Genomic DNA, 57,208 nt, shown 5'->3' with positions numbered 1-57,208 from the left:
ACAGTCGGTAACGGCGAGCTTTGGCTGGACAAAGCCGCGCTGGCAAGCCGGGTGAAGAAATCTCCCGTGCAAGGTCAGGAGGCCGAAGGCATCACGTTGCGTCACCTGATCGAAGCCATTCGCGCCTTGCTGCGCCGTATCGTGAGTTTCTTTACTGGCAGGCCGGAAGCCGCGAGCGGTGCCAGCGCCGAGGGGCAGGCCGATCCTACCAAGGGCGGTGGCTACGATGACGGCCCTCCCTTGATGGCAACGGAATCCCCCGAAGGCTTCCAAGTCAAGGGGCCACAGGAAATCCTCGACCGGGTCCAGACCATGGTTTCCGGCCTGGTGGAGTCGGCTACTGGACAAAATTTGTCCGCTTCCCTGCGGGCCGCGCTTAGCACGCCGGAACTCGCGGACCCGAAGATTGCTCTTCGGGTACTGCTTCAGTCAAATTGCGATCTGGATCGGCAAATGAATGGTGTGGTCTCGGATCTGGAATCGCGAATCCTGGTCCACATTTCGCCGGCTGCTGCGCGACTGGACATCAGTGCGGAGGATGCCCTAGCGGTGTTTGCCAGCGACATTCGCCGCGGCGGCGGAACGCTAGCTCGCGAATTCGACCCGCAACGCGAGATGACGCCATACGTTGTTGAGTTGGATCGGCTCGATTCTGCGCTAGCAGCGCAACGTCGGGCGCGTGAGCAGATCTGTGCGACCGCACTGGAAGCCGGCTACAGCGAAGCTGAGTTGGCAGGCCTGCTCGACAAGTACGGGGTGGGGCAGGATGCACTCAGGAACGCACTCGCCCTGAAACATCAGGCCACGCAGGAACTGCCGGACAACGTAGTGGAATTGAAGCCGTTTCGACAGCTGCGGCCCGTCTCGGAGCCGCCAGCGGCGGTGCAGGATGTATTGAGCAAACTCGAGGCCGCTGGGCATTTGCCCCCGGCTGAAAAGGCAGGAATCGAGCGCGTTGCCGCCCAACACGTAGCCCTGGTGGGCAACGACGACCTGTTTGAGATGGAAATGCAGGCGGATGACCTTTCCGGATTTGGGAAGGGGAGCCGACCAACAACCTAAATTATGAAAAAGACAGACCGAACCTTGGCCGAACCAATCAAGAATCTTGAGGTCGAGAAGTGGCGCTTGAAGAATGGCCTGACCGTGAGCGCGGCATGTGAGCAGCTGGGCTTGCAACGTGCTAAATTTGCCGAGATGCGATCAAGGCCGCAAGAGCCAATCGAAGACAAGGCGGTCTGTCAGCTGCTGGAAATATACGAGTCTCATCCGGAATCAATGCCGAGTGTCCGGCAACTCGACATTGAGCAATTCATGATCGAACTGGGCTTCGATCCTGGAAATCCGTCAGACAAGAAGGAATTCGCAGTGCTCGTGGGGCGGGAGCCTGCAGCTGTGTACCGTTGGCTTGCTGGAGAGGGGAACTACAGCAAGCCAGTCGAGCGACTGATTGAGGCTTATAGCCGAGTTCACCTCGCTGGAGCAAAGAAGAGGACTTTGCTGCGGACACACGCAATCAAGATTGCCGAACGCCTAGGAATTACAGACCTGTTTGAACGGGCTACCTGGCGAAAAGGCTAACTCGGGGAGAGAGAGCTGAATGACAAAGACAAAAGGGGCACCGGGCATCGACGTGGCCGTTGTGCTGTTTTTCAAGAAGGCCGCGATTCCGGACAAGATTCGAATCCGCGACTTTTCGATGCCATTGGTCAACCGGATACCAGGCTTTATTTCCGGACTGTCGGGGCAGTCCGGTCTTGTCGGCATGATGCATGCGCGCAAGTACGCCGACGAAAAGAAGCTGGAGATGATCGTAGTGGATCTCTCCGTGGAGGTCGAAAAGCCGCTGTATCCGAAGGTGTTGAAGCCAGAAGATCTGCCTAATGTGGACCTTCTGAACCTTATACGGAGCAGCAAGGAGTTAATGCAAGGCATTCGAGAGCATTGGCTAGACTGGCTTTCCGAAGAAGGCCGTCGCGGCGTGGACTACAGCTCTCTGAAAGAGGCGGAGTTGATAGCTCGCCGGCCAGACTTCATCCCACGGCTCCTGCGCTTACCAGGCTTTACCCATGTCCATGTGGTAACGCACCCAGCCATGACTAGTTTCCACACCCTGCCGCTTACGGCAACATCGTTTCCCAGCGATTACAAGCACATAGTTGCCGCCAGTGCACGCTTGCATCCTGATATCGAGGTGATGCTGTAAGGTTTCGAAGACATGGGCAGCGCGTGAACCATCGCGACGCTGCCCGACAACGCCCAGGCCTGCGATTCTTGACTCGTATGCAAATAATTGCCATCATCCAGATTCCGTATCGTATATAAGATACGAAAACGCAAATGAGGGCGAGATGCAAGTCGATGGCACATTGAAGACGCCGGCCACAGGGTCCGCAGTGAAGGCTGGGGGATATGAGATGACCGCAGCAGGAAGGGTGCTGCTCGTGGCCCTCCTGTGTGTGATTGGCATTGCGGGATACCTATACACCGATTCGTATGGAGGGCGGTGGCCTTCGGCTGCAGGGCCCACCTCGCAAAAGGAGCCCGCGCGCGCGCCTCAACCAATAGTGAGCCCGGAAAGGCGAGAGGCTGCAGGGCCCGTGGTACACGCCGATGCGAAGGAGTCTACTCGTGAAAGTCAGCGAGAGGCGACGTCAACCGTGATGCTTGCAGCATTGCGTGCGACGGCGGAAGCGCAGAATATGCGACTGGCCGAGGCGGAACGTACCCTTGTCGATCTGGAAACGCTCTTGGCGTCCCTGCCCAAGGCGACCATCCAGAAGGGGAAGGAAGAGACCTCGGCATCCTCGCAGGCGGCACGAAAGACAGTAGCCACAGCCAAGGCTGCGAAGGTTGATGTGAGTGCCCTGCCCGTTGAGTTCATGACTGCCGAGAAGAGCGGGATCAGCGCATTCGACAAAGAATCTGTCGTGATAGCCGGCAAGCGGCACGCGGTCGGCCACCGCCTTCCCAGTGGCGAACTGCTCGTCGCTGTTGATCCCCAATCGCGCACGGTCGTAACGGACAAGCGCATTGTCAACGTGCCGAACTGAGGCCAGTATGCAAAGCAATCCCCCCATCCTCACGCGCATCCTCCTATCCGCGGGCATCGTACGCAAGAAGCCCGCGGAACTGTCGATGAAATCGATCCAGGATGCAGAGCGCCAGCAAGGGCGTACGCCGCTGGCTGCGTCGCCGCATGCCGCTCAGCCCGAAGCGGGCAAGGCGCTCGTTCCAGCGATCCCGACCAAGGTGAAGATTCCCAGCGTGGATGGAACAGAGGTAGTCCACACGCTGATACCCGCCTCAATGACCGTTGTCGGTGAAATTGAGATTGGCGAGAACGTCGTGTTTCAAGGCCCTGTCCGCGGCAACATCACTGTCACTGGTGATCACCAGGTCATCCTGACTCACACATCGAGCGTGCATGGGAACATCCGGGGGAAGGCCGTCATCGTCAGTTGCCAGGTAGAAGGTGACATCGAAGCCGAGCGCGTGATCCTCACCGAGGCAGCAGCCGTGCGAGGCGACATTCGGTATAGCACGCTGGCAATGGCAGAAGGCGCACGACTCGACGGGCGATTGACCATGGTGATTCCGAATGTCGTCGCCGAGCATTCTGCCAACCCAGACCCCGTCAAGGAATTGGGTATCGATCTCGGCGCGAATGCTCGGGTTGAGGTGAATCGCGACGAAGCTGGCGAGACCACCAACGTGAGCGAGCTGCGCCCCGCAGCGGCAGTGCGGACAGCATGAGGATTCGTGGAGTCGCAGCCATGGCTTGCCTGTGGCTTGCCGCGTCCCTCGCAATCTGGGCGAGTCATCCAGTCTGGCTATGCGTTGCGGCGGAAGATATCGCGGACCGCTTCGCTCCCGTAGTGGGGATTGACGGTGCTCAATTATCCGTCGCGTGCCTTGTTGCCGCACTACTCATGCTGGTGACTGTCGGTCCGCGCTATCTGGTTCACATCAAATTTCCCGGGAACGCGCTGCGCCGCTAAGAAGCCACGCGACCCAGCACAGCCTTCGGCATCAATATCATGCGAGTTTTCCTCGGCTACGACGACTACAAGCGAAAGCACCAGTCCCAAGACGTGCCCGTCTATTGGGACCCGGCCAGCATCATCAACCCTCACATACTCGTGTGTGGAAAGTCGGGCACTGGCAAGAGCACTCGGTTGAAGCAAATGATTGCTGAGGCGGTCGCAACTGCAGGCGAAGAGTTCGAGCGGTACCACAACCTCGACGTGCACGGCGACCTGGTCATCGAAGGAGAGTCTCGTGTCAGGTTCGACGGGGAGACCAGATACGGATACAACCCGCTAGTCCTTGATACGGACCCCAGAACGGGCGGCGTAAACCGCCAGATCAACTTCCTGATCTCCACCATCAACCAGACATCTCGCAAGCTGATGGATCGACAGGAGGCCACGCTACGAAACCTTCTGACGGATCTCTACGCCTTCTATGGAATCCATGAACGTCAGCCTGACACGTGGGTACGGAAGGAGATGACCGAAGCGCTGCGTGACGAGATCTGGGAGCAGCGCCGTTGGGGCGAACTGAACCTCTACTACCCGACGCTGCGTGATGCTATTGGCTTTGCGGAGCGTCGCCTGAAAGCCATGTACGGCGGCTTGAACGGTAGCGAATCCGGCTTCCGTGCCGTGGGCGCGCTGGAGGCCATGAACAGTGCTGCGGCCCGCAAGTACCGGGCCCAGGTGAAGCAGGAGAAGGCCTTTTCCGCGGAAGAAAAAGAGAAGGCGCAGAAGGACTTCGACGCGGCGGTCGCCATATTCCGCGACAAAGTAGACGAGTACATCGCATCCATCGAGAACGGACTGGAGTTCGACAACCTCATCAAGTACGACAGCAAGGAAACGCTGAAAGGCGTCATCGACCGGCTGAAGAACTTCGAGGCGCGCGGCATCTTCAATGCGAATCCGCCACCCTTCGATCCCGCCGCAAAAGTTTGGTCGTATAACCTGACGAGTTTGTCGGAAGAAGAAAAGACGCTCTTTTGCATGGTCCGAGCGCAGTACATCGCCCGTCGTCGGAAACTGCTTGGCCCGGTTCCCCACGTGCGGGAGATCCTGGGCGCGGACGAAGCGCACAACCTTTTCGATGACGACCCCGACAGCATCTACAATAAGATTTGCCTCGAGCTGCGAAAATTTGGATTAGCGCTGTGGGTTGTTTCGCAAGCGCCGTCCCATTTCCCGGAGGCGGTTATCACAACAGTGGGCACCAAGATCCTGTTGGGCATCGATAGCTACTACTGGAGCGCGTCCTGCAAGAAGCTCAACATCGAAGAGAGCGTGTTGAAGTTCATCAAGCCATGGAAAACGATGGCGGTGTACAGGGACTCCGTGGGCTCCACGGCATCGAAGTTCATGCAGGTTCAACTCAAGGCGTTGGAAGAAGCGTAGAGCTGAAATTCTTATCAACTTTAGAAGGAGCAATACATGACGAAAACCGAATTGATCGACGCCATCGCTGCTGGTGTGGACGGTATGACGAAAGCCAAAGCGGAACAGGCACTGAACGTTACCCTCAACAGCATCATGGACAACGTGGCCAAGGGTGACACCTTGAACTTGATCGGATTCGGCAGCTTCAGCAAGGGCGACCGCGCCGAACGTATGGCGCGCAACCCTCAGACTGGCGAGGAAATTAAGGTTAGCGCGGCCAAGACCGTGAAGTTCAAGGCGGGCCAGAAGTTCAAGGATGCCGTCAACAAATAACCACGCGAGTTGACGCCTGATCCCTGCGGAAGCGAAGCAGCGGCAAGAATCAGGCGTCAGGGGTTGGGTACAGAATGCTCCACCACTCGGCAAGACCTTGAGGGAGATCCATGGCCTAGGGAGCGCCAGTAACCGCAAAAGGAACAAGATGCTGATCAATGAAATTGATCACCAACTCGTTGGCGAATGTGATTCGGAAGAGGAGAAGCGCGCGCTATGGCGCGAGAGATCTCTTTGGTTTAGGGCTCGGCGTACCTGGAACGTCGTTCAAGCCATGTTCAAAGGGCAGATCACTGCGCGGAGCTGCGTTCGCGCGCTGCGCTATCCCGCCTTCGTCGTCTTTGTAGCCATGAAGCCATCGCGAGGTGGCGGCTTGCTCCTCGTGTGCCCCGCAGCGGTGGAAGCCGAGTGCACTCCTTTGGAGAGCCTTAGTTGATGAAGAATGTCAAAGGCATCGCCATATGCGCACTCGTCGCGCTGACACTGACGATGTCGGTCCGCGACAATCTGCCGGCCAGCGAGGAGGAGATCCTATGGGTTGTCGCCAGCGTGGGGGGCTACCCATCCGCTGCCACCGCCTTACGCGAAGGTCTGATGCGTGAGCCGGATCCGACGAAGGGGCGCCTGCGCGCGATGCGCGCTCAGGCACTTGCCCAGGCCAAGCCGGCACCAGCCCCGGGGACGTTCTCCGAGACAGTAAGGGACCGCATGGCTATGGTTTCTGGTCTCGCAGCGTGCCTTCTGGTGGTTGCAAGACGCATCTTGATCCGCCGGCTCCAAGGCCGTCAACGTCACCGACCTGTCGTTCAAAAGATGCAATAAACCGCCTGGAGATGTTCTCAGCAGGCTGATCCCTAGACAGTCAACAGGCAAACGGCTATATTTTGATGACATTCTGTATCGTGTGCATGATACGCAAGGCATAGCCGCGTGCCGCGAGCGATGCCCTTCCAAATCGACTTCGGAGAATCGCTATGTCGTACGACCAAGGCCCGCAGCCCATCCTGCGCTGTGTCCGCAAAATCGGGGAGAAGTGGTTCGAGAAGGCGGCGTTCTACAAGAACACCAACCCGAATAGCCGGGCTGCCTTCTCGGGGTATATCGACCTGCTCGGGCAGGGACGCCAGCATGTATTTGGCTTCATCAATGCCCGTCGCGACGGCGAGGGAGTGGTCATCTCGCTGACCGCCAGCTATACGGACCAGGCGTCGGGCGAGATGGGGCACCGCACGGTTGCGCTGGGGAGCGTGGTCAACCAACGCGGAGACGGTGGCGACGTGTACTTCGACACCATCCTCTTCAACCCGCTCAACGACGACGAGCAGCGAATTGAGGATGCCGAACCGGTGGCCGTGTACGTGACTGACGAGTGCGATCCGGACCTGCACAAGCAGTTGGGCTTTCGGCAAGCGCGTATCGCCCGCCCCAAGCGCGATTCGGCCACGGATCAATCTCAGCGATTTGACGACTACCGCTAACCCCGGCCACTCATGACATACACGGTAGGGCAGCGGCTTTCAGGAGGCCGCGCCCGTCTGCGCGCAGCCGAGACGACGCCTCCGCGGCGATACAACGATGGCACGTTGATCTCGGCGATGACCAACATTCACCGCTTCGTTACTAACGAGGCGGATCGCCGCATTCTGCGGGACACCAGGGGGATCGGTACCGAGCGGACCCGTGACGCGATCATCGAAACATTGAAGGCACGCGGCTACCTCAAGGCCGTGAAGGGCGAATTGCATCCGACTGACGCAGGCATCGAGTTGATCGAGAAGCTGCCACCGGAACTCAGGGACCCCGTCACCACCGCGAAATGGGAGATGGCGCTGGGGCTCATTGCAGAAGGCAAGATGCCCGCCGCGAGCTTTGACGACATGATCCGCAAAATGTGTCGCGCACTGGTCGATGGCATGAAGGGGGTCAAGTTCGATCTCTCAAAGATGGGCGCACAACAAGACGCGGATACAAAGCCCCGCTCTGAGATCGATCAATCCTTGCCAGGGCATGGTGTTGCTTGTCCGAAGTGCGGCAAGGGAACGATGACAGGCCGACGCCTGGCCTCTGGGAAGAAGCTGGTGAGTTGCTCCGCTTACCCGGCATGCAAACACACTACATGGATCGACTGACATGAACGCCATCGCGACGATTGCGAAGACAAAGTACCTTTCCATGATCGCGGATCTGGCGGGAGAGCGAGCGTCGTCGCTGCTGCTTCTCGCCAACCAAGCAATGGGCTCTGTCGACCTGGTCGGCTCTCACGGCGACAGCGAAGTCGCGACGTTGCGCCTTAGCGGTGACGTCATCGAGTTCTCCTGCTATCTCGGCGTCCACGGGACCATCTACCCGAGATTTGGCCTTGATGCGGGATCACGCACGCATTCTCTGACAGGGCAGCCATACACCGAAGACAGCGTCATTCGGCTGCTTCGGACATGCATCCGGAGCGCGAGTGCACTGCGCATCGAAGACGACTCCTCCTTGTTTGACCCGGAGGACGAAACCTTCATCGTAGACCCCGCGTTAGAAGAAGAGTTGCACGAAGTTCACAATACCTAAGAAGCAAACATCATGTCCCTGGACGAAAACGTCGAACTCACCCGCAAGCTGCAGCAAGCGGGACGGAATCTGGTGCGGTTGAGCCGCTACGGCGCGCTCGGTATCACGCCAAGCCGGGATAACCTGCAGAAGGCAGCGGACTATTTCGATTCGATCTCCGCGAAGCTCGAGCCAGTTCTCAAGAGCGTTGAGGCTAGCAAGGCCGTTCAGCGCGTGCGGCCTCTCGGCATGAGGGGGTAGTCATGGCCGTGCGTCGCTGGGTCGATCTTTCGCGCTACGATGGCGCAGAAATGCTCATTGCAACCGGATGCCCACCGGACGGCGGACATCGCCTGGCAGTGCGCAACTACATCCGGAGCGATCTTTCGCAGTTCGGCTTCACAAAGCTGCAGGACAATGTGTGGCTCGGAAGCGTCCCCTCGTTCAAGACGAGCGACCTGCGAAAGTGGTTTCCGGGTTTCGACCCCGCTCGCGACGTTCGCGAGTTTGACACCACAACCTTCCTCGTGGGTTACGAGGATCTGGACCTTGCAAACGCCGACTTCCAGCTGGACGACCTGATAGCGAAGGCCGCGGACGCAGGAAACCATCCCAGTCGTGACGAGCAGGCACGCCGCGCCCGCGACGAGGCAACGCCAGAACAAATTGCCGGCGTGCTTGCGGATTTCCCAAGTAGCGGGGCTCTGCTCGCCCAGACGCGAAGCCACACCGACGAGGTACTCGAGAGAGCGCTGGCCGGACTTACGCTGCCGGAAGATGCGGAGGCAAGAGGGGAAGCCCTGCAGCAGCTCCTCGGCCAGAAGCGCCAGACACTGCAAGCTCTGGCCGACCGCTACGATGAGTTGCAGACCCGGGGTCTCGACGCCATCTCGGACTACGACATCCTTATCGCCTTCCAAGGCAAGGCGCTCTTCGCGCTGAGGGGGTCGCTGAACTACCAGCGAAGTCTGATCAACGATGAGCTTGACCAGGTCTTGGCGTTGACCGTAGCCGCCAGAGAAGCGGAGGCACAGGTCCAGGCCGAAGCAGAAGCCAGACAGCGTTCCGGGCGCGAACTCGTCGCCAGTAAGGGTGACGTCCTGGTTGACGAGAATGGCGAGAACGCGTGGCGGGTCAAGCATGATGTTCCCACCGACAACCCGTTCATCGTGTATGTCACGGTGAACCGAGATCAGATGGGCGAGCGGACCAAATCCGTCACTGCTGACGAGTTCCGCACGCGAGTCGCCGAGAACGAGGCGTTCCGTGCAAAGGCGAGCGATCGGACCCACGAGAACAAGACACCGGGGACCAACCTACAATGGGCAACGCTCGGGGAATGGGTGAAGGGTTGGCGAACGCTCGACCGACGAGCCGCTTCTACAAAGCGGCACGAGCAGTTGCAAAGTCATGTCCAAGCGCTAGCAAGCAAGGTCGATGTCATTACCTCCGAAGCGAAGGAGTCAGTCCTTGTTGCCGCGAAGCGGCTGATTGAGCAACTCCAGCCGCCGCGCGGCACGCGCGAGGATCATCCGACCACAGGAATCCTGCACCGTGTCGGCACGAAGCTGAATCAGGTTCGAAACGCAGCGCGCGACGCGCATTACCAAGAGCGGCTGGCCACCGCGAAGGCCATCGGCCAGGCGAACGGCATGCAGAAGCCGGAGTACAGCGATGGCTCCTCGTGGGAGAAGGGGAGTCGTAGTGATGACACCTACGTCGAACTACGAGTCTATAGCCCGTTGCATAGCGGCAAGACAAAATACTCCGTGGTCCGCTTCTTCGGCGGCGAGTATGCGAGTGGAACCTACGATACTCCGGGGCAGGCTGACGAGGCCATTAAAGCGCAGGCCCGGGCGGAGTTCGAGGCTATCGGCGATCCTACCGAGAGGGCGAAGGCACGCATTGCAGCAGCCGACCAGGTCGCCAAGGCTGCCGGCCTGATGCCATCCGGGGAAGTCGGCTGCGACTGGGAACACCCCAGCCGCAGTGATCGACTCTCTCTGTCCGCGCACGCGGGTCCGGGCACCACCAGTGTGTTCACGGTCTCCCGCCTGAAGGACGGCGACTACGAGTACAGCAAGCACGATGACCTAGCAGACGCGGAGAGCGTCTTGACGCAGTGGTCGCGCGAGGCGGATACAGACGACCAGCTGGATGACGATGCAAAGGCGGCGCGGCTGCGTCAATTTGCGATAGCCATGCGCTCCCTTGGCCTTGAAATGGATGGGCTGAACCCGCGCAGCTGGTCAGTGGATCTCGGCAGTGGACACGAAGTCCACGCCGAGCTGGACGCCAATAGCACTACGATCCAAGTACGCAGGCTGGCGTGGGAAGAATGGGTCGAGGAGTGGGAAGGCCCGTACTCAGCTGAGGCCACGCGCCAAGTGGGCGATTTTGTCCGCCGCGCCATGGAGGCGCCCGCGACAGAGGATGATGCAGAGGCGGAGGAGGCTGGCGAGCAGGATTGGCGCGCCAAGGTATTGCAAGAGCGAGTAAGCCGGCGCGTCACGGCATTGCAAGAGCGCGTGAGCCGGTTTGCGTCCGGCATGTCGCGCGCCAAGGACTTCCACCCTGCAGCCCGCGCTGAGCATGGCGTTGGTGTCGACATTGGCGAGCTGTCCGACGTCGCCATGCGCGAGCTTGCGGATCGTATCGTGAACATGCGAGCGCAAGTCTTCGTTGACTCCGGTGCGTTCGGTCTCTTCAAGCGAGGCCTCAAGAGCGGGGATGTGCGACCGATGGATTTCGATGCGGTGCTCAAGAAGTACGAGCAACTGCAACGGTACATTGCCGAAGCCAACCCTTCGGAGGAAAAGATCACGCCTCCCATGTTGGTGATGCCGGATGTGGTGGGCGATCAAGCTGCATCCCTCGACCTGGTGAACCAGTATCGGGACTGGATCAAGGTCGAGACCGAGTTCCAGGTGTCGCGGCCAGTCGTGCCGCTGCAGCGTGGCGATATGTCGCTCTCCGAAGCCTACGCGAGAGTGGTCGAGATTCTTGGGAGCGACCGCTTCATCGTCGGGATTCCGTCGAACGCTGCCGCGATTACGCCAGACGAGTTCGTCGCATTCCTGCGCGAGAGCAAGCCCAAAGCGGTTCATATTCTGGGCGCGTTGGCCGACAGCCGCCTTGCGCCGCGGCTGCAGCAGATCGTTGAGGCCGGCGTGGATGCCGACATCGAGGTATCGGCTGATGCGAATATCCTGCGCAGCAAGATCCTCACGAAGGATGCGCCTGCAGACGGGCGGGCCGCGCGCATTGAGAAGGTGTTAAGCCAGGCGGCAATCCAAGCAGACCTCGCACAGGCGCAGCGTGCCAAAGAGCGGGAAGCTGACGTGCGTGATGCTGCGGGCACTACGACGGAGGATCTCGATGCTGCTGTGGAGGCAGCTCAGGCGGCCGCTTCGTTCGCCGATGCCGGCTTTTCGGTGGAAGCGGACGGTCGATTCAGGAAGGTGCTGTTCCGCGGAAAGCAGGTTTGCTCTGTAGAGGGGAAGCTGACCCGTGGCGTTCTCCTGGCTGCCTTGCAAGGTAACGCCGAGGCCGAGCGTCAGCGTGTCGACGTGCTTCTCGAAGTCGCCAGTATCCGCCGCAGTGAGCACTCCGGATTCCGGGGCCTCACTGACGCCGTCGCCAATGCCGATTTCTTCTTGTCGCAGTATGCCCGTGAGAAGCCAGAGTTGGCCAAGTCCGCAGCCGCCGCGTGGCTTGGTCAGCCGGAGCACTACAGCGCGGTCAGCGGCTTGTCTCCCGACCGGGTGCGACAGCTGGGCAACTACCTCTTCGCGCAGCACAAGATCGCGATGGCGAATCAAGAGGCAGAACGCTCGCGGGCCCTGGCCCATGAGGCGGCGCCTCAACCGGACTCCCAGCTGGCTGGGGATGCCGGGAGCGAGGCCGAGCGCATCACCCACTGGGCTGAGATGTTCGGCGCGATCAAGTACAAACTCGCGACCGATCCGGAATGGCAGGCGTCTGCTGCGTCGCAGGTGTCGGGCGAAACGCCAGACGCTGCAGTGATGGAGCAGCGCGCCAAACTGGTTCTGGAAGCCGCTGTGTCGCTGTTTCAGACAGACAAGGCGAGCGTGGAGGACTACGCCGAGCTGGTCAGGATCTGGGACGAGCACCCGGCGGCGTTTGCCGGCTTGGTGAGCGTCCTGCTCGCTAGCGAGCCGAAGGCCGCGCTCTGGCGCGAGCGAACCGCAGACCTGGAGGAGAATGAGCGCTATCGGTGCGGCCATTGGACAAGCGTGCCTGACACGCTTGTCTCCAGCGAGGCACTCGCCAACACGCTGGCGGCGGCGTACAGAGGTGTCGACTTAGACAATCACTACCAGGTCGTGCAGTCCGGCGATGACTGGTGCGTCGAGATCCGCTTCCGCGGGACCGACCAGTATGACATCTACCGCAACGACCTCGACCACTTCCGCGAGCAGGGAACTCTGGAAACGGCTGGGCTGTTTGAGTTCATCCGGACCGATACGCGCCTGCAAGCCGGCGAGTTTGAGCGGCTGCTCGCCTACGCTGGTTTCGAGTCAGATGCGGGCGCGGAGGACGGTGGCCACCGGCTGAGCGAAGACGAAGCGCGGGCAGCGGCGGTGGCTTACGTCGCCTTTCTCATGAGGCATGAAAGGCTCGCCGTCCCAGAGTCGGTAATGCCTGGAATTTACAAGGGGCACTCGTTCCAGACATGGGCCGGCGCAGGGGCCGGTGTTCGGGCAAAGCACCTGATGGTCGATGCGCCATTGGGTCATCAGTTTCCGCTTGCAAGCCTTTGGAAGGAAGCGCAAGCCGCCATTGAGAGCGAGAAGAGTGCTGCCGTCGCAGCACAGGACCGGGAAGCCTCAGACGACGCGCTCACCGAGGAGCAACCGGTCCGCCGCCGACGTTCGGCCAAGAATCCTGACGCGGCGCGAGAACGCATCGAAGATGCTGGGGAGAAGATCGGGGGAGCCCGCAAGGACTTCTACAGCTCCGCCTTGCGAGTTGAAGATCTGGCCGACATGAACGACCGGGAGAAGCTGGAGCTGGTCACGAAAGACAACGTGTGGCCGTCACGATCACTAGCCGATTATCGCGAGAGCGGCGTCGATGCCAGAGTCGCGCTCTTCGTCCAGACGATGCGCCGCGAGTTTCCCGCCGCCCCCAAGCAACTTGACCATGTCGAGATCTATGTAGACATGGCGCGAAAGCTCCAGGATCTTTCGGTCAGGATCAAGACGAAGGACGATCTCTCCGCATTCGAGGATGGCCTGGTTAGTGCTGGTCTTCTGGTGCGAGAGGAGCGGCCCCATGGGACCTCGCGCTCTATGCCGACCGAGTATGGCGAGATGATCTATGCCGCTTCGCGCAGTGGCTTTAGGTTCGTCAACCGCTACCTGTTCGATGCTGAGGACGGATACAGGGCAGCCGCCTATCCGTATCACTCGAAGCAGTTCAAGATCGGCGACGAGTGGCAGCGTCCGCGAGATATGGATTCGGAAGGGTTCTACGACTTTCTGGAGGCCCAACGGCAGCAGACCGCGGAAAAGCGCAAGCAGACCATGGAAAACCGAGAGAGCGGGGATGCAGACAAGCAGGCACTGGCGCGTCCGCACCTCGCAAAGGTGATCCGCGACGGACTGCCCGATGAGCGCCGTGGTCGCAATATCGCGCCCGATGACCTACTGAATGATTTCGGCTTCCGTGCTTGCGAATTCGGAAACTGGCTGCCGGATACCGAACGACAAGACGTCCTGAACCGCGCCTACGATGCCTTGTGTACCCTGGCGCGCGTGCTTGATGTGAAAGAGCAGGCCCTAAGCCTTGACGGCACCCTGGCTCTGGCGTTCGGATCGCGCGGCGTCGGGCGGGCCCTTGCGCACTACGAGTGCGCTCGAAAGGTCATCAACCTCACGCGACTTCGCGGGGCCGGCGCGCTGGCGCATGAATGGTGGCACGCGTTTGATGATTATGTGGGCGAGAAGCTGAAGGCGGAGGCGTCTGAGAAGCGTGCGCCCATGGCGCCAACGCTCACGAACACATACTTCGCATCTGAATTGTTCCTCGCCGTGCAGCGTGGCCGGCGACGGGGTGACTTCAAGACAGCGATCTACGCGAACTGGAACAAGCTGCCCGCGGACATGGAAGAGATGCGCCCCCTACTGAAGCTGGTCGATTCGATCAGCACCCGGGCGTGGTCTGACGAGGAAGTCCTTCGCGCCGTGCAAAATGACCTGGCGAAAGAGGAGCGTGCGCTGCTTACCTCGCTGGAGAATATCCTCCTGGCCGCGCAGCCTGGTGCGTCAATGGAGATCGTTAAACAGACTTCCCGGAAGTATCTCGACCAGCTACGGCTTGAAGCCAACGATCCGGACGCGCGAAAGTGCGTTTGGACGAAGCATCCGCTGCAGGAAGCTTTGCGAGAGCTTCCGGTGGTGGGACTTACCGGCAAGGCGAAAGCGGACCATGACATTCGCCTGATGGTGCTAGGCAAGCATATCCGTGGCTACATTCAGGCCTACGCGCTTTGCAGCGATGATGCGCTGCGCCGGGAGTGTGCCTATGCGCAGAATCGCGCCTATACGCAGTACGCCGTCAGTGCCCAGCACTTCGACAAGAAGAAGGCGCAGCCGTACTGGTCACAGATGCGAGAGCTGACGGCTCGCGCCTTCGAAAGCTACGTTCAGGACCAGGTCGAGGCAAATGGCTGGCGGGAGGACTATCTTGTTCACGGCACGGAGGAATCCGCGCATGACATGCGGCCACATTCAGCGTATCCCACCGGTAGGGATCGAGTGACGATCAACACCGCTATGAAGGACTTCCTCGACGTCGCACGTACAAAGTTCGAGATGGCGCCACTGGCCAGTCAAACACTGCGGCCAAAGGCCGCGTAGGAGCGAGATGACAATGCTGATCCGGTTCCTGAGCGCGGCCCAGGAATACCTGTCGCCCGAAGAGTGGGACTATTTCAAAGGCCGATATATGTCGGCCACGGCCCCTGCACCAGTAGCTGACGGAGAGCCGGCAGCCGAGATGCGGGACCGCATCCTGCGCAAACTCCGGGAGGGGAGAAGCAATGTCGCAAGCTGTGCTTGAGGCGGACGAGAAGCGACTTGCCGGTGGATCGATCTTCAAGCATCTGGCCATTGAGATGCTGGAACTGGCAGCTGCAGATCTTGCGCGGCCATTGCCGGCGTACAACGACCAAGCACGCGGCGCACATGAGGTCAGGTTGAACCACGAGTCCGCGAAGCGTTGGATCGCTGATAGAGGCGGTCATGCGGCGACGATACCATTCCCCCTTTGCTGCGATGCCTTGGGTGTAGATCCGCGAGTCGTCTCGGGAGCTTTGCTCTCGGATCCCAAAGGGTTGATGGAGAGGCTGCGACAACTCGCCAGGCGGGAAGAGTTGGGGCCGCGGGAATCGGAACACCGGGACGGGACGGTAAAAGACCACTGCACTGTGGCAGTACGCGTTCGTCCGCGTTAGGCTGTAAAATACGTATCACTACAACGGTACATAATAATATGGACGCTTTCCGGATTCCTGTGGAGCATCCCCGTGCGCTCGCCGTCTATTACGAGCGGGCTTTGGGCTGCTCCTTCGTCCTGAACGGACAAGACTTTGGCCACGATGAGGTTTTCCACCATGGCGGCTTCCTGCCGATGGTTGTTGACGTCGCAAGCGTGCTGAGCGAGCGCATCTTCGGTGCGCCCCTCCGCGCCCGATATTCGGCGTCGGAGCAGAGTCTCTTGGGCCGGCGCGTCGAGTTGGAGGACGAGAATGCACAACCCGTGATTCTCCTGCTATCTCGGGCTTCGGAGCTGATCTTTTCTCCTGAGCGGGGGAAAACCGTGGAGTTGTACCCCATGTTCGAGTACGCCTGGTTGCCTGCGGAACAGCGAGGTCGGGCGAGTTGGCAGCCGTCAGTGATCTAGGACCGGGAGAGGCAATGGCACACAATGAACCGAATTTGGCTCGCGTCCGGAGCCTGGCTGACGCATTTGGCGTCGAGCTTGCTCCCAGTGAGATGGCGCTGGTAGCCGACGCGCATGCGCAGGCAACGCGCTTCGGTGCGGTAGGGATGGAGACACAACTCAGCGTCCACGCACTGATCGAGGCCGTTGAACGTCGCGGCAAGGCGGAAATGAACGTGCACGCCATCGAGGGCGCGGTGTACCGCCACAGGCAGGCCGTTGAGGTTTGGCTTGCCGATCCTTGCTATGACCTGCACGAGACCACCGACAGCGCAGCTGACAGGCAGCTGCTCAAAGCCTTTGCGTGGGTGGCAACGGAGGCCGGTGCGCCGAACCTTCGCAACGCCATGTTTGTGCTGCAGCTTGAGCGGAAGGTGGCTGTGCTTGAGACAAAGGTGGAGGGCATGGCCCACAAGCCAACCGACACACATTCGTCAGGGAGCGCCCTGCGTCTGGGGAAGGCATGAGAAGGATGACACTACGCACCCAGTGCGTGACGGTAGCTTTGCTAGCCGCAGTCCTGAGCCCCCATGCAAACGCAGCGCAGCAGGGCTGCGACATGTCCGCAGCCATGGAGCAGAAGCGCCAGGAAGAGCGAGATCGTCGCATGAACGATATCGACACACGCTTCGAAGTCCTGCAGAAGGCCAACGACCTGATGAAGATGTGCTTGGACAACTTCCCCAGCTACCCGACCCAGTTGCCGTCGACCATGATCCTGCAGGAGGCTTTCAGGCGGGTGAAACAGCAGGCCTGCGAGGGGCTGACCAAGAAGGCGCAACAGAACTACGACGCCGCGGTCCAGGCAGCGCGCAATACCGCGAACGATGCGATCAAGGGTGCGACCAATTCCTTGCCCGGTGGCATCGGGAACAATCTGCCAGGCGTCATCAACGGTGGCGGGATCGCCGGCCAAAGCAGCTCGTCATCCTCCGGTAGCGCAGGCGGTTTGGTCGACTCGCTCAGGAGGTTCTTCCAGTGAAACGAAAGCTCTTCGCCCTCGGCGCCGCTGCCGCGGCGATGACCTCGCCGTCGGCTTACGCTGTGTGCGATTCATGCGTTGTAGGGGCGGTCCAGTACGCCGGTGCGTTGATCACCACAACGATCAATACCTCGACCAGTTCGCTCGCCGGGACCCTGACCAACGCAATCAATATGCTCAGTACCAACGTGGCAAACGTTGGCTCCAAGATCTCAGACGCTGTTGTGCAGTCCGCGAATCAGCAGCGCGAGATCCAGATCGAGACGCAGCGGCGAGCCGAGAAGGAACGCGTCGAGCGCGAAACTGAGCTTCCAATCGACCCGTGCTCGAACTCCAGCGGCAACTACGCTAGCCAGGCCACGGTCGCGACTGGCGGCAAGTCCTCTGGATACCGTCGAGGCGGTGGCGGTGGATCCTCGGTCAGCAGCCCCGTGCTCAACAAGGCCTTGAATGATCCGATCCCATCCCCGGAGGTCGCCCGGAGGCAGTCCCACGCGATTCACACAGCGAAATACTGCAATGCGGTGGAAATGCGACTGGGCTACCCGGGTTGCAGCGGCTCATCCATGCCGGATGCGGACGCTAACGTCGAATCCATCCTGACCGGCGCGGGCATGCCTGGCAAGGACCCCGAACTTACTTTCTCGACGGAGCAGGAAGAGGCTGCGCGGGCCTATGCGCGGCTGTCACTGGACCCGCATCCGCCCCAGAACATCACAAAGGCCGAGGCAGCAACCGAGCAAGGCAAGAGCTACATCGCCTTGCAGAAGATGTACCAGGCCAACATGAGTGCCGCGGAAAAGATTCAGTTTGACCTGATCGCTTCGCGAATGCCGTTCCCAGGCAGCAACAAGCTGATTCAGGAGATAAAAAAGGCGGACCACGCGGCGAAGTATTTCGACATGACCGCCTCCAAGCAGGCGAAGAACGGCTCGATGAGCCTCACCGAGATGCTGGACTTCGAGTCGGGTCGGCGCTTCCGGAATCCCTACTGGGTCGTTGCCATGGCGGCGGAAGCGAGCCCGGAGAAGCTGCAGCGAGAAATGATCTTCATGCAGGCCTACTCCAACGAGTTGCAATTGCAGAATCTGCGAATGATGGAGAAGGTAGGCGTGGCCCTTGGCCAACTCCTCGCGGCCCAGACGCGGACGGAGATGCGACCGACCATCGAGGCCCAGCTTTTGCGGGCGCAGAGCACAAATGCCAGATAGTGAGCAACATGACGATTGCCGAACACATGAACGGGAACCAGATTGCCAGCGCTCCGAACAGCGCTGTGCCCAGTCCAGCGGATGCCCTCGCTGCATTTCGCCGCGGGCGCGTGCAGATGGCAGTCGAGTCGATAGCCGCAACAACGCAGGCATTCGCCGCAGTGGTGGATGACTCGGTGTCCGGGGAGCGTGCGGCTTCCGCGTCCGTGAAGGCACTAGTTCAGGCCTTCGTAGCGAGCTTCCGAGCGCTGCAGGAGACACAGGATGCCGCCAAGGCGGCGGGTGTCATCAGCCACGATACCTCCAGCGCGATCAACGGCGTGATGAAGGGCATTCGTGGCGATTTCGAGCAGGGGGTCGGACTTCTCCGGACGGAAGTGGACCGCCTGGAGGCGCATCCACCTGGCGACTTCGGCGATTTTTGCCGCACAGCACAGGAGAAGCTGAGCAAGCTCAGCGTGTTCTGGAAAGACGCGGCTAAGAACGCGCCAGCCATGAGAATGTAAGGGAGCAGACGCTATGAGCAATCCAGACTTCACGACGATGAGCCAGGCTCAATGCGTGACCTGGTATGTCGAGACCGTTGGGTATGACCCCGTCATGGACGCCCCCACACTATCGCTGGACCAACTGCGCCGCGACTGCGCGGAAATGTATACCTACGCTACCTGCAGCGTCGATGCTGGTGGGCGGGGACCGGACGATCCGGAGTTCGACCCGTGCCGCGGTGTTCGAGTCTATGGTGGTACGCCAGTACACGCCTGCGAGCCCGTGGAACGCGAGCAAGAGGCAGAGCAGAGCTCCCGCGCGCGCCCGCGGATCAGAATGTAGTCAACCAGCCAGACCACTCCACTGTCTCGCCTCGGTAGGTGGTCTGGCTGCGTTGATCTGCACCGTCTATTGACACATGCCGCCTAGCGGACCACTGCCTTCATCTCGATGTATTGGTCAACCGCCTTCATCTCTTCCCACACAGATCTAGCGCGCGCCAGTTCGATAGGCGGCACGTCACGTTCGTCGCCTGCAACAAGCAATGGAGCAAGCGGGCGATTAAGAGCAAAGACGGCGGAGCTGCGCGACAGCCTATCCACTTCGCGCGGATCGAGGTGTCCGGCAGTGGCGTCCAGCGCAGCTTGGGCCTCGGCTGCGATGCTAGCAAACGTCTGGTTCTGCCTGTACGCCGCCGACCAGCCCGGCGCGGAGCGGACAACTGCGGCGCGTGTAAGGCTTACGAGACATACTGCACCCCCGTCATCCGAATCCCATATCAAGTGCATGCCGGTAAGGGCCGCATCCTCGTCGTCCCCGACGACCCTAAGCCGCTGATCTGGCGTTGCATGAACGAACAAGTACGCCAAGTGAAGAAACTGGCTAGTAGCCTCATCACGAGATGGGCTGACAACTGACTTTGGCACTCCACTGAGATCCACTACCGATACGATCCACAACTCCGACTGACGTGTTGTCATAGAAGACTCCGTTGGCCTAGTTTCGTTGAAAGTCCAAACTATCGTGCGCACTCCGTCCGCCATCGCAGTTGTGCGCGTTCGAGCCTTACGAGTATGGCACGCAAGGTTCCCTCACCCAAAAGAGCCACATTTTGGTTGTTAAGAAAGCCAAGTTCGGATTTGGCAGCGTGAGTAGTCCCATCGCCGTTACGCGCGCTACAGGTGGGCCATGCAATGCACCAGCATGACCTGCGCAAGCTATTTGAGCACCACCCACCTGTCCCTGTTTGGCCATTGCGCGTCCTGCTGAACCTATCGCTTAATGAAAGGGAACGCTGAAAAATAAAAACGGGGCAAACCTTGGCGGCTTCCCCGTCGCTGACCTCGCATGGAGGACGATACTTCCAGTTGGCGCGCCCTAAGGATCAATCCCCACCATCACCTGGTCAAGCCCCTGTCCTAACGCCAAAGATACGGTTGTTTCCAAAGTAGGGGTCGCACAGATTTCGCCCCCTTTTGTCAGTCGTTCAGGGGCGAGATGACCGAGAGGAGGGGCCCATATCGCGCCCGACAGGCCGAGGCGCTCGCCGCACTCGACACCGCCGACAGTTACAGGCAGACCCTCTACGCCACCGAAAGAGGGGCGCTCCGCGCACTGGACTTGGATGGGGCACTCACGCTCGCCGGCCAGGCGGGTGACCCAAGGCAACGCGGCGGCGGCTGTCCGGCAACCGGCATTCCCAGAGTGGGTGGCGACGCGGGCAGCCTGGGCGTTTCGTATCGTATCGTATAAGAGTAAAATACGATATCAAACAGAAGGGACGCTACGATATGGCACGTCCAGGCATTACCTACGAACAAGTGGCTGCGGTCGCGGAAACGCTGGTCGCTGAGCAGCTGAAGCCAACGCTGACCGCCGTGCGCGAACGATTGGGCAGCGGCAGCATGAACACGATCCATCGCCATTGGTCGGCTTGGCAGGATCAGCAAAAGCCGACGTCACGCAAACTCAGCGAACCGAATCAGCGGCTACTTTCCGCCTTGGGGGCCGAGTTGTCGAAAGTCGCGGAGGAAGCGGCTGCTGAAGCCGAAGCCGCCCTAGCGCAAGCACTGAGCGAATTGGCCGCGATGGCAGCGAACGGCGAAGCACTGGAAACAGAGCGAGAGGACCTCGCACAGCAACTGCTCGAGGTCACAACTGAGCGCGACACGGTAGCCGGCAAGGCGGCCGAACAGGCCGAAGAAATCAAGCGCTTGAAGCAAGAGGCAGCGCGGCAACAGGAGGAGTTGGCCAGCGTACGGCGTACGCTGGCCCAGGCGGAATTGCGTTTGGAAGCAGTGCCTCGCTTGGAGATCGAATTGGCGGCCCTGCGGGACCAACTCGCAAGCGAACAAGCTTTGCGCGTGGCGGCTGACAAAACTGCAGCAGTCGCCGAGGCTCAGCGCGCTGCAGAGGTAACTGCTCGTCAGCGGGCTGAGGCGCGCCTTGGCAGCGCCGAGGAGCGGGAAGGTGAAGCACGCAAGGAGCTGGCTGAGTCGCACGCCGCGCACCAAGCCACGCGCGACAAACTGACCGAGGCGGTCGGCTTGGCTGCCGGGGCACAGGCCGAGTTGAAAGAGCTGCGTTCTCATATCGAGGCCAAAACTGCGGATCACCTTCCCCCTACCGCCCTGAGCGCGGCCACGGGCGACGCCGACCAGAGCAGGCCGCGCGCGGGTAGCAAGCCCTGAGGTCCCATCTCTGCAGCGGCGGCGGCGATCTCGTCTCCGGGAGGGCAGCAGTTCTACGTGCACCCCTCAACGATCCCCCCCAATTGGGGTCTCCTTACAGGCGGTTCTCGCCTTGCTGGAATTCCCTCACCACGCCCTTCCCGTTGAAGCGCAAGACCAGCGTGGATTCCTTCGTGCTTAATCCCATTGTGTTGACGAACGGCACATATGCCAGGGCGTTCGTGTTGACGGTCTGGTACGACCAGATCTGCTCGCCTTTCTCCAGGTACTGCACGTTGCTGGGGCGACCAAAGATGCGCTCCACATCCTTTGTGGTCGTAACGCCGGGCTTGATCATGGAGACCTTGGATTGGTCCGTGATAGTGCTGCTGGAACCAATCGTGGTGCAGCCAGCGAGAGCCGCCGACATAGCCAGTGCAACTGCCAGAATGGATCTCTTCACGAATACTTCTCCCGCATAAGTTTGCTTGTTCTGAAATCGTGCGACGACACGTTCAGTCCTCCCACCATTGGGGGGCATGCCCTAGATGTGCTCATCTGCGTAGTCTTGGATCGCCGACACGATAGGATAGACGACTAACGCAAGGCATCAAGGCAAGAATAAGCGCCAGCATGACCGCCTCCTTTCAGCATTCCTTTCAGACCCGCTCCGTCTTGACAGTGGGGGCGCGCTTGCTCTCCGCAAAGGCAGAGCGAGCGGCCTGGTCCATTGCCCTGACGACAGGGACATAGGTTTCGTCACGCAGGCCTCCAAGCATCCACGAGAGGGGCGCAAATGCCGCGCCGCCGTGGAAGCCGACAGGCTTGGGTGGATCTCTCTCGGCCCGCTGCCTCGCCCCTTCCTCGCCACCGCGGTGCAGTAGCGCAGGGATCATGGCCTCATCAAGCTGCTCACAGAAGCCCACCCAGCCTAGATCCTGGGCACCTTGGGTAACGATGTGGAAGTACGCTATAGGTACCCGCTGCATAGCCGACATCATGTCTCCGGCATTAGAAGGGCGGCCCCTCGTCCAGCCCAGCATCGCCAGGCGGATTGGCCGCGACTGAATTGCGCACCGGCTTGGTAGATGAGCGCGACGGCATAGCGCGCTCGCTGAGTGTGGGATTGGACGCGAGTTTGTCTAGGTCAAAGGCAATAACCTCGGTGATATAGGCCGCCTTGCCGTCGATTTCATACTTGCGTGTTTGCAGCTTTCCCTCGATGCTGACACGGTCATTTTGCGCAAGGTTGCCAGCTTCCTCCGCGACGTTACCGAAACACACGACACGATGCCAGTTTGTGAACTCCGTTGTCTCGCCATTGCGTTGGACACGGTCGACGGTAGCCAGGCGTAGGGTAACGGTCCGATCACCGGTGGGCTTACTGCGGCTTTCCGGCGCGCCGGCGACGGTGCCCTTGAGTCTGACGCTGTTAGTGTCTCGGCTCATGCTCAGCTCTTCCGCGCAATGATGGTGATCTCTCGCTGAGAAGCGGTCAAATCTGCACCATAGGGAAGATGTACGGTACGTCCTTCCCGCATTGAAATGCTCATCTTTGCAACCGAGCTGCTCATTCGGGGAGCCTGTACCTGGTAGCCGCCGTGCGTGATCGTATCCATGCCGATCAACTGGTTGTCTGCGATCTCCAGCTCCGTCGTCAGATCACCATTGCCTGCCAGCGCTGGCTTCACCTTGATGCTGATGCCATCCCATACCTTCCCCGGGCTGCAGGACCACTCCTCCGGGGCGCTGCTCTCGCAGGCGGCCAGGTAGCCAATCTCGCGCCCCGACTTGGACGACGACGACTTCCCGGGAATCGCAGACAAGGTCGTGGCGTGAATGACGCGACCGTTCTCGAGCAAATTGATCTCGTAAGTGAGATCGGACTGGCCCGCATCAGTATTGCCTTGTTCGGCGAACGCATTTGCACTCAGCAGCATGGCGATAGTGGCGGCCAGACTCGCTACGGATCTCTTGTTCTTCATATGTTTTCCATTTGGTATAGATATAACGATACGTAAAAATCACGACAAACAGCGCTTGAGGGAATGCTACGATTTCCCCGGCCCACCAGCAGGACCTAAGACGCAACAGGTTTCACCGGCCTGATCACAGAACATGGCGGCGAAGTCGTCGCCATCCTCGGCTGCCGGACAGATTTGCATGGTGTTCTGTTGGGGCCGTGGCGTGCCGCAGTATTGGCAGCGCCATGCGGCGCCATCGTAGATGCCAGGCTGGTAGTCGTGCCGGCATACGTTGCCGAGTCGCATGGTTAGCGCTTCCTGAGTAGTTGTGAGCCTATGGCCGGTCCGCGCGGCAGCTGGACTGCCCAGTACGAACCAGTATAGCGTACGTATCGCTACTACGATATGCAATGCGCATAACAACCGTTATGTTCAAAGATCCTGCTGGGCCACCTGCCGGCGGGAGGCAAAATTTCTTGCAGCGTTTGTTGAAACATAATTGTTGCCATCGCACTGACTGACATGTCCATTCGTTCTGCCGCCCCCGCGCTCGCTGCTGCACTACTGTTCGGAGCAAGTACGCCGCTGGCCAAAACCCTGACGGATTCTGTCTCGCCACTGTTGCTAGCGGGCCTGTTGTATCTGGGGAGCGGTCTGGGTCTAGGTGGATACCTGCTTCTAAGAAGGCTTGCTCGGAAGGCTGCCAACCAGCCGCCATCGCAACCGCCAATCCCACGTCACGAGATTCCATGGCTGTTGGGAGCGATCCTGGCTGGCGGCGTTGCTGGTCCGGCGCTTCTGATGGCCGGCCTTGTCGTCACGAATGCCGCCTCTGCCTCGCTCCTGTTGAACGTCGAAGGCGTCTTCACCGCGCTCATCGCCTGGATTGTGTTCAAAGAGAATGCCGACCGGCAAATCGTGCTCGGCATGATCGCCATCGTTGCCGGAGGCATCCTGCTGTCCTGGCAACCAGAGGCCGCTGCCTTGTCCCCGGGTGCGCTGCTTATCGTCGCAGCCTGCGGATGCTGGGCAATCGACAACAACCTTACCCGCAAGGTGTCATCGAATGACGCCGTCCTGATCGCGTGCCTGAAGGGCTTGGTGGCAGGTGCATGCAATACCGGATTCGCACTGGCAGCCGGCGGCAAGCTGTCGGCCGGACTACCGCTGGCATCGGCGCTGCTGATCGGATTCGTTGGCTATGGCGTGAGCTTGGCGCTGTTTGTGATCGCGCTTCGCCACCTTGGTACGGCCAGGACGGGGGCTTACTTTTCGGTGGCACCACTGTTTGGCGTGGCGATTTCTTTCGCGTTATGGCCGGAGATACCCAGTGTTCTGTTCTGGCTTGCCGCAGCGCTGATGGCGTTGGGCGTATGGCTGCATCTGCGGGAACGGCACGAGCATGAGCATATCCACGAGGCGATGGAACACACCCATGCCCACCGCCACGACGGGCATCACCAGCATGAGCATGATTTTCCGTGGGACGGGAAGGAGCCGCACACGCATGCCCACAGGCATGCCCCAATAGTTCACAAGCATCCTCACTATCCGGATATTCATCACAGACATTCGCACTGAAGTGGCCGAGATGAATACCGTTCTTACCTAGGCTTCTTCTGCGATCAGGAACCTTTTCGGGTTCTTACCGAGCCATGCCGGTTGGCGACCACGGCCGGACCAAGTCTTTCCGGTTTTGGGGTCGCGGTACTTAGGGGGAAGTTCCGATTTTGGCTTGCTCGCACCGCTGCCCGCTGGACGGCCGCGACGGCGCTTGGAAATGTCTTCGACCGTCAAGCCATACTCAGCCATCAGTGTCTGAATCTTCTCGATGACGCCCGCTACTTCATTAGCGCGTACCTCTTCCAGTTGGGCTTCCAGAGCCTGCTTCTTGGACATGAGTTCCTTATAGGATGCCATGCGAGTTTCCTTTCCAGTCAATGGATGTGAGAAGATAGTTTATGGCTAATTGATCTTAGACGCAAAATTCTTTTGACACTATCATCAGGGGTACAAAATCCAATAGGAAAGCCTCAATGTAATGCCACTTGAATTCAAGAAAAATTGGGCCAGAGGGATCAACGTGAAGCAACAACCGATAATAAGTGAGTAGAAGATGCTGCGCTGACTTGTTCGGGTCATGAGGATCGAACTTGGCGATCTTGGTGATGGTGGCGGGGTCTCCCCTTCGTCCTGCACAACGACTTGCAAAATGATACGCATGGCCGCCCTCCTCTCGCGAACATCCTACGGCGACCAGTCTACGCCTGCAGCTGTTGCAACCGATCATGGACCATTTGGCGGTCAAAGCGGCGGTCCAGCCAATTCAGCCACTTGTCGACGTCATCCCGTAGCTGTTCCAATTCGATGGCGCGCTCGCGTACTCGAGCCACTCCATAAACTCCCATTCGTTCCACGTTTCTCCAAGCTCCAGATATCGTTCCACCCCGCCGATATCCTCCGGTGGACAAGCCCTGCATCCCGCCACACAACGCGGCAACAGCTCGATATCCTCCCTCAGCACGCGTCGCTCGACGCGTATGTCGTGCTGCCACCATGCATTGAAGTCGTACAGTAGGAGAAAGCCTCGTGTTCGCGCAGAGCGAATGCGCCCAGCGTCAGCGCGGTCGCCGTCGTGGAAAATTGCAGAGCGCCTTCGCGGGCCTCACCATATTGCTTGCCGCGAATGACGAACTGGTGCAGGTGATCGTCAGTCCAGCCCATGGCTGCCTAAATGACCCCGTGAAGCCGAGCCAGCGTGATGCTCTCAGGAATGAGCACACGCCGCCAAACCGGCGGGCTCAAGCCGCGCAGGGCAATTCGGAGTTGCAGGACGACGATCGCCGGCTGAGGATCGGTGCCATGGGCCCATTCTAGGTGGCTCATTGGCCTCTCAGAAACGGCGAGGTCGTTGCCCCCTGGCGCGGTCATTGTTAAGCGTGGCCGGCGCCTTGCGCCCGCTGACGCCCCAGGTCGCGCGCCCGGACAATCATCAGTGGCATCGCTGCGTCAATGCAGGTCACCTCTCCCCCTAGCCCACCTCCTCCATCCACACTGGCCTACTATCACGCCGTGCACGGCACGCAGGGACGCCCCGGTCAGCAAATCGGCGGCACCTCAGTCAGCGGCGACATACGCAAAAGGCGCTCATAGCCGAGTTGTCCCGCCAGAGGATCCGAGTAGGGCTGCTCGCCGGGCAATGTCTCTACAACCAGGGCACTCAGCGGCGCGTCAGGGCCCAGTGTCAGCAGGGTTAGACTGGAGGTGAGCTCGGCGCTCGACCATTCGGCCTTGCCGTCGGCACCTGCCATAGTGCTCCCAAATGGCGACCCCAAGTTCGCCTTGCCCCGCCGGATCTTCTTGTAGCGAGGCGGCGTCAGGCGCCGCGTGCCAATAAGGATGTTGCGCCGGTCGGCGTCGTCCGCTTGATGCACGCGGGCGTAGAGAAGCGCCCAGAGTTCGCTTACGGCTGGCGCTGGTCTCACTGAGCGCCCGTCGCGGACCGGATCCGCGAAAGCCGCCGAGATCGTTAGACGGCCCTTAGTACGGGTCACGCCGCAGGCAAGCGGGGGCGGTGCGTGCTGAATGCCAGCTACGCGCAGGGCTCGCCCCGCGAAGCCTTGCGCGGTGCTCCAGATACCGAAGTGGCCCACTCGAAATTCATAGGCGAAGAACCCGAACAACTCTGGCGAGCTGGCTGTGAGACCAGGTGGCAGTGGCAGCAGGAAATGGATCGGGCTTGTGGTCGAAATCAGCTGCTGCATGCTCGCCTGCCCGGCGCGGTCGTCGCCCTGCCCCGGCACGATGCGGCGAATCGGCTCGGGGTCGATAGGAAGCGGCAAGTCCTGGATGTCGGCGACGTCCTCGACCTGATCGGTTAAGACCGGATCGGGGGCGCTGGCCAACACGCGCGCAAAGAACCGGTCTTCAGGATCGTCAGGTGGCCGGTCAAACTCCACCCAGACAGCCTTCTGCCGCTCTTCGCTCCAGGCGTAGGCGGGGTCGCGGCGATATGGGGATAGCGCGAGACCAGCGGAGACGAGCTTGGGCACTTGTGCCGGCGGCGTGGTAACCGGAAGGCGTATCTGCGATTGCAGCGGCGCATCTACTTGGTCGGGAGCGGTACGGAACACGGGCGTGATCACGTAGTCGAGCTCGAGCGGGCGCGGATGCGCGCCCGGAGCAGGCTTGGGATCGATCGCATCCAGGAACAAGAGGGTCGAGCTGTCGCGCTCTTCGTCACCTCGGGCCTCATGGCCAGCACTAGTGCTGCTGGCGATCCGGCCTACCTCGATACCGTCCCTTTGCACGCGGATATAGTCGAGCCCGTCCCAGCTCCAGTCGCGGCGCAGTTTGATCACTGCTGCGACGAGCCACAGACGAGTCATCTCGTTGGCGGTGGCGAAGGTAAGGCTCGCGCCATCGGGCCCAATCACATGACGCAGAAGCGGGCTGGCCCCAATGATGAGCCGCTGGCCTAGTCGGGCTCGAAGCGCAGTGCCCTTGCGGTCGAGGTCGAGCGCCGCAGCCAAGCGCCCGAGCGGATCATCGGCAGCTTGCGTGCCGAGGCCAGCGGCCCTTTGGGCTACAACGAGAGCCGTCGAGGCCGGTTCTGCAACCTGAAGAAAGAATGCCTCGATCAACGAGCCGCCGCCCTGCGCGAGTAGCTCGCGTTCATCATGTGCCGATGCACGCAGCGCCACAACGCGTGACTGGCCGCGACGCACGTCGTCGCCCGCGTAATAGTCGAGCTTGTTGGCCGCCAACGGCGTCAATTGTAGGCGCACATTGCGAGACGTGGGCAACAGGAGTGCACCCGCGGCTGCGACCGGGAGATTGCGTGCATCGGCGATATCGGTCCACTGCAGGTCCAGCGTTAGCGGTCCAGCGACGGGATAGGCGCGGGTAACGGTATATATCGGGCGATAGCGGGTCGCAGCCCCCGGCTCGGGAGTGGCGACTTCGACGACGATTTCAAGCTGATCGACATCCGGATCAGGAAGGCCAGGAGCGCGATTCGCAATTTTTGCTGCTGCGATATCGGCTTGCAGATCTGCCGACGCGCCCCCCGCCATCAAGCAGGCAGGGAAGGCCAGCAGCGGACGCGTGACTTCGAGAGTCTCCGGTGGGTTGAGCGGATCCGGGTCCAAGGGAAGCTGCGGACTGATGGTAACCCCGGCTGGGCGTACGTGCCGGCGGAAGCCGATCGTCGCCACGGGTTGAGGCCCGCCGTTTCGTTGCTCATCCCCAACTGCCGGCCCGCCGCCGGTGAGATCGGTGAAGCGAACCCGAAACTCATAGTTGTGTCCATACAGCAATGCGGTTGCGGGGCTTAGCCCCTGCACAGGTCCGGCGCTTGGCGTCACCCCGCGCAACGCTGCGGTGAGTTGGTCGATGCCGATCAGCGAGGGACCAGACCAGGCGCACAGGTAGATGGGGAGCCAACTGCGACCGGCCATATCACCCATCAGCCGATTCGGTGCAACTTCGACACGCCAATCGATTTCGGCGTTGCTAAGATCGCTGCCTGCAATCTGCACTTCTGTCGATGCCCGCACAAGCGATTCCCATACTGCGGCCCCTGCCTCCCGTACGTCGACTCGATAGCCCATCACTCCCATTGGCGCGTCCGGCGAGGTGGCAGATAGACTCACCTGGCGATTGAACCAGGTGACGATCTGCTCGTCGTCCCAGCCGATCTGGACGCCGCGCTCCTCGGGGGGGCGTTCGCCGTCGTCCTCGGCCATCGGATCGGCCTGCGGAGGTTGGCGCAGATAGACGGCCTTTGCGAAGCCGTCATCGTATTCGACCGCCTCCCGGAAGACGTCGTCCCAGGTGATGCCAAGTGCAACCGACGTGGTCACAGGAAAGAGCACAGGGGTGAAGAGCGAGCGCGGCCCAGTGAGCGGCGGAATGCGCGCCGCGTAGAAGCGCACCGCCCCGGGTGTGCCGACGAGGCCACTCCAAGCGTTACCCGATTTCAGTGCCACATAGAGCCAGCCGCCATCGCCAATGCTGGCCGGCGGCGTGACGGTGAGCGGGCGAACGAGGCCAAGTGCCTCGGCAAGGCTGGGCTGTCGCAGCGCTTGCGCAAGCACCTTGCCCCATGACATGACCGGGGCCTCCACTTTGAGCGACGTGCCCGAAGGCACGGGGGCGTTAATTGCGCACCGATAGGTGTCATCGACCAGCAACTCTGGATTTTCGCCACCGTACCCCGTCGCTTGCCGATAGGCCCGCGGCGCATACTTGACGATGCGCGGTGCTCCGACGCGACCGTCCACAGGCCCGACGCTGGTATCGATGGAAAGCTGAGCATTGAGCGCCGCGCAGATGGCTGCCGAGTGAGGTGGCGCCGGCGAGGCCAGGTCGATCACCGTCGCCGGGGAGCCGAATGTCGGAAGTTGGGACAGATCTGCAACAAAGCGCAGTTCGAAGTCGAAGTCGGTGACAACGAATGGCGTGAGGCCGGCGGCTGGCGCCGAGGTGGGATCGGTCTGCGGCGCTACGAGCAGCCGCAGGGACAGGTCTGTCCCGTCGTAGTGTTGCAGGAACGGGAAGAGCATCAGGCGGATCGGCAGTGACATGTGCGACTCCTATTCCAAGTGGTTAAGGTAGGACGTCCGGAGCATCGCTTTCCAGCAGCGGGCCGCGGGTAACCTCCACCTTCTTGGTCTCAACTTCGAGCGAGATACTGAAGACGAGGAAGACGGACACTTCAATGGCAAACACGAGCTTGGCGATCTGGAAGACGGTCTCCTGTGGCATTCCCTTCATGGCAATGAGTCGCGCGAATTTCCCCTCGAGAGAGAGTTCGATCGACACGATTGGCGAGATGTCGGCGCTGAGCTTGACCACGAAACCGACGCCGTAGCCAAGCACAGTGTCGCCGAACACCGCGAAGAAGGTGATAGCGAACAGCCCTTTAAGCTCAAATGGCCCGGCGTCGAGCTTGTATGCGATGCCAACGCCGATGAGGAATCCATAGCTCGTGCCGCTCTCGGTCGACAATCTGAGCGTGAACTTGATAATCGCGACGGCATAGAGTCCAGGCACCGCCTTGATCGCAAACATTGGTGCGCCGCCGAGCTCAAAGACAGCCTCATCGGCAACCGGTGCGACCTTGATTTCAACCTTGACCCCGGTATCTGAAAAGATGATCGTTGGGATTGGCTCCCCTGGAATAACCTCGAAGTCCTCGCCAGTTGCGTCGACGAAGGGTACCTTGAGTGCCACGGCAAGCGACCACTCGTTGGTCATGCGGACGTCTGGCTTTGCCGAGATGCCAAGATCTTGCATGATGGTCAGCAGGTCCTGGACAATGTCGAACGGCCCCCCGACCTTCACCTTCGGATCAGCAAAGCGGCTCGCGCGCCCCGCTTGCGCGTCAACGTCGGCCGATAGCGACATAAGATCACCCATCGACGTGTGCGCCATGATCTTTAGCGCGTGCGTGAGCGCGAAGCGCCAAGGCACGGGCTGGGCGGTGTCGAGTGAATAGGTAACGGTGGCTCCGGAATAGTCGAGGTCGCTGAGTACGGTGCCTGCAGAGCGGATGGTTCGGCGTGGTAAGCCAACCGAGAAGGTGTCTGGCGCATCCAGTCGCCAACTGCCGTCGGCACGTACTTCCAGTGCGTACGCGGCCGAAGGGAAGGGAATGGCGTCGGCCTGGCGTGGGAACGGCCCTGTCGCCGTGGCCAGAATCAACGGATCGGCGATCACCGGTCGCTCCGTCGAGACGATGCGGTCGGGCGATGTTGCCTCGACGCGCAGGCGACGGAAGAAGGCCCGCTGGGTACCCATTGAATGGAGAATGCCGTAGTCGCGCGACGGCGTTGTCACGTCGAACAAATCCTCGGGATCGGCAAAGCGCCAAGGGGCGCTGCTAGGAGTGCCCGCGGCGCCTTGGCGGATGATAGGCATCCCGAGGTCTGCGGCGACCTGCGTCGGCGCTTCAGCCGGATCTTGGGCCTCTAGGACCGACCAGTCGCCTCCTCCACCGGGAAAGACGAGGCTACCCCACCCCGTCATCGCGAATTCCGGGCCGGCCACTCCGACGCCAACGCGATGAAGGCGCATGCGTTGCCGCCCTCCCCCGATTGCGATGCCAATATCGATCGGTCCTCCCATTGGTCCGGCCGATTGGATAAGCGATGCATAGGCGGCAGGAGTCAGGTCCGGCGTCGATAGCTTGACATAGCCCAGTTGCCGGCGCGCAGGCACCGGCGTGGCGGCCCCGTCGATGACCAAATCCGTGTCGAAATACGCCGCGACGAACATCGCACCGCCGGCTGTAATCGCAGATCCCGTCTCATGGATGTTGGTAACCTGAGTCGCTCGCTGAACGACACCTGGATGTGTGACGATACCGCTCCCCGGAGAGGCGCGGTAAAGACCGTCGCGCACGGCTACCCATCCACTGTCCTCCCTAGTAAAGATTGCATTTCCCTTGCGCTCTAGCGTAATGGTGCGAACAACAGGCACGAAGTAAGGAAGTAGAACGCTTTTGACCTGCACAACCTCTTTGGCAGCGCGGCCATTGACAACCTGGAACTCGGCCTTGGAAACGCCTGTTTCGGGATCGTCCGGGTTAGCCCAGTTACTAAACAGGCTCTCCCCGTGGCCCGACAGGTCAATGCGTGTGACGGGCACCAGCGCAGTGGGTTGTCCGGCTCCGAGATAGAGATTGAAGATCGTGTTGACCGAGCTTCCTAGGATGCTGGTCGGGCCAGAGCCATCTGTCGGGCTTGCGACGGAGAGCTGGACCGTAAAGCCGGGCAGCGCCGATGTCTCCTCGCTTGGCAATCTCGGATCTGCAGCCACTATGCGCAGCTGATGTGCGCCCTTCAGATCGGTGCTGGAAGGCCGCACTTCGCTCACCAACGCTCCGCGGCCTGATGGAGACGGCGCCGAAAGCCTCGCATTGGCCAGCATGCCAAAAGGCAGCGTGAAGCGTGCCCTCGAGGCCTGGGGACTCTTCTGGGCGAAATTCTCGACAATCGCATCGTAAGCAGCGAGCGGGTTGACGGGGATCAGCTCAACACTTGGCACGTCGACCGTAGTTGGTACGCCGCTGTTCGCGAAGCGCACTTCATCTGGGAAAGGCTCTGGCCCTGGCACCGCGCGAACAGGCTCCCATTGGACGGACGGCAGCGTGAGCAGCACAAGCATACGGCCGTCGACAGCAAGATCGAGCCCCTGCACCTGCGGCGCATGCAACGCCTGTTGTTGCCTGGGCGCGTCCTGCCTATCATCGCGACGCGGCGGGCGCACCGCTACACCGAAGCGGCTGGCGTTGGTTGAAACATCGACGAGAATAATCTTGGACTGCCCTTCGAACTCGAAGATGTCGCCATGGGCTCGGGCAAGTTCGCCGGCGGCAATCAATCCGCGCGCGTCCATCGTAGGACTTGGCGCTGCGAAGCCAGGACCAGGCAGAGGAGGAACCACCGCAACGTCAGGTGGCAGGGCGAAGCGCAATTCCTGACCTGTATTGCGGAAAGCGAATTGGCTGAGCAGGTATCCCTGACTTCTGGCGTCGAAGCGCGGCCCCAGAACCGTATTGGTGGCGTAGGGATCGGGGAGCGACGGCAGGAGACCACGCATGCCGTAAGCCGTCAGTGCTAGCCCTTCAGCTATCGCATCGTCTTGCAGCAGAGCTACGAGCAAGAATGCGCGTGGACGCGTTACGCGCAGCACGGCGTTGGTGAGGGCGAAAGCTGCCGGCCGCTCCTGTGGGAGCACGGCGGTCAAGCCGCTCAGCAACAAGGTGCGTTCGCCGCCGACAGTGCTGCTGATCACCAGCCGAGCTTGCGGCAGGCGCGAACCAAGGCAGCCCCCCGTCACGTCGACAGGCTTCGGCAAGCGCACGTCCACAGCGGCAGATAGGGTCACCCATTCGGCGCCATTGGACACCGTCAAGTACAGGACCGACGTCTTGTCGAGTCGTGTGTAGGTGAGCCCCGCCGCCTCGGAGAAAGGCAGCCTCAGGCGCACCACATCATTCTCGGCCCGCGTTTCGCGACTGGTGAAGGAGAGACGCGTCCCATCAAGCAACAGCAGTGTTTCGCCGAGTCGAACCGAACGTCGTTCGCCTTGCCAGGTGGCGACCAAGCCTGCGTTCATCTCGAGCATTAGCGCTCCGACACCACTTGCTTCGCCCAGATTTTCAGGGGCAATGACTGCAGCCGGAAGCGCCAACCCCGCAGCCCGAATTCGCGCTTGGCCGGAAGGAACGAAGAGCATCGAGGCCACATGGCTGATTACAAGAGAGTCGACGTCCGGCTTCATTGGCACGACTATCCGGTTCAGTTCGGCTTGGTAGTGAGGAGTTGCTACATGGGGAGCTAACTCGACTTCTGAGCCCCACACCGAGAGTTTTGCTGTACCTCGAACGGCGATGGTGGCCGCGCCTGCGCGAATCGAAACCGCAATCCCCTCGGGCGGCTCAAACTGCGTCTCGGCAAACTCGCTCCCGCGCGCCGGCATTTCCACGACTGGCGGAGCGAAATGCAATGTCAGGTCGACGCCCACTGAAAGCGGAACAACTGCCTCTTCGTCCCCAAAGGTGACGTCCGCGGTGAAGCGTATGCTACCCCCTGAAATGCGAATCCCTGAGTAGGTGTTCGTCGGCGTTGCAGCGAAGAGATTGGTGGCAAGCCAAAGGCTACCGGCAGCAACGTCGAACGTCGCGCCGGCTCGAAACGTCCCTGCTTGCGGTGCAAGGCCGAACTGCACAATTGGCAGTGTTAGAAAGGGTGGCGCGCCAGCGCTTCGGACGAAGCGGTACTGGCGGACACGACGGAAGACGTCGATCCAAAAGAGGCGACCCGTGCGGTCCGAGAGCGGACCGATATGGTGCTCTGCCGCCATGCCCGCACTCCACGGCGGCATAGCGCCATCAAGACGAGTGGTATGTAGCGGGAGTCGACGCAATGCCACCAACTTGTCACCGACCTCGATTGGTGCCTCGCGCGCGCTCGCCGCCGCGGCGCCGGCTCTATGCAACTCAGTCGAGATTTCGCGGACGAGCGAGCGTGTCGTCTCGTCGAGGCCTGCCGGGTCCAGTTCCGCGAATGGATCGCCAGTGACAAAGTCGAGCAACGCTTCGGCAGATGCAAGATCAAGCCGCTGTGCCGCTTCACCTTTCGAAAGATCGGACGAGCCAGGCGTGTTGCCACCAAGGGCCTGAACGATGTCGAGCGTATTATCGGAATTCATTTCAGGAATCCTTTATGGCAGCAAACAACAGCGTCATGCTCTCGTCGAGGAACAAGGCGGGAGGTCATCCATTCCACCGAGCACATCGATCTATGGAATCGCCAAGAAGGCGTGCAATTTGACTCAATCGGTTCACGTAGCGAAGGACCGGGGCCTCGGGCCAACCAGAGCCTCCGCTCGCGGCGTATTCGCCACGCGACGCCTCGATCTGGCACAGCAGGAGCGCTATTGCGACAGGATTGCGGCCCAGCACAACCGGCGCCTGAGGTGGTCGGAGTGTCCGCCGCATTGCGCGCACCGACACCGTTGGCACCGGCCACCGTGAGTCGAACTAATGTCCATTGCCCCGCCGACCGTCTGGGATTAGCGAGCTCGCAATGAAGGGGGACGTCTACCGGTTCAGGTTCGCCGAGGCGCCTTGAAGCTGCGTCGAAGAACTCGTTGATCATTGAGACCAACTCACATGCAGAAATCAAGTAAGCTCGCATGCTGGTAGCCGGCAAACTTGATCTCTCCCAGGACTGGCCCGATGGCGAGAGCGTCGTGTTGCGCGATGGCATGCCTCCCTCCAAGCGGGCGCGCGAGGGCAGCGAGCGCTTGCGTCGCGGCGACTCACGCAGGATCGCCGCTTGGTTCGGATGCCGCGTAGCCTGCGAGAGCAGCCAACACTCGATATACTCGACAGCAAAGCGAAGCCCCGAAAAGAAAATGTCGCCGGCTATGGACGCCGTGACGTCAACGAGCGTGACGGCGTCGTGGCCCTCCATTTTGAAACAGGCTTCGACTTGAGGTTGGCCCAACGCCGATCGCAACGGCGCAACGTTGGTCAACGCAGCGGCCATCAAGAACAGGCCTCGCTTCATGGCCGGCGCTCCCGTTGCTTCTTGTTCTTGCTAAGGGCGGCCACCGGCGGCCCGGACAATGCATACAGCGTAGAAGACGGCTAGCGGAGTGCAACTGCACGCCGTTTCAATCTGATCTGCATAGAATTTGCTGTATAGAACTCATCTGGACGCGCGTAGCGGCCAGCGCAACTACTTCCGTAATGAGGCGCAATTCACTTTAGTTGGCGCGCCAGCAATGGCAATTCCCGCGCCGAGCCTCAGCCTGGGTCAGGATAGGGAGAAGGACGCTGTGTTGCACGCATTTGAGCGTGCTCCCCTTCAGCCTCGAATTTTTTGTTCCGGTGCCTTAACGGAGTATTAGCGGCTTCGCACAGTCCATAATATTCGCGTAGACGAGATCGCCCGGTTGCAGCGTTGACTGCATTGGAGGCGGCGCAATGCGATACTGATGTCCGGCCGCACCTTGAAACTGGACTACCGCGAAGCGCCCGATCTGCGCCGCCTCCGGAGGTATTTCTTTGCGGCAATCTCTGGGTGCACGGCGATCTCGCGTCCCAAATCAATTTCAGCGATCCTGGCCTTGCGCCAGCCTTCACGGAAGGCGAATGGCCATCCAGATAGGCGAGTACGCTACGCACTCGCGCTCAGTCTGCGCCCTGCAATGCGCACGATATCGATGATCTTGAACCTGATCAATTGGACGGCTTGCTTGCCCACAAGCTGGTCACGATGGAACACGGGCATGGTAGTGGCAGTGCTTATCCTCGCCTGACCAGCCAAGGACACTTGATGCTCGAGACTGTCCGAAACATTCGATAAGGCCTTGGTTGTGACGCCGCGAACCGGCAACCCCAACCCCACGTATGTCTGGGATGGAATGCGGGCCGGGCAGAAACGGACGAACATCGCATTGAGGACGCCGCCCTACCTGTCGATTCGCTTGCAGCTAATGCGGTAGTGCCTTAGGCAGTTGCGTCGCAGGCATTAGCTGAGGACGTCTCGGCAGCGCGCGCCAACTCTTGCGACTGGTACATTATCGCAATGCCTCGCTAGCGCGCGGGGGCAAACCGAGGGTCAGGTGTAGACTTGGGCCGTGGCGCACCCGTTAGAATCGCTCTTGTATCTGGCGCCCCGATGCCCTGCCCTGTCCGGCGGGTGCCTTCCGAAGGAACGTCCTTTGTTTCCTGCTGCTTCGATCCTAGCTCTATCGCCTGCATGCCCCCTGCCCTTCTCCAGGATTCCGACACCCAACTCTTGCGCGAGCGCGCCGAGACGATCCTATGGATCAAGACACAAATGGCCCGATATGGCTTGCATCTGGCCGACCTGCAGAACGCAGGCTGCTTTTCTGAAAGAGCGTCGCTCGCCAATGACTCCGCCCGTCCGATTTGCTTCCGAGACGCTTATGGCCACGCGTGGGATGGTCACGGCGATCTGCCGGACTGGCTGCAGCGCGCCGTAAACGCTGGCCAGTCGATCGAGCATTTTCGTGTAAAGCCATAGGATGCGCTTATCGCGGCTGTGATTGTCAGCATGACTTTGCGGACCAGCGCCCCGCTTGCTTCACCTTGCATAGAACGCCAAGAACAGTTCCCCCATGCCAGACGATACTTCTTCGAGAACGATGCATTACGACCGTCCAGGAGCGCAGCGAATCATCGACGCTTACCGTGAGATCTTTCCTCGCATTACCCCGGAGTTAGCGAGCTACTGGGATACCGCGCGGACGCGTCCATGGTCATACCTAACGTCGGATTTCCATCGGGCAACGCTTGAAAAGTACGAGTCCTTCAGCACAACCGTGGAGAAACTCGATACCGAGGTGCAGAACGGCCGCGCCATATCGGCGCCGGCGCTGGCCGCCCGCATGGTAGCGCTCTGCAGGCAGCACGATCTTGGCTTTAGCTTCGGCATCAGTCCCTGGACGGACCACGCTCTGCATCGCACTTACGGCAAGGCCCCGGTGCGCCGCCTGGTGATCATCGTGGGCCACGACTGGTATCCGATCGTGCCCAAGCGTGAGGGTAAGCCACACAGGCTGAACTGGCCCATGCGGCAGGATGGCCTGCATCTCTTGCCAGACAACGACGAGTCCGTCGCAAGGCGCTATTTCGCCGCCGTGACCGAGCCCCTACTGTCCGGGAAACTGGGCACGCTCCTGTTCGTCAACATCTACCCGGACTACCGCGCGCCCGATGAGCGCGTCACTGGCCCGGTGAAAGCGGGCTACGCTGGCTGTCTGGAGGGCTTCGAGGCGTTGCTGGCCGGCACGCGCCCGCATTACCACCCTGACGACGTAACGATCATCTCCTGGGGAGACTCGCCCTGGCGACTGTTGAGACAACGCACGCGGGTCCACCGGCCGGGGGGAATCATGGCCATCACCGAGCAGTTGGCTGGCGGAATCCTGGAATTTCAATCCGGTGGCCACTCATATCAGTATCTGCCATTCGCCCATCCCAGCGAAGCACGCAATGCCCACATCGCCTTCCATCTGGATCATCAACGTTTGGGGTTCGCGCGACTGGGATTTGGAAGCCCCATGGCCACCCCCGCGCCGCGCGAACGCCCGGTTCGCTGGGGCCGACGGCCGCCCCTGACTTTCACCACTGGCTAGGGCGATTCCGAACTTGGGGTGCGAACGAACCACACGTTTCTTCAAGGCATCGCTTGGCACCCCAACCTCATTGAGGGTGTTTCCCGACTCAACGACTAAATAGTGAGCACAAGCGGACGCTGAAGTTCTCTACCTGGGATGTCTCAAATCGGGTCGGCAAGAGACGACCGTTGAATGTCCGCGGGATCCATCGTCAGAACCCAAATACTTTCATTATCGTGAAAGTATTGATTGGGGATCCGGAACTGAGGGCCAGCGCGCCGACGAAGGCGGCAACCCCCAGCGACCTGGCTGGGGCCGTTTCGGTGGCGGAAGTTAAGCCGTCGCGGATGTTTTGAGCGCTGGTGGCTCGAACGACTGCTGTGCTATAGGCGTTGGAGCGAGCGCGATTACTTCAACCCCGCGGATTTTGAGCGTCAATTCGCAGGATGGGAGTCTGAATGAACCGGGAGCAGATGGGCTGGGATCGGGCACTTTCAGCATAGGGTACCTAGCTGCACCGGAACATCGGAATATCATCGACCAGAGAGCCCACCGGCGTGACTAGCTCGAGCTGGCCAAGGGGGCACCATTGGCTTTGCCCTGCCGGGCCACACACCATGTGCTACCGCACGCCGCGACGAAAGTGCCATTTGGCGCATATTGAGCGCCGTTCACCACTCCGAGCGCCGCTCCAGCTGGTATGCGAGGCCGTCGATCTTCTTATCCTTCCACAGCCCGAATACGTCAGCCCCAAGCCCCAGCTTTCGCTGCGAAATGTACGCCTTGACAGCATCGCGGATGACAGCGGCCCGTGAACGATGCTCGGCCTCCGCTATTGCCGCTAATTCCTCTATTTGCGTATCAGGTAAATCGACCAAGATTCGGCCCACATCTGTCTCCGATTGCGCAATATGCACGATATACCACACTGCAAGCGTCTTCAAACTTGGCTTCCCGTATCGCTGCCGCGACGGTACTAAAAGAGCTTCTCAACTTGTGCGGTTAGTGCAACATCATCTTTCACCAAAGTCGGAACCGTGATTTCGATTCTGCGAGTTGATCATTCAAGAACGCTTTATTCTCCTTCTGCAATTGAATGGTCGCGTCCTTTTGTTGTACCCAGTACTCTGTAGAGCACGAACAGCGCGTTGGGACGCGTCATCTTCCCCTCGTCCTCTTGATCGATTGTAATGCCATCCCCTTCCCTCGCATCACGGACCTCACCGCTTCGCGTGGTCATACAAGACCGCCGAAGGAATCCACCCCGCCATTCGCATCACGTGTGCACACGGCTTGGATGCCGCCAGCGATCGTCACAAGACTGCCGCCGCAAACGTTATGTGACCGGCACTCCTCCTCGACCTCCATTGTCAGGCAGCTTTGGGCCTAGCTCTGCCCGCCCTTACCATCCGCAATAGCAGGGTTCGCGCTATCGATTCGATACCGCTACCGCCGATCGACGTCATCTCCATATAGCCGCCGTCGGTCATGACAGTGACTACACCATCCGATTCATGGACCTCGCCAACGTATCGCTGGCCATCCATTTCCACTTCAACTTCCATGATTCTTCCGTCTTTCAGCGCGGGTCGCGAAGCACCACAAAGCCAGGATCGCAATGGTCGCGACCCGCCTCGATGGCCTCCTCTTCCGATTCGAAGGTTCCGGCATCTGCCAGGTTCGGCGTGTAGCCAACATCTCCACCTTGCGGAAACAGGTAGTCGCTTTCAGTGCGGACAATCCAGCCCTTTCGTTTGCTATCCTGGTTCATTCCTGTCCGCCTTAAATCTTCCAAAGCATTGCCGCGTCAAAGACATAGCGATGAAACGTCCTTCCGAGAATCCATGCACATAGGACACCGTTGCGTGGCCCCGTAGGCTTGCTCTGCAAGTAGTCCCCGACCTCTTCCACCGTCATGCCTGGCCCGCCGCTTTTGAGTCTTACGACGTCACCCACCTGAAATGTACTCATGCGTTCTTCCTGCTCATCTCCTACTTCATTCGATCAAGCCGACCCGCAGGCCGGAGTTTGGGTCCATCACTGCCGAGAGCTTGCCGGCCTAAGCCGCGGTCAGCCAGGCCAGCGCAAAGCCAGCCTGGTTGAGATCGACCTGGCCCTTACGTGCGCGCCACGCCAAGATTCCCTTGGGAGATTGATTCTGGCTACAACGGCCGGAATGGCGTCGAGGAGGCCCTCAATCGACTTGCAAGCGCGGGGCGTTCAAGTTGCAGCATCCTAAGTGCGGCCAGCCTTGATACACCTGTATGCGTCGGCCCGAGAATGATTTGGTGCACAATATTGTCAAGACCGAAGTCATCGCCGGTGACTCCCTCGATCGGCGCCAACTTGAGCTTCAGCTTCGGATGCACTCCGTCTGCGCCAATGTGGTAGCCGAACATAGCGGTAAGACGCCCCGCCGAATCTCTATCTCTGAAATAGACGACACGCCACTCCTTCTCTTCCTCAAATCCGCGATGCTTCGAGAACAAGGCGAACTGCTTTAAGCGCTCGAAGAACGCCGCTGCGGCCATTGGGGCACCGTTCTTTCGCACCTGTTGCCGCTTCAATTCCGCGGCGAGAACATCAAGCCTTTCACTTATCCATGCCCTTCGCTCTTCGGCGGTGCCATAATCGACGGGGGCGATGATAAATGGTGACTGTTCGTTTGCATTGATCTTCTTTGTATCAATAACGATGGCTGCGCCACTACCATTTCCACCGTACCCGCGCCACATCGATAGGCGACCATCGACATCCTTGGCCTCATCATGCTTCGAAAAGCAAACGACATACGTGTCAAACGCGTGCTCACTCTCAAACCGCCGGTAGCAAGCCGATAGGCTTTCGATGAACTCCGCATAGTAGCCATGCTCTTCGCAAGTCGCCCGGAGGAGCGCATGCGATTCCGCCGCGCGCATGCCCTCACTCAACCCGTACCGCATCTCCTCGTAGTCATTCATGTTGAGAGGATTGGAGAACCAAAGCTCTGCTCCCTTCACGATATTGACCAGGTTCGCCACCGACGTATAGTGGGCGAGCAACGGCTGCTCCACAGGAAAGTGCTTGTCCTCGTCCACATCGCCCCACAGTGCGGGCACGAGCGCGTTGTATAACTCGGTTCCATGCATATCGTTCTATCCCGCGTCACATCAGTTCGAACGGTGACAGTACGCCAGCGAGCCCGGCATGACCATCGTCGACTAACCACAGCGTTGGTTGGTTCGCAGGGGCACCACTAAGGAGGTCAGACACTTCGTCCTCCGGACCCACCACGTGCGCCGTAAGGAGGTCGAGAGCATTGTTCTCCAAGCTCGCAGCGTCTTGAATTGATCTGCCCAGGGCAAACTTCCTGTCTTCATGTCGTCGCAAGAATTTCGCCATGGATACCTCTGGAACCAGCTTCCAATCGCCGATCTTGACAGGGAGGAACGTGAACGAATGCATCAACATCAACTGGCGAGCGTATGCAACTGGCTGCCAGGGATGCACGATGATGGGTGACCGGACCATGTAGTCCTTGACCTTCGTTCGTACCAACTGTTGCTCTTTCATCAAGGCCTCCTCTAAACCTATGCACAATTCAATCGCTGCGGTGGTGACATGTCGCGCGTATATGCCGGCGTGCATGGCGTCGTTGCGCGCGATTTGCACGGTTTTGTATAGGGCGTCAAAGCGGGAGAACAGTTGCGGAAATCGGTGAGGCATTTCGCTGAATACAGCAGAGTCTTCCGCTAATGCTCGTATTCGGTGGAAGTAATGATTCATCGTCGCCTCCTTTCCATCTAGGCGAAGACCTATTGCTTCCACAGCGAAGCAGATCTCGCTGAACGCCTCGGCATCAGCCAAAGCTGCATACCGCGATGCGCGCAAGCGATCGCGATAGTGGAGGCGCTCTTCCCACTGAAGAGTTTCCATTGCGCTGTCTTACAGGTGCGCCGGCGGGTCCCCATGGATCGCCAGCAGAGCATTGATCTGGTCGGTGTCTTGACTACGCCAGGTTTCCTGGTGCCGGCTTCCGCCCCCATACCCGGTATGCTCTTCAATGTATCTAACGCTGAGCACCCGATCAGATGGTGGAGTAACGTCACTCCTGTCGAAATCTGTCTTCTCCGTACCCGTCACCCAACCGCTAGTGGTCAAGTGATACTCAGTCCATTCGTAGCTTGCCGACATATGTTTCCCTGCTTTTGCCTTGCTTATCCTCGAACGAGTCGGCCAGCGAATCCGTCGCGGCCGACTTTGAGTGGGTTCATACGTAGATGCGCCTATAACTGCGGGGAACCTTGCTCAAAATCAATTTTATCGCCGCTATTCAGACATTCTTTCCAGGGATGTACCGACTGGACAGGATTTCATCGTCTGCGCCCGTAAATGCTCGAGAGCCTGTTTCTGATCTTTCAGATATCCATCCCGACACCATTCGCCGTCTGGTTGGACTATCACGGGGAGGCCGATAGACTGCCGCAGCGCGTAAGCTAGCTCTAAAACCTTCAGTCCCAGGTCAGCATACCCGTGCTGTCGCTCCCAAAAGAAATCTGAATAATCAGGCGGAGAATCGAATTCCCCGGTCATTGAAATCTTGTGGTTCAGCACTTCGATGTTGTACGGCAAACTTAAAATCCCGTACATGAGATCGGCTGGAAGAGCCTTCCATTCAACGTCTAGCGAAAGTAGGTCGAAGCTCGGCGTTTTGACGGTCGCCATAAGAGTGCCGTCCTTGCCAGCGGGCTGTCCATAGCTGGTGCCATCATCCCCGACAACTGCGACACAACCATCAATGAGGCGGTCCAAATGAGCGACAACGAGGATTGCGAGATACCTGGCATCCCTTTCCAACTTAGCTGCCTCTCGCAATTCCTCTCGCCTCGTGGTCAGTCTCGCGCCTAGCCAAACACCACCAAGGCCAGAGAGAGTTGTGATTACGCTTGGTAGAAAACTACTCCAGTCCGCCATAGCCATTATTATGGGCAATCAGTCAGGCCTGCGAGCGCCGCTTCCAGCGTCTCAGCAGGGTCGACGCGCAGCATACGGTCACATCCATGGAGGTCAATGCCAATTGGCATCCTGCTATCTCCTGCGGCGCACTGCAGGGTGGGTGTTGCACGTCGAAGCGAATCTGCTAGCGGTAGTGCAGGCATGGCTTTTACGGCTTATTTCAAATTTCGAACTTCGGCCCGACAGACGCTCGGGCCGTGTACTTCTCCAGCACCGTGAAAGGGTCGCTCTTGTACGCATCAATCCATATGTGCACCATCGCATCGCACCGGCCCGCGACGATCTCCTTCAAAAGCGCACCATTGTAAGCAACTCCCGGTGCCAGCTTTTCGTTCACCTCGGAATCCGGGTTGAGGACAGCAATCACTTGGCCGTCTTCGTGGCTGCCATGTGCGCTGCCGACCAATAACACGGGCTTTGCTTCACCATCGACGTTCAGCGTAAACAGTCCCTTGAAGCTACCACCATGGTCAGTGTGCTTCAGCGCCCCGAGAAAGATGTCCGTGGCGGCATTCATCAGACGTTCGAGCACCGTACCCTTGCTTACGACGAAACTCATCGATTCCCTCATTTTCAGTTGTGATTCACTGGCACGACGTCGCCCGACTTCGGGAAAAGCGCCTTGTTCTAAATATCGCGGACGCAAGTCCGCGCCCGGTTTCATCCGATCCGCCAGTCGCATACTAGCGATGCAAGCGCCGTGTTCGGTGAAAACCGCACGGGCTTCCGCCACTTCTAAACAAGCGAGCGGGGCTATCCCCCCCGTAGCATGACTCCCATTGATTTTGCGATCACGAAGTCGGCTTGGCCCCGACGCGGCGTAGTAGGAGAGCGACTTCTTCAATCCCAAACATCTCTTCAGTAGGTGGCTCAACGCCGCGCATGATCGCCACAGCCAAGGTGGCATCGCGTGCGGCCACGCGCTCGCGCCAGAGCGCTTGTAGTCCCGCTACAAGCAATGTACTGGTGGGCTCGTCAAGCAATGCTTTCAACTCAATGTCGCTGAGATCGGCACCCTCCTCCGTCACGGTCGCCTGAGGGAGCCCTCGTACAAAATGCTCGGCCTCCTCAGCGCTTGCGAAGACCGTGCCGCCTGCCTTGAACTCCGATCCATATCGACGGGCCAACCAGGTGCCGTCAGGACGGGCAGTGACGTCCCCCGAAAACTGACCAGTCTGGTCCTGGATGGGATATGTCTGTAAAGGATGCTCCCGAATTGCAGTCACCGTCGCGATGAACTTCAGCATGTTTTGTGCTTGCCGTTCGGTAATCTCGCCATTAGCAAGGGCTTCATTGATCGCCACTGTGTCATTGCCGAATTTCAGTTCAGACAAGCGTTTGGCGTTGGCCTTCGGCATCATGTCAACCTTTTTGCATCTGATGGCGGTTCGCGGTTGCTTCTCGACCTCGCACGGCGACTGAATCTGAGCTTGAATTGTGGTGCCACGCCAGAATTTCTTGGATGTATGCGCGGCCCATCTCTGGCAAACCTCGGAAGTCCGAGGACTCACTCGGTAAGAGCCACTTGTCGAGCGTTCGCCTGGAGACGCTGAGGCGTGCCGCGAACTCTTCGCGCGTCATCCCGAGTTGGTTCATTGCGTCACGCAGCAAATCCTGCTGGGTCGCCGGATAGGGCTTCTGCTTTGATCCCATTTATCCCAACTAATATTGGTCTAATTTCCCATCCCATTTTTATCCCCAACGGGGATCAGCGTCAACCCCCATAAATAAGGGAATCGGAGCTGGCGGACGCCTCCCGGAAGTCGCGAGCGGCCGCTGCGCTCTGACCGAGCACAATGATGAAGATGTGCCACCACATGGCGATCTTCTTGCACGACACCAGGTAATCATGGGCTCTGGCGACCCGACTGAACTCGCGCAACAAGACGGCTTTTACGGCGATATACGCCGGATGACACCTTTGGCTTTTCGCCGCGATCTGTGTGCGTCAGAAAAAACAGAGTCCCCGCAGCCTAGGATGCTGCGGGGACTTATAGAATGCTGGGCCCCGGGGAGGGAGGCGTCAGCTGGCACAATGGATGTCTCCGCTTACCCCGCCAAGCTCGGAAGCGTCCATCAGTCTCTAATATACAAGGCGTTATCTAACCGTGATGTTGCGCACGCATTACAAGATGGCAATCCAGGCCGGGTGTTTTTAGCTGGGCTACGTGGCACTGCAGCGTTGCCCGACGCGATCTTGCATTTTGACGCGGTGTCCAGATCGTAGGAAAATGTTGACGGTCTTGACCATCGCTCAACTCGAACTACGGTCCGCCTCCGGGTGTTCTACTTCGTCAACCACTCCGCATAAGCGTTGACGTCGATCATTGGCACGGTGCCGCTGAACTGCAGCATCGATATCAATTTGAACAGAAATGCGGTCGCGGGCTTGCCTTCGTGCGTGAATTCGTATTTGCCTTGCGAAGGCTCCCACACAAAGTGTCCGTGTGCTGCCACGCACCCGATGTCCAGGCGGTCAACTTCGACAGGGCCGTCACCTAACGCCTTCGACAATGCATCGCCGAAGCACGGCGTCCAATCGCTCTCGAAAGTGAGGATGCCGCCCAGAATGGGAATCAGCGGTTTGGGCGGATAGGTCCCCTTCGCATAAGGTATGGGAAGGCTGGTGCGGTGCAGCCTGCGCACCGTAGCCACCTTATGGCGGGCATATGCCACATGCTGAGCGTTGATCGTCTGCTTTGCCTCGAAGACCGCATAGACGCTCTCGGCCGGAACGATAGTCTGCCCTTCGTACTGGAAGATGAATGGCGAGTATTGCCGGTCATAGACCACAACATCTATCTGGTCGCTGAAAACACCCTTGCTATCGACCACGAATGCTTTGTCGGCGCGATAGCGTTGCGGGAGATAGGTGCTGAGCATCTGGAGCCAGACCGCCTCGCTTGCGTCTCCCTTCGTTCCCGGATGAGCAAACGACTTCCGCGCGATCTGCAGGCGGTTTTGGATGTCGTCATGCAAGTTGGCCAGCAGAGCTGGCAGCGACCAATCACTCATGGCTTCTGCTCCTCGAACGGCGGGGTCGGATGCATCTGCTGCGCAATCTCCAGCGCGCGCGCGGGATCAACCCGGCGCGCAGGGTACGCATCCAGCACGATGGACGGAAGAAGGCGCTGCGTCAAATCGGAAAACGTGAAGCCGTGACGCCCGTTGTCCCTACCGGTGACGGACACGAGTTGCTCGATCTGCCCGCTGGTCAGCCCTAGGGCCTGGAGTGCCCCGCTGAGGACGGCATGGCGCTGAATCTCGCTTGGTCGCTCGAACGACAGAATGTCGGCCGCCCGACGTTTGACGGCGGGATCAAGCGCGCCGAGGCGGTTGGTACACATGATCACGGCAGCCGGTAGTTGGGCGTTGGCCAGGCGATCAATACCGCGAATGAACGCGTTGACGCCGGCGCGGTCTTCATGGTGCATCTGCGCCGATTCGCGCGATTGCGCGAGCGCATCCGCTTCGTCGACCAGCAGAATGACAGCGCCGCGTGCCCTGCCGTTCGTGCACTTAAGCTTTACGGCGGCCTCAACCGTGTAGTCGAACGCAGCCGACAGCAATTGCGTCATCTCCCCGACGCGCCCCTGCCCTCTGCTCGATAGGCTTAGTGGGAAGAGCGTGATCTCGATCTTTTCCTGACGGGCGACAGCATCACCGATCGTTTCAGCTAGTTCAGTCTTTCCCGAGCCAACATCGCCCGCGAGTACCACCAGCGGCGGCCGACGCAGCACATGCTTTAGCAACGCCTTCGCATCCGGATGGTGTCTCTGCGCCCAGGCCTCGAGGCCTGCTGGATTGACGAGCAGCCCGAGGATCTTGGTGAGCCGTGCCTTCTGGTCGTCGAGGCCGACGAGCCTCGCCAGCCGTTCCTGCGGCTCGAAGTCCGGGAACGTGAGACGGCGCTCAAACAACTCATCGAGTGCAGGTCTTGCATGTGCGGTCATCAGTAGGCCCTCACGCTGGCGCGGCTCAGCGCTTGGCCGCCCGCTGAATACGTTTTGTCGTCGACCAGGTAGCCCTGCACCGTCGGCTGGGTCATGCCGGTGCGATAGAACGGCATGCGCTTCTTGAACGCATCCTTCTCGCTGATAGAGAGGGCATCCCACGCGGGGGAATAGGTGAGATAGTTGTGGAAGGTCGCCCCGGAAACGTCCAGCCCGGGTCGAAGTCTCCCGGGGTCATCATCGTTTGCCGCCATACCTGCCAGATCACGCGAGGTATAACGAAGCGTAGGCTCGATCCATTGACCGCTGCGCAAGAAGCCGACAGTGAGCGTGCCGAAATAGCCGGCCTTCAGAAGCTCGATTGTCTCGGCCTCATAGCCCGCAATATCGCTGTCGCTCGGGTGGCCATAGAACCGCTGCAAGCGCTTGAGGTCAGCCGCAACCTTAGCCGCCATATGCCGCGCATGAGTAATGGTGAACGTCGCCGACTGGGTGATGGTGAAGCTCGACATGTTTCCCTTATCCCTGGAACGAAGGTCCGAAAACTTTTTGCCAGTAGTAGACAGTTTCCTGCTTGGTGGGCGCCGCCAATGCAGAGTCGATGGCGTCGCCTGCATCGAGTGCAGCTTCACGTATCGCGCTCGCATTAGCATCGGTGTACAGCCGGCTCACATTATTGGCGCCGTTCACGGGGTCGATAATCTTGACGCGATGATTGAACGTCTCCACCGACGAGGCAGGATAGTTGTCCGTGAAGACGATCGTCTCCCGCAGGTCCGTCCGGGCCAGATAGGTGAAGAAGTGCTGCAGTGCCTCAGGGTAGTCATCGAACGACAAGCCCTGGTCACACAGACGCGCGAGGATGAGTTCGATCATGAAGGATTTGAACCTGAACCCTTCGTCAGCCGCCTTCATCCGCGCGGCCCAGAACTTGATCAGACGAACGACCTGCGAAAAATGGTCTGGCTGCGCCCGCTTGCGCTTGCGGATGAATTCGAGATGCAGCGGGATGTTGGTTTTCAGGAATGAGCCGTCGTCTTGGCTCACCAGATTCCCGTACCAGTTCGCATCGCCGTCATACAGGATCGGCACCACATCAACATTCAAGCCGGTGCCGCGAAACGACACGGTGACGCTGTAGGTTTGCGGCTGCACCTGATCCGGCGAAAAGTTCGGGAACGCCTTGCGCAACCGCACCGCGAGGTATTCCAGAAGAGCCGCAATGTCCCGCGGTGCTTCCGCTCCGCTGATATAGCAGGCCACATCAATGTCATTGAGGGAACGCAGCGCCGTGCCCTTCGCGAGGCTGCCCGCCAGCATCATCCGCTTAAGGGTGAAGTCCGGGTGCTCAGACAGGTAGGTCTCAAGCCGATCCCGAAGGCGCTTGGCTTGCGCGCGGTACTCGTCTGCCTTCTCCTTCGGCAGATTGACGCGGTCTTGGGCGAAGCGCGCAACCTCTGCGTGACTGACGTGTTCTCGGCTCATCGGCTAGCTCCCGTGGGGAATATGTCGACCTCGACATGAGGCACATGGCTAGTCTATACTTATTTAACAAAAGAAGTCAACTTTTACATGGCGAACTAGACATGACCGATGAACGATCGCCGTCCGAGCTCTTTCAAGAGCGACTGAGGGCCGCACGAGAACTTCGAAAGTGGAGCCAGAGTGACCTGGCCACAAAGGCAGGCATGCCGCCGAGCTCAATTGCGCACTTCGAGTCCGGATCACGCAAACCTTCCTTTGACACGCTCCGGCGCCTGGCGAATGCGCTTGAAGTCACAACAGATTACTTATTGGGCAGAGTGGACGATCCATCACTCGCAGAGGCTGCCGATCCGCTGTTCCGGGATGTCAGTAAGTTGACGGGGCATGATCGGGAGCTAGCGAAGGACTTCCTGAAAATGCTTGCCGACCGGAACAAGCAAGGGAAGTAAACAATGAGTCTGCTGCTTCGCCTCAAGCTAGCCAAGCAACGGGGGGAGACCCTCCTTGCAGAGCAAGGCCTCACCGGCCTCCCAGTCGATCCATTCGAGATTGCTGCTCGGCATGACATCGTTGTGCAAGCAAAGCCCGATGTGGCATCGGGGGTTTCGGGCATGCTGTTGCGGCACGGTAACTCTTTCGGCATCCTCTATGCCTCTGAGATCCCTAGTGAAGGATTTCAGCGTTTCAGCGTTGCGCACGAACTGGGGCACTACTTCCTCGATGGACACATCGACCACGTCCTCCCGAATGACGGCGTACACGCTTCGCATGCTGGCTTCGCGTCCGTAGATCCGTATGAGCAGGAAGCCGATAGTTTCGCAGTCGGTCTGTTAATGCCTGTCGGCCCATTCAGGCGACTGATGCACCGATCGGCCCTCGGATTGGCGGACATCGAATCCGCTGCCGACACGTGCAAAACGTCGCTAACAGCGACGGCGAACCGCTATGCCGAGCTGACGGACGATGCTATCGCGATCATTGTCAGCACGGGTCGCACGATCGACTATTGCATCATGTCGGAAGCGATGAAGTCGCTACCAGACCTATCGTGGCTCAGGCGTGGCGCCCCGGTACCGTCGAACACCGAGACCGCGCGATTCAACGCCGATCCTTCCCGAGTAGCTCACGGGGAACGGGCGAATTCTGAAATTGACGTGCTTGATTGGCTCGGCGGCAAGCGGTCCAGCATCGTTATGGAAGAAGTAGTTGGCCTCGGTCGCTATGGAAAGACGCTAACGGTGCTTTCGTCACAAAAGATTGGCCATGAGATATACGCTGACGAGGGCGATGACGAGGAAGACCTTGTCGAGAAATGGACGCCACGGTTCCGCCGATAGGATACGACGACTTGCGGGCGGACTCCGTCCGCCCAAGAAATAGGCCCTGACCGTCCAAGGCATACCCGTAGGTATGACCATCGTGGCAAACGGCGAGGGCGAACGGCTACGATCATGGATTACGACCCAGGTTTTGCCGCGATACTCGAAGTTGTCACCGTTGCATGAGTGACACCGTATTGAGCGCACTCAGCGTCTAGGTCGGGACCGGCGGTGGTGTCTCGCACATCGATCGTCAGCATGGCAACCAATTCGTTGTCGTTATCGTGCTGCACCTGATAGTCGCGGTCGATTCCCTTCGACTTCCACTGTTCCAAGGAATTGATCGCGTCGGTGCTCGCCCGATTTGCGCTCTGGAAGCCTGTGTGTGAATTGAGGTCGCGTACAAAGCGCCGGATGCTGGGTTCCCGCGTCATGAAAATCGTAGTGTTACGCTGAAGTGGGTGTCTGGCATATTATGGGCTACGATAGCGCATAAAAGAATGTGACCCTTCCTGACTGAACCACAAAATAGGGCTCACCAGTGTTGCCTTGACCAAGTGCGGCGTACATGGGCCACCCCGTGATAGCATTGTTTCGCGTGAATTCCCCGCGTGTAAGCGTCCTGACGCGCGCCAGAAATGCATCCAACTTGGTCACTCATTGCTTCTTTTGCGATCCCTAGAATGGGGAGTTAGAGTGTCCTTCGATCCGGCACGATTCCGCTGCGGTAGCGTCCAGAGCCTTGATCGCCTCGATGTGATTGTCTACTCGATTTGTGGCAGTAAGGACCGCGAACTCGATTGCTTCATCACGAGCGCCAGCGGCATAGAAACGCAGTAGATAATCGCCGTTCGAAACCGCGATCTCGCTAGTTTCGTTCTTCAGCCACCGTCGATACCACACAGCATACCCTGAGACTTCGCGCACGCAGAATACGCCGGCGAACCAGGTCTCCGCAAAGATCCCCTCGCCGCGTTCGTGATGGAGAAATTTGCTCCACACCGTACGGGACTTGACTTCGTTCTCTTCAATCATGAGTTCTCCTGTCGCATACTTTTCTTTGTCAACATCCCTGGATACACACCGTACAGGAAAAAAGCCAATGATCAAGCCCCTGTTCCCGTGACCGCCACGATCCGCCCGATAGTCATCAACTCCGTTACTCGCCCAGTGTACCCGGACTGAGTAGCCAAGATCATCGTTCGCGCCCTCGCTTCCCACCGGTGAGCCGACAGCCAGTAGCCCTGGTACGCCAGATAGCATGCTCCAGCGCTCTCGAAAGCCGCTCGCCGCTTACGCTGAGTCGCGGCGCATGCGGTGTGGATTGGTCGAGATCAGCAGCATCGCCAACAGCGGCGCCTCCAAACCGCAGATCGGACAGCTATATAGAAGCCGGCGGCAACGATGAAAGACGTGAGGCTCGTGATGAGCAGGCCTATCTTTTCCTATTCGCTAGCGCCTGACTGCAACCGCCCCTGTAGGGCGACAAGACACTATGGCGCCATGATGGCGGACATTGGGGCAACAGTCGCGCTTTCCGCGCGCTCAGTAGCAGTATGCAAAGACCCATTCTTCTCCTTCCAGCACATCAAATTGGTTTTGCCAGTTGAGTATTGACCGGGAGGTTGAATCGACACCGTATTCCATCCAGCGCACGCGCCACCGATCTCGGTTGGCGTGGAGCGGAAAACATAATCGGTGCCACTGTCTACGTGAAGAATACCAACGACACCCTCTGGAAATCTAGCTGATTTGCTATCGCACGCCGCCAACGCTAGCAACATCAATACAAACAGAATTCGATTCATCGCCCTCCCCTTTGGCCATACCGTGTGAACAGACCTTTTCAATATCATTGTCTACTAGCCGGTGAGCAAGCCGAAGCATGCACCCTGCTTTTCAAAGTTAGCTTTCAACACCAGCCAACATCCGAGCGACTTGCGGTTCTAGCAGTCGCCAGACGCCATGAACGTGCATCAAATCCCAATCCACTCGCGCTTGCACGCCAGGAGCTCCGCTGCGGTCACATCAGGCCTCGATGCGGTAGTCGGTTTTACCAGTAACAAATCCAAAGGCCTTATGGCGCAGGCGGACATGGGTGCTTTCGTTGAATTTTGACCAGAGGCGGGAGAACGCATAGTAGTCCGTTTGCGTATAGCCCCCTTCTGCATCCGTGATCGGTGCATCGTTGGTCATGCGCACGCCCAGGGCAAGTGCAATTTGGTACCACAACAAGGCGGTGCGGGCCGCGGCCTTGCGCCTCTGCCACGGACGACTAGCGTCGGCTGCACGCGCAACATGACCACGCGCCACCCAAAGCGCATCGCGCTGGGCGCGGCGCTTGTCGTTCGCTTGACGCTCGGCGTAGACGTTCTTGCTAAGGCGCTGTCGTGTGGCCAGTTTGGGTGCCTGCATGCCACGCCAGCGCCGCACATCCTCCCCCCAGGCGGCACCCTGTCCAGGCTCGCCCCCCGGGGCAAGCTCATAGCGGCGAATTTGACGCTCTCCATCGATGCGTTCGATTTCATAGCAGCCGGGATAGAGCGGCAGCAGGCTCGCCGGCAGCCATTCTGAGACAAGATTGTATGAGTTGGAAACAGGCATTCTGTCTATTCTTACGCGTTAATCGACGCAGTGAAAAACCTAGACCGGCAACGATAAGAGCTTCCCATCGGATTACGCTCGATTTCGAGCTGCGTTGCAAGGGCGCCAAGTGCTCCTTTTCATCATAAAGCGGCTTGATTCTTGGCGTCGTCGGAAAAATGAAGGCGCTTGTTGGATGCGATTCTGGCCTCAAAAGCGGAATTGAGCTGGCGAGCCCGCTTCACGTCGTCCCCATGCAGGTAGATCGATGTCGTCGAAATGGAAGCATGCCGAAGGTTGTCCCTGACGGTCGTCAACTCGGCACCTCGCGCGAGTGCATGGGTCGCATGCGTATGTCGCATCCAATGCGGGCTGGCACGCAGCAGCTTTTCTGCCGCCGCCGGATGGTCGTTGGCGATCAGCGCGCCAGTCTGCGCGAAAAATCGGCGCAGCACGTGCCACAGACGTGTGCTGGTGATACCGGCCTCCATGTCCTGGCCCAGCCCGCCGACGAGCGGCGTCGTGGGGTCCCATCGCGCCGCCGACACCGGCAGGGCGCGCGCGACGAGGTAATGATCCAGCGCCGCCCGGGCCAATGGCGGCAGCGCAACCCGGCCGGCGCGACTGCCCTTGCCGATCAGCTTGAGCCAGTGATCGCCCTGGCCGTCGGTCTCGATGTCACCGAGGGTTGCACCGACCAGTTCGCTCGCGCGCAGCCCGGTGGCGTAGCCAAAGTCCAGCACAAAACGCAGCCGCTGCGCGGCCGGCGCGTCCCAGCCAAAGGACCACTCTAGGCCGTCGGCAAGGGTGCGAATCAGCAGCCATTCGCCTTCGGTGAAGGCATGCGAGCTGTCCAATGCCGCCGTGCGTCCCCCGCCCCGCACCTTGATGCCGGCAAACGGATTGGCCAGCAGATAGCGTTGCTGGATCAGCCAGCGGAACATCGCGCCCAGGATGGACATGGCATGGGCGGTGGAGCGGGCCGACAGGCCGCCCGTGAACGGACGCCAATCGGGCGCGCTCCGCGGTCTGGCTGACCCAACCCAGCGCGCATGGGGCGCCGGCCGCCGCAGGAAGCTGCGGTAGGCCGTCGCATCCTCGGTGGTGAGCGACGATAACGGCCGCCCGCGTTCGATAATCGCCCACAGCATCAGGCGTTCGGCCTCCTTGCGATACGTCCGCTGCGTGGCCGGGGCTTCGTGCAGCGCCAGCCAAGCCTGGATCGCCGCGTAGTCGTTGTCCGCGTTCAGCGTGCAGGTCTCACGCGGCGCGCGGAACTGTCCTTGCGAGCCGTCGACCTGATGCGGCAGGCGCAACTGCTCCCAGGGCACCACGCTGGTGTGCGGCGGCGGTGCGACCAGCGCCCGGGCGCGTTCGGTCAACTGCGGGTGCTGGGCAAAGAAGGCCTCGACCTGCCGGGCCCCGGCCGCGCCCAGCCCCGGGATGGCAGCCCACCAGCGGCGCCGGCGCGGCACCCGCACCGTCAGCGCGGCCAGGGTGTCGATCCCGTGCGTCCGCAGCGCGGCGACCGTACGCGGCGTCAGCCACAGGCCGATGTCGTCGCTGATGGCCGGCACCGGTGCCGGCAGCGCCCGCAACCATTCGATCGCCTGGTCGGCCGCCCGGCCCCGCTGCGCTCGCTCGGCCGCGGCGATCTCAAACAGCCGCGCCAGGTCCTCACGCTGGCGGCTGCGGGCATACCCCGCCAACTGGCGCCGGATCCGACCCAGGACGCCGCGCGACGACTGCCCTTGCGCCCGCGCCTCACCCAAGTAGCGGGCAACGGCCTCCCGGCTGGACAGACCCGCATGCCAAGCGCGTAGCGCGGCGAGCGCGGCGGCATCCGGGAAGCCGGTTTGCGCACTCGGTGGCGGGTCGGTCAGGGTGAGGCGGGATTTCATGCCCGCCAGTTTAGCGCACTAACAGTACTATTACGATAAGGATAGTTATCATAATAGCAGTGTGGCGATACACACTAGGCCCCATGTCACCATAATGTACAACTAAGCCGCTTGGTAGCAAGAGCTCAGGGTCGCCCTAACTTACCATTGCACTTGCACCCACTACAGTTGCTCCCATGAAAGCCAAAAAAAGCCCGCCACGAGACGAAAGGCGGGTCGACGAAATGGAGCAAAGTGAGATGCGAACCAACGCATGAGTTTAGCGGCGCCAGCCACCCTGATTCACCTAGAGGAGCCTCGAGTCTTCTCTCAGGGGCCAAACGGTCTCGATGCGGCCATTGCGCACCCCATATAGCTGTCGATGAAGGTGAACTGTGGTGTCTGCGTAACCTGGAACGATCTCGACACGGTCTCCAACAGCTGGAACAGCGGAAGGCTCTTCAAGTTCTATCTTCCCGTGCTCTGCAGAAAATGAGATGGATGCTATCTGTGGTAGTCCCACCGGAGCTGGCGTACCAGCATCACAGCTGAGGGACTTCTTTCCAGCGTCAACGATGACCCGTTTGGCAGTGGGGCGACTCGTTACAGTCGCCACAAGCTTCAGTGCATAAAAAACGTCAACGTGATACTTCGTTTGATATCGCACGTCGCCTAAAATTCCGCCGCCAACTTGCACTTCGGTAACGCCTGGGACGTTGCAAGTCGTCAGATATGTGCCCGTACCACCGCAACTCACGATGCGCATGAGGATGCCTTCAGCGCGGCAGAGGCGGGCCGAGGCTGTCAAGGCGCCAATCGCTTCCTCAATAGCAGCACGTTTCGATTCCTCGGGTACGATTTGCGTGGTATGTCCTTCCCAAGTCATGACGCCGGCCAGATCTATACCAGGCAGGTGTTGAATCCTGCGCGCTAACTGTAGCACCGGCTCACCGGGCAATACGCCGGCTCTACGGGTTCCGGTGTCGACTTCTATCAGCACGCGCAGTGAAACCCCAGCCTGCTGGGCAGCGGAGCTGAGAGCAAGCGCATTGTCGAAGTTATCCACGCACACTGCGATATCGGCGCGTTGTCGAAGCGACATCAGACGCGCGATCTTGGATGGAGAGGCAATTTGGTTGGCGATCAGAATGTCGCCGATACCTGCATCTACCATGACCGCTGCTTCAGATAGCTTCGAGCATGTAATTCCGATCGCGCCGCGAGCAATCAGGATTTTCGCCAGATCCGCGCTCTTGTGAGTCTTACAGTGCGGCCGCCACGACACTCCGGTGTTGCGAATGACGGTGAGAATCCTATCGATATTCTGATCCAAAATATCGAGATCGACGATCAGTGCAGGCGTATCAATGGATTCCACGGCATCGCCCGGCTTAGGTGTCAAGGTTGGCATTTGAAGACTTCACGTTCATAGCAGCCCCGTCCGCGGGGCAGGCTCGGAATATCGGTGATGTTAGTTGTCCCAGCCCGCCCCTTAAGGTTGCTCTGCACAAACGCGAATCGAGTGTGCTTGGACGCTTAAGAGGAAGCTGAATGCGCCACCGCGCGAACCAAGCAGCCCCGGATTGATGCTGTCCAGCACGCGGCGAGCAGCATTCGCATGCTGCGCACAGGCATCGGCGTGAGCCAGAAACGCGCTCATGCCCCAGCAGCGAGCAGTTTGCCGCGCGCCATCCACAAGTTGGACAGCGCGAACAAGGTCATGAGTTGCGCGGTGTTCTTCCTCAGCCCTCGATAGCGGACCTTGGTGTAGCCGAACTGCCGCTTGATGACCCGGAACGGATGCTCGACCTTGGCCCGGATGCCTGCCTTGATTCGCTCGACCTGATCGACGAGCGCGTCAAGCGGCCTGCTTTTGTCCAGAACGCGCCGTTTGCCTGGCTTCATCGCCACGTGCCAGTTCACGCCCGCCCGCGCGTCGGGACGCTTATGAACGCCCTGATAGCCTGCATCGCCAAACGCGTCGGTTTCCTTGCCATGCAGCAGACTATTGGCTTCGAGCACATCGCTGACGTTGCCAGGCGTGCCTCGCACCGTGTGCACCAGCCCGCTTTCGGCATCGACGCCGATATGAGCTTTCATGCCGAAATACCATTGGTTTCCTTTCTTGCTCTGGTGCATCTCCGGGTCGCGTTCGCCCGCGGCATTCTTGGTCGAGCTCGGTGCGCTGATCAGGGTCGCGTCCACCACCGTGCCCGCGCGTAGCATCAGGCCCTTGTCGCGAAGGATGTCGTTGACCAGCGCGAGGATCTGAGCAGCCAGCTTGTGCTTCTCCAGCAGATGACGGAACCGCAAGATGGTGCTCTCGTCGGGAAGTCGCACCGTCCAGATGTCCAACCCGGCGAACTCCCGATACAGCGGCACGTCATGCAGCGCTTCTTCCATCGCCGGGTCCGACAGGCCGAACCATTGCTGAAGGAAGTGGATACGCAGCATTGCCTCGACCGCGAACGGGGGACGGCCGCGCTTGCCTTCCGGAGCGTACGGAGCGATCAGCATCACCAGATCGGCCCACGGCACCACGCGGTTCATTTCGTCCAGAAATTCGCGCTTTCGAGTGCGCTTGGTCGACAAGTTCAGTCCAAGGTCAGTTTGTTTCATGCGCTACATGCTCGCTGGCTCGACGATTCATTGCAAGCACATCTGGCGGTCAATTGTGCAGAGCATCCCTAGCCCTACTTTCGCAAAGCAAGGCGCCGGATCGGCGCTCTTAGGCTGTAAATCATGACTGAATGGGCTCGGAAGT

54 protein-coding genes and 1 pseudogene (1 of these 55 cut by a window edge) are annotated in these 57,208 nt (G+C 59.8%); 26 read left to right on the top strand and 29 right to left on the bottom strand.

What is annotated here, in order from left to right; translation table 11 throughout:
- The 20 genes from AC1Q7H_RS20305 to AC1Q7H_RS20210 all read left to right on the top strand — a co-directional run.
- Positions 1-1,062, top strand: partial view of a hypothetical protein gene (locus AC1Q7H_RS20305; RefSeq protein ID WP_492381656.1) — the 3' portion only. Its footprint begins 60 nt before the window's first position; only the last 1,062 of its 1,122 coding nucleotides appear in the window; its start codon lies beyond the left edge, outside the window; it ends in the stop codon at positions 1,060-1,062.
- A gap of 3 nt (positions 1,063-1,065) precedes the next feature.
- Positions 1,066-1,581: a hypothetical protein gene (locus tag AC1Q7H_RS20300; RefSeq protein WP_492381655.1), complete on the top strand. Its 516-nt coding sequence runs from the start codon at positions 1,066-1,068 to the stop codon at positions 1,579-1,581.
- Positions 1,582-1,600: 19 nt separating this feature from the next.
- On the top strand, positions 1,601-2,206 hold the full coding sequence (locus tag AC1Q7H_RS20295; protein ID WP_492381654.1) for a hypothetical protein: 606 nt from the start codon (positions 1,601-1,603) through the stop codon (positions 2,204-2,206).
- 454 nt (positions 2,207-2,660) lie between these two features.
- Positions 2,661-3,053 carry a hypothetical protein gene (locus tag AC1Q7H_RS20290; RefSeq protein ID WP_492381653.1) on the top strand — a complete coding sequence of 131 codons (393 nt, stop codon included), beginning with the start codon at positions 2,661-2,663 and terminating at the stop codon, positions 3,051-3,053.
- Positions 3,054-3,060: 7 nt separating this feature from the next.
- Positions 3,061-3,756, top strand: a complete 696-nt coding sequence (locus tag AC1Q7H_RS20285; protein WP_492381652.1) for a bactofilin family protein — start codon at positions 3,061-3,063, stop codon at positions 3,754-3,756.
- Positions 3,757-4,040: 284 nt separating this feature from the next.
- Complete coding sequence (locus AC1Q7H_RS20280) at positions 4,041-5,429, top strand: helicase HerA-like domain-containing protein (protein WP_492381651.1); 1,389 nt, start codon at positions 4,041-4,043, stop codon at positions 5,427-5,429.
- Positions 5,430-5,465: 36 nt separating this feature from the next.
- On the top strand, positions 5,466-5,744 hold the full coding sequence (locus AC1Q7H_RS20275; protein ID WP_492381650.1) for an HU family DNA-binding protein: 279 nt from the start codon (positions 5,466-5,468) through the stop codon (positions 5,742-5,744).
- A gap of 148 nt (positions 5,745-5,892) precedes the next feature.
- Positions 5,893-6,180 carry a hypothetical protein gene (locus tag AC1Q7H_RS20270; RefSeq protein WP_492381649.1) on the top strand — a complete coding sequence of 96 codons (288 nt, stop codon included), beginning with the start codon at positions 5,893-5,895 and terminating at the stop codon, positions 6,178-6,180.
- Positions 6,180-6,566 carry a hypothetical protein gene (locus AC1Q7H_RS20265; protein WP_492381648.1) on the top strand — a complete coding sequence of 129 codons (387 nt, stop codon included), beginning with the start codon at positions 6,180-6,182 and terminating at the stop codon, positions 6,564-6,566. The genes AC1Q7H_RS20270 and AC1Q7H_RS20265 overlap by 1 nt, the downstream gene beginning before the upstream one ends.
- A gap of 152 nt (positions 6,567-6,718) precedes the next feature.
- Positions 6,719-7,222 carry a hypothetical protein gene (locus AC1Q7H_RS20260; RefSeq protein ID WP_492381647.1) on the top strand — a complete coding sequence of 168 codons (504 nt, stop codon included), beginning with the start codon at positions 6,719-6,721 and terminating at the stop codon, positions 7,220-7,222.
- A gap of 12 nt (positions 7,223-7,234) precedes the next feature.
- Positions 7,235-7,873, top strand: a complete 639-nt coding sequence (locus AC1Q7H_RS20255; protein WP_116298405.1) for a DNA topoisomerase — start codon at positions 7,235-7,237, stop codon at positions 7,871-7,873.
- A 1-nt stretch (position 7,874) separates the two neighbouring features.
- The gene (locus tag AC1Q7H_RS20250) at positions 7,875-8,303 is read left to right on the top strand and encodes a hypothetical protein (protein WP_492381646.1); all 429 of its coding nucleotides are present in this window, start codon (positions 7,875-7,877) and stop codon (positions 8,301-8,303) included.
- A gap of 12 nt (positions 8,304-8,315) precedes the next feature.
- A complete protein-coding gene (locus AC1Q7H_RS20245; RefSeq protein WP_116298407.1) occupies positions 8,316-8,543 on the top strand; it encodes a hypothetical protein in 228 nt (75 codons plus the stop codon).
- 2 nt (positions 8,544-8,545) lie between these two features.
- Positions 8,546-15,166, top strand: coding sequence for an LPD1 domain-containing protein (locus AC1Q7H_RS20240; RefSeq protein WP_492381645.1), 6,621 nt, complete (start codon positions 8,546-8,548; stop codon positions 15,164-15,166).
- Between the two features lie 7 nt (positions 15,167-15,173).
- Entirely contained in the window at positions 15,174-15,368 is a 195-nt protein-coding gene (locus tag AC1Q7H_RS20235; protein WP_116321359.1) for a hypothetical protein, read from the top strand.
- A gap of 432 nt (positions 15,369-15,800) precedes the next feature.
- On the top strand, positions 15,801-16,211 hold the full coding sequence (locus AC1Q7H_RS20230; protein WP_116321360.1) for a type IV secretion IcmS family protein: 411 nt from the start codon (positions 15,801-15,803) through the stop codon (positions 16,209-16,211).
- 14 nt (positions 16,212-16,225) lie between these two features.
- Entirely contained in the window at positions 16,226-16,717 is a 492-nt protein-coding gene (locus AC1Q7H_RS20225) for a hypothetical protein (protein WP_116321361.1), read from the top strand.
- Between the two features lie 92 nt (positions 16,718-16,809).
- Positions 16,810-17,232: a hypothetical protein gene (locus AC1Q7H_RS20220; protein WP_271816411.1), complete on the top strand. Its 423-nt coding sequence runs from the start codon at positions 16,810-16,812 to the stop codon at positions 17,230-17,232.
- Entirely contained in the window at positions 17,229-18,443 is a 1,215-nt protein-coding gene (gene traW, locus AC1Q7H_RS20215) for a conjugal transfer protein TraW (protein WP_116321363.1), read from the top strand. The genes AC1Q7H_RS20220 and traW overlap by 4 nt, the downstream gene beginning before the upstream one ends.
- A gap of 8 nt (positions 18,444-18,451) precedes the next feature.
- The gene (locus AC1Q7H_RS20210; RefSeq protein WP_147316244.1) at positions 18,452-18,949 is read left to right on the top strand and encodes a hypothetical protein; all 498 of its coding nucleotides are present in this window, start codon (positions 18,452-18,454) and stop codon (positions 18,947-18,949) included.
- Positions 18,950-19,357: 408 nt separating this feature from the next.
- Here the strand turns inward: AC1Q7H_RS20210 and AC1Q7H_RS20205 are convergent, their stop codons facing one another.
- On the bottom strand, positions 19,358-19,912 hold the full coding sequence (locus AC1Q7H_RS20205) for a hypothetical protein (protein WP_116321366.1): 555 nt from the start codon (positions 19,910-19,912) through the stop codon (positions 19,358-19,360).
- Between the two features lie 810 nt (positions 19,913-20,722).
- Between AC1Q7H_RS20205 and AC1Q7H_RS20200 the strand changes: the two genes are divergently transcribed.
- Entirely contained in the window at positions 20,723-21,622 is a 900-nt protein-coding gene (locus AC1Q7H_RS20200; protein WP_116321368.1) for a DNA-binding protein, read from the top strand.
- A 94-nt stretch (positions 21,623-21,716) separates the two neighbouring features.
- Here AC1Q7H_RS20200 and bamE read toward each other — a convergent pair whose 3' ends face one another.
- From bamE to AC1Q7H_RS20185, 3 genes are all read right to left on the bottom strand, one after another.
- The gene (bamE, locus tag AC1Q7H_RS20195) at positions 21,717-22,064 is read right to left on the bottom strand and encodes an outer membrane protein assembly factor BamE domain-containing protein (protein WP_158577690.1); all 348 of its coding nucleotides are present in this window, start codon (positions 22,062-22,064) and stop codon (positions 21,717-21,719) included.
- 548 nt (positions 22,065-22,612) lie between these two features.
- Positions 22,613-23,050 carry a single-stranded DNA-binding protein gene (locus tag AC1Q7H_RS20190; protein WP_492381644.1) on the bottom strand — a complete coding sequence of 146 codons (438 nt, stop codon included), beginning with the start codon at positions 23,048-23,050 and terminating at the stop codon, positions 22,613-22,615.
- A 2-nt stretch (positions 23,051-23,052) separates the two neighbouring features.
- A complete protein-coding gene (locus tag AC1Q7H_RS20185) occupies positions 23,053-23,586 on the bottom strand; it encodes a hypothetical protein (protein ID WP_116324078.1) in 534 nt (177 codons plus the stop codon).
- Between the two features lie 501 nt (positions 23,587-24,087).
- Between AC1Q7H_RS20185 and AC1Q7H_RS20180 the strand changes: the two genes are divergently transcribed.
- On the top strand, positions 24,088-25,146 hold the full coding sequence (locus AC1Q7H_RS20180) for a DMT family transporter (RefSeq protein ID WP_492381643.1): 1,059 nt from the start codon (positions 24,088-24,090) through the stop codon (positions 25,144-25,146).
- 27 nt (positions 25,147-25,173) lie between these two features.
- On the opposite strand, the gene AC1Q7H_RS20175 is transcribed toward AC1Q7H_RS20180, so the two are convergent.
- The 4 genes and pseudogenes from AC1Q7H_RS20175 to AC1Q7H_RS20160 form a co-directional block, all read right to left on the bottom strand.
- Positions 25,174-25,485, bottom strand: coding sequence for an H-NS histone family protein (locus AC1Q7H_RS20175; protein WP_492381642.1), 312 nt, complete (start codon positions 25,483-25,485; stop codon positions 25,174-25,176).
- A gap of 406 nt (positions 25,486-25,891) precedes the next feature.
- Positions 25,892-26,451 (bottom strand): annotated as a pseudogene (locus tag AC1Q7H_RS20170) (plasmid pRiA4b ORF-3 family protein).
- Between the two features lie 212 nt (positions 26,452-26,663).
- Positions 26,664-30,152 (bottom strand): hypothetical protein, encoded by a 3,489-nt coding sequence (locus AC1Q7H_RS20165; RefSeq protein ID WP_492381641.1) that lies wholly within the window; start codon positions 30,150-30,152, stop codon positions 26,664-26,666.
- 22 nt (positions 30,153-30,174) lie between these two features.
- Positions 30,175-34,785, bottom strand: a complete 4,611-nt coding sequence (locus AC1Q7H_RS20160) for a hypothetical protein (protein WP_492381640.1) — start codon at positions 34,783-34,785, stop codon at positions 30,175-30,177.
- A 2,060-nt stretch (positions 34,786-36,845) separates the two neighbouring features.
- Here AC1Q7H_RS20160 and AC1Q7H_RS20155 point away from each other — a divergent pair.
- The gene (locus AC1Q7H_RS20155; protein ID WP_492381639.1) at positions 36,846-37,133 is read left to right on the top strand and encodes an H-NS family nucleoid-associated regulatory protein; all 288 of its coding nucleotides are present in this window, start codon (positions 36,846-36,848) and stop codon (positions 37,131-37,133) included.
- 121 nt (positions 37,134-37,254) lie between these two features.
- Positions 37,255-38,247, top strand: a complete 993-nt coding sequence (locus tag AC1Q7H_RS20150; protein ID WP_492381638.1) for a hypothetical protein — start codon at positions 37,255-37,257, stop codon at positions 38,245-38,247.
- A 653-nt stretch (positions 38,248-38,900) separates the two neighbouring features.
- On the opposite strand, the gene AC1Q7H_RS20145 is transcribed toward AC1Q7H_RS20150, so the two are convergent.
- The 14 genes from AC1Q7H_RS20145 to AC1Q7H_RS20080 form a co-directional block, all read right to left on the bottom strand.
- Positions 38,901-39,119 (bottom strand): ribbon-helix-helix protein, CopG family, encoded by a 219-nt coding sequence (locus AC1Q7H_RS20145; protein WP_025586669.1) that lies wholly within the window; start codon positions 39,117-39,119, stop codon positions 38,901-38,903.
- A gap of 480 nt (positions 39,120-39,599) precedes the next feature.
- Positions 39,600-39,794: a hypothetical protein gene (locus tag AC1Q7H_RS20140; RefSeq protein ID WP_025586673.1), complete on the bottom strand. Its 195-nt coding sequence runs from the start codon at positions 39,792-39,794 to the stop codon at positions 39,600-39,602.
- Between the two features lie 14 nt (positions 39,795-39,808).
- Positions 39,809-40,000, bottom strand: a complete 192-nt coding sequence (locus AC1Q7H_RS20135) for a hypothetical protein (protein WP_025586675.1) — start codon at positions 39,998-40,000, stop codon at positions 39,809-39,811.
- A gap of 11 nt (positions 40,001-40,011) precedes the next feature.
- Positions 40,012-40,200 carry a YodC family protein gene (locus tag AC1Q7H_RS20130; RefSeq protein WP_492381637.1) on the bottom strand — a complete coding sequence of 63 codons (189 nt, stop codon included), beginning with the start codon at positions 40,198-40,200 and terminating at the stop codon, positions 40,012-40,014.
- Positions 40,201-40,391: 191 nt separating this feature from the next.
- Positions 40,392-41,357 carry a DUF2971 domain-containing protein gene (locus AC1Q7H_RS20125; RefSeq protein WP_492381636.1) on the bottom strand — a complete coding sequence of 322 codons (966 nt, stop codon included), beginning with the start codon at positions 41,355-41,357 and terminating at the stop codon, positions 40,392-40,394.
- A gap of 16 nt (positions 41,358-41,373) precedes the next feature.
- A complete protein-coding gene (locus AC1Q7H_RS20120) occupies positions 41,374-42,144 on the bottom strand; it encodes a hypothetical protein (protein WP_492381635.1) in 771 nt (256 codons plus the stop codon).
- Positions 42,145-42,537: 393 nt separating this feature from the next.
- The gene (locus AC1Q7H_RS20115; RefSeq protein WP_492381634.1) at positions 42,538-43,065 is read right to left on the bottom strand and encodes a hypothetical protein; all 528 of its coding nucleotides are present in this window, start codon (positions 43,063-43,065) and stop codon (positions 42,538-42,540) included.
- A gap of 319 nt (positions 43,066-43,384) precedes the next feature.
- Complete coding sequence (locus AC1Q7H_RS20110) at positions 43,385-44,068, bottom strand: hypothetical protein (protein WP_492381633.1); 684 nt, start codon at positions 44,066-44,068, stop codon at positions 43,385-43,387.
- The gene (locus AC1Q7H_RS20105) at positions 44,016-44,585 is read right to left on the bottom strand and encodes a hypothetical protein (RefSeq protein ID WP_492381632.1); all 570 of its coding nucleotides are present in this window, start codon (positions 44,583-44,585) and stop codon (positions 44,016-44,018) included. Before AC1Q7H_RS20105 ends, AC1Q7H_RS20110 begins: the two co-directional genes overlap by 53 nt.
- Before the next feature lies 1 nt (position 44,586).
- Entirely contained in the window at positions 44,587-44,820 is a 234-nt protein-coding gene (locus tag AC1Q7H_RS20100; RefSeq protein WP_492381681.1) for a transcriptional regulator, read from the bottom strand.
- Between the two features lie 690 nt (positions 44,821-45,510).
- Positions 45,511-46,239: a DUF6602 domain-containing protein gene (locus AC1Q7H_RS20095; RefSeq protein ID WP_025586683.1), complete on the bottom strand. Its 729-nt coding sequence runs from the start codon at positions 46,237-46,239 to the stop codon at positions 45,511-45,513.
- Positions 46,236-47,177 (bottom strand): AAA family ATPase, encoded by a 942-nt coding sequence (locus tag AC1Q7H_RS20090; protein ID WP_492381631.1) that lies wholly within the window; start codon positions 47,175-47,177, stop codon positions 46,236-46,238. Before AC1Q7H_RS20090 ends, AC1Q7H_RS20095 begins: the two co-directional genes overlap by 4 nt.
- Complete coding sequence (locus tag AC1Q7H_RS20085; protein ID WP_025586232.1) at positions 47,177-47,689, bottom strand: HORMA-1 domain-containing protein; 513 nt, start codon at positions 47,687-47,689, stop codon at positions 47,177-47,179. Before AC1Q7H_RS20085 ends, AC1Q7H_RS20090 begins: the two co-directional genes overlap by 1 nt.
- Before the next feature lie 7 nt (positions 47,690-47,696).
- Positions 47,697-48,662 (bottom strand): CBASS oligonucleotide cyclase, encoded by a 966-nt coding sequence (locus AC1Q7H_RS20080; RefSeq protein WP_025586233.1) that lies wholly within the window; start codon positions 48,660-48,662, stop codon positions 47,697-47,699.
- Positions 48,663-48,763: 101 nt separating this feature from the next.
- On the opposite strand from AC1Q7H_RS20080, the gene AC1Q7H_RS20075 reads away from it, so the two are divergent.
- Positions 48,764-49,111 (top strand): helix-turn-helix domain-containing protein, encoded by a 348-nt coding sequence (locus AC1Q7H_RS20075; RefSeq protein WP_025586235.1) that lies wholly within the window; start codon positions 48,764-48,766, stop codon positions 49,109-49,111.
- Between the two features lie 3 nt (positions 49,112-49,114).
- The gene (locus AC1Q7H_RS20070; protein ID WP_492381630.1) at positions 49,115-49,999 is read left to right on the top strand and encodes an ImmA/IrrE family metallo-endopeptidase; all 885 of its coding nucleotides are present in this window, start codon (positions 49,115-49,117) and stop codon (positions 49,997-49,999) included.
- 119 nt (positions 50,000-50,118) lie between these two features.
- On the opposite strand, the gene AC1Q7H_RS20065 is transcribed toward AC1Q7H_RS20070, so the two are convergent.
- The 7 genes from AC1Q7H_RS20065 to AC1Q7H_RS20035 form a co-directional block, all read right to left on the bottom strand.
- Positions 50,119-50,415 carry a hypothetical protein gene (locus tag AC1Q7H_RS20065; RefSeq protein WP_492381629.1) on the bottom strand — a complete coding sequence of 99 codons (297 nt, stop codon included), beginning with the start codon at positions 50,413-50,415 and terminating at the stop codon, positions 50,119-50,121.
- Between the two features lie 244 nt (positions 50,416-50,659).
- Entirely contained in the window at positions 50,660-51,016 is a 357-nt protein-coding gene (locus AC1Q7H_RS20060; RefSeq protein ID WP_492381628.1) for a hypothetical protein, read from the bottom strand.
- Positions 51,017-51,474: 458 nt separating this feature from the next.
- Positions 51,475-51,789 (bottom strand): hypothetical protein, encoded by a 315-nt coding sequence (locus AC1Q7H_RS20055; RefSeq protein WP_492381627.1) that lies wholly within the window; start codon positions 51,787-51,789, stop codon positions 51,475-51,477.
- Positions 51,790-52,009: 220 nt separating this feature from the next.
- Positions 52,010-52,585 carry a hypothetical protein gene (locus AC1Q7H_RS20050; RefSeq protein ID WP_147298064.1) on the bottom strand — a complete coding sequence of 192 codons (576 nt, stop codon included), beginning with the start codon at positions 52,583-52,585 and terminating at the stop codon, positions 52,010-52,012.
- A 122-nt stretch (positions 52,586-52,707) separates the two neighbouring features.
- Positions 52,708-54,465, bottom strand: coding sequence for a site-specific integrase (locus tag AC1Q7H_RS20045; RefSeq protein ID WP_492381626.1), 1,758 nt, complete (start codon positions 54,463-54,465; stop codon positions 52,708-52,710).
- 286 nt (positions 54,466-54,751) lie between these two features.
- Positions 54,752-55,822, bottom strand: coding sequence for a DSD1 family PLP-dependent enzyme (locus AC1Q7H_RS20040; protein ID WP_444633993.1), 1,071 nt, complete (start codon positions 55,820-55,822; stop codon positions 54,752-54,754).
- Positions 55,823-56,100: 278 nt separating this feature from the next.
- Positions 56,101-57,063 carry an IS5 family transposase gene (locus AC1Q7H_RS20035; RefSeq protein ID WP_492381625.1) on the bottom strand — a complete coding sequence of 321 codons (963 nt, stop codon included), beginning with the start codon at positions 57,061-57,063 and terminating at the stop codon, positions 56,101-56,103.
- Positions 57,064-57,208 lie beyond the last annotated feature (145 nt).

The organism is Cupriavidus sp. GW823-FHT06D04, from assembly GCF_058795055.1.
This window is presented reverse-complemented; position numbering and strand designations above follow the sequence as displayed.

Bases quoted from the DNA above. Each gene is read 5' to 3' on its own strand.
- AC1Q7H_RS20070 (WP_492381630.1), top strand. From the start codon at position 49,115: ATGAGTCTGCTGCTTCGCCTCAAGCTAGCCAAGCAACGGGGGGAGACC.
- AC1Q7H_RS20120 (WP_492381635.1), bottom strand. From the start codon at position 42,144: ATGGAAACTCTTCAGTGGGAAGAGCGCCTCCACTATCGCGATCGCTTG.
- AC1Q7H_RS20165 (WP_492381641.1), bottom strand. From the start codon at position 30,152: ATGTCACTGCCGATCCGCCTGATGCTCTTCCCGTTCCTGCAACACTAC.
- AC1Q7H_RS20100 (WP_492381681.1), bottom strand. From the start codon at position 44,820: ATGAACCAACTCGGGATGACGCGCGAAGAGTTCGCGGCACGCCTCAGC.
- AC1Q7H_RS20055 (WP_492381627.1), bottom strand. From the start codon at position 51,789: ATGAATCGAATTCTGTTTGTATTGATGTTGCTAGCGTTGGCGGCGTGC.
- AC1Q7H_RS20140 (WP_025586673.1), bottom strand. From the start codon at position 39,794: ATGGAAGTTGAAGTGGAAATGGATGGCCAGCGATACGTTGGCGAGGTC.
- AC1Q7H_RS20105 (WP_492381632.1), bottom strand. From the start codon at position 44,585: ATGATGCCGAAGGCCAACGCCAAACGCTTGTCTGAACTGAAATTCGGC.
- AC1Q7H_RS20210 (WP_147316244.1), top strand. From the start codon at position 18,452: ATGACGATTGCCGAACACATGAACGGGAACCAGATTGCCAGCGCTCCG.
- AC1Q7H_RS20245 (WP_116298407.1), top strand. From the start codon at position 8,316: ATGTCCCTGGACGAAAACGTCGAACTCACCCGCAAGCTGCAGCAAGCG.
- AC1Q7H_RS20275 (WP_492381650.1), top strand. From the start codon at position 5,466: ATGACGAAAACCGAATTGATCGACGCCATCGCTGCTGGTGTGGACGGT.
- AC1Q7H_RS20190 (WP_492381644.1), bottom strand. From the start codon at position 23,050: ATGAGCCGAGACACTAACAGCGTCAGACTCAAGGGCACCGTCGCCGGC.
- AC1Q7H_RS20060 (WP_492381628.1), bottom strand. From the start codon at position 51,016: ATGATTGAAGAGAACGAAGTCAAGTCCCGTACGGTGTGGAGCAAATTT.
- AC1Q7H_RS20200 (WP_116321368.1), top strand. From the start codon at position 20,723: ATGGCACGTCCAGGCATTACCTACGAACAAGTGGCTGCGGTCGCGGAA.
- AC1Q7H_RS20270 (WP_492381649.1), top strand. From the start codon at position 5,893: ATGCTGATCAATGAAATTGATCACCAACTCGTTGGCGAATGTGATTCG.
- AC1Q7H_RS20255 (WP_116298405.1), top strand. From the start codon at position 7,235: ATGACATACACGGTAGGGCAGCGGCTTTCAGGAGGCCGCGCCCGTCTG.
- AC1Q7H_RS20085 (WP_025586232.1), bottom strand. From the start codon at position 47,689: ATGTCGAGCTTCACCATCACCCAGTCGGCGACGTTCACCATTACTCAT.
- AC1Q7H_RS20205 (WP_116321366.1), bottom strand. From the start codon at position 19,912: ATGACAACACGTCAGTCGGAGTTGTGGATCGTATCGGTAGTGGATCTC.
- AC1Q7H_RS20260 (WP_492381647.1), top strand. From the start codon at position 6,719: ATGTCGTACGACCAAGGCCCGCAGCCCATCCTGCGCTGTGTCCGCAAA.
- AC1Q7H_RS20280 (WP_492381651.1), top strand. From the start codon at position 4,041: ATGCGAGTTTTCCTCGGCTACGACGACTACAAGCGAAAGCACCAGTCC.
- AC1Q7H_RS20035 (WP_492381625.1), bottom strand. From the start codon at position 57,063: ATGAAACAAACTGACCTTGGACTGAACTTGTCGACCAAGCGCACTCGA.
- AC1Q7H_RS20065 (WP_492381629.1), bottom strand. From the start codon at position 50,415: ATGACGCGGGAACCCAGCATCCGGCGCTTTGTACGCGACCTCAATTCA.
- AC1Q7H_RS20285 (WP_492381652.1), top strand. From the start codon at position 3,061: ATGCAAAGCAATCCCCCCATCCTCACGCGCATCCTCCTATCCGCGGGC.
- AC1Q7H_RS20235 (WP_116321359.1), top strand. From the start codon at position 15,174: ATGACAATGCTGATCCGGTTCCTGAGCGCGGCCCAGGAATACCTGTCG.
- AC1Q7H_RS20050 (WP_147298064.1), bottom strand. From the start codon at position 52,585: ATGCCTGTTTCCAACTCATACAATCTTGTCTCAGAATGGCTGCCGGCG.
- AC1Q7H_RS20300 (WP_492381655.1), top strand. From the start codon at position 1,066: ATGAAAAAGACAGACCGAACCTTGGCCGAACCAATCAAGAATCTTGAG.
- AC1Q7H_RS20150 (WP_492381638.1), top strand. From the start codon at position 37,255: ATGCATTACGACCGTCCAGGAGCGCAGCGAATCATCGACGCTTACCGT.
- AC1Q7H_RS20250 (WP_492381646.1), top strand. From the start codon at position 7,875: ATGAACGCCATCGCGACGATTGCGAAGACAAAGTACCTTTCCATGATC.
- AC1Q7H_RS20295 (WP_492381654.1), top strand. From the start codon at position 1,601: ATGACAAAGACAAAAGGGGCACCGGGCATCGACGTGGCCGTTGTGCTG.
- AC1Q7H_RS20160 (WP_492381640.1), bottom strand. From the start codon at position 34,785: ATGAATTCCGATAATACGCTCGACATCGTTCAGGCCCTTGGTGGCAAC.
- AC1Q7H_RS20180 (WP_492381643.1), top strand. From the start codon at position 24,088: ATGTCCATTCGTTCTGCCGCCCCCGCGCTCGCTGCTGCACTACTGTTC.
- AC1Q7H_RS20185 (WP_116324078.1), bottom strand. From the start codon at position 23,586: ATGAAGAACAAGAGATCCGTAGCGAGTCTGGCCGCCACTATCGCCATG.
- AC1Q7H_RS20265 (WP_492381648.1), top strand. From the start codon at position 6,180: ATGAAGAATGTCAAAGGCATCGCCATATGCGCACTCGTCGCGCTGACA.
- AC1Q7H_RS20095 (WP_025586683.1), bottom strand. From the start codon at position 46,239: ATGAGTGATTGGTCGCTGCCAGCTCTGCTGGCCAACTTGCATGACGAC.
- AC1Q7H_RS20220 (WP_271816411.1), top strand. From the start codon at position 16,810: ATGTCCGCAGCCATGGAGCAGAAGCGCCAGGAAGAGCGAGATCGTCGC.
- AC1Q7H_RS20135 (WP_025586675.1), bottom strand. From the start codon at position 40,000: ATGAACCAGGATAGCAAACGAAAGGGCTGGATTGTCCGCACTGAAAGC.
- AC1Q7H_RS20225 (WP_116321361.1), top strand. From the start codon at position 16,226: ATGGCACACAATGAACCGAATTTGGCTCGCGTCCGGAGCCTGGCTGAC.
- AC1Q7H_RS20240 (WP_492381645.1), top strand. From the start codon at position 8,546: ATGGCCGTGCGTCGCTGGGTCGATCTTTCGCGCTACGATGGCGCAGAA.
- AC1Q7H_RS20125 (WP_492381636.1), bottom strand. From the start codon at position 41,357: ATGCATGGAACCGAGTTATACAACGCGCTCGTGCCCGCACTGTGGGGC.
- AC1Q7H_RS20090 (WP_492381631.1), bottom strand. From the start codon at position 47,177: ATGACCGCACATGCAAGACCTGCACTCGATGAGTTGTTTGAGCGCCGT.
- AC1Q7H_RS20155 (WP_492381639.1), top strand. From the start codon at position 36,846: ATGCCCCCTGCCCTTCTCCAGGATTCCGACACCCAACTCTTGCGCGAG.
- AC1Q7H_RS20080 (WP_025586233.1), bottom strand. From the start codon at position 48,662: ATGAGCCGAGAACACGTCAGTCACGCAGAGGTTGCGCGCTTCGCCCAA.
- AC1Q7H_RS20130 (WP_492381637.1), bottom strand. From the start codon at position 40,200: ATGAGTACATTTCAGGTGGGTGACGTCGTAAGACTCAAAAGCGGCGGG.
- AC1Q7H_RS20045 (WP_492381626.1), bottom strand. From the start codon at position 54,465: ATGAAATCCCGCCTCACCCTGACCGACCCGCCACCGAGTGCGCAAACC.
- AC1Q7H_RS20075 (WP_025586235.1), top strand. From the start codon at position 48,764: ATGACCGATGAACGATCGCCGTCCGAGCTCTTTCAAGAGCGACTGAGG.
- AC1Q7H_RS20175 (WP_492381642.1), bottom strand. From the start codon at position 25,485: ATGGCATCCTATAAGGAACTCATGTCCAAGAAGCAGGCTCTGGAAGCC.
- AC1Q7H_RS20230 (WP_116321360.1), top strand. From the start codon at position 15,801: ATGGACGCTTTCCGGATTCCTGTGGAGCATCCCCGTGCGCTCGCCGTC.